This window comes from Serratia plymuthica NBRC 102599 (assembly GCF_001590925.1).
Taxonomy (GTDB): Bacteria; Pseudomonadota; Gammaproteobacteria; order Enterobacterales; family Enterobacteriaceae; genus Serratia; species Serratia plymuthica.
Window position 1 is genome coordinate 1 of sequence record NZ_BCTU01000009.1, and the last position, 57,239, is coordinate 57,239.

Consider the following 57,239-nt stretch of genomic DNA (forward strand, 5'->3'; position numbering starts at 1 on the left):
GGAGCGCCAGAGAATCTGCGGCGGCGCACCCTGTTTAGCGAACGTTACGTCCTGGCAGGCCGCGCCGGTCATCCTCAACTGGCGGTAACCCCTACGCTGGAACAGTTCTGCCGGCTGGAGCACGTGGTGGTATCGCCGGACGGCGGGGGATTTTTCGGCAATACGGACAGCGTATTGTCGGAGGCTGGCCTGCAGCGCCAGGTGGTGCTCTCGGTTCCTCATTTCCTGTTCATCATGTCTGTTCTGGCCAGCTCCGATCTGGTGGCCATGCTGCCTTGGCGGCTGGTGCGCAATAACCGGGCGCTACAGGTGGTTGAAGCACCTATCGAGGTCCCCGGATTTGAAATGGCCATGCTGTGGCACGAACGATCCCACCGCGATCCGGCGCATCAATGGCTGCGCGAGCATATCGTCGCGGCAGTGAGCTAACGGCTGATTGATTAATGGGGATAATAGGGGAGTTAACGATCGCCTGGCAGCGGGAACAGCCTTTCCTCGCGTCGTTGGTTTAATACAGAGAACCGAGGCGCAGATTCGTAATCAGCACTTTCCGGCTTAAGGTCCGGGCACCGTCGCGGTATTCTGGCGATAGCCATTCTTGCCGCCGGAACATTTTCTATGAAACGTCATCTTCTGATACTGGTTGAACTTGTGCACGAACATCATACCTGCCTCGAACAGGCTGGTTTTAGCGTCCATGCCGCCAGCTCGATAGCGGCATGGACGGCGCAAAAACCAAGGGTCGATGTACAGGCGGTACTGACCAACGGTTCCATTGGGCTCAGCGCAAACGAGATATCCGCGCTGCCGGCGCTTGAAATCATCTGCGCACTCGGTGCGGGCTACGAAAATATTGACCTTATGGCCGCACAGGCGCGGGGTATTGTCGTGACGCATGGCCCCGGCACCAATGATGCCTCGGTTGCCGACCACGCGTTAACGCTGCTGATGGCCATTGCCCGCGGGATCCCGCAGGCCGATGCGGCCGTTCGCCGGGGGGAATGGAAGCAAGCACGGCAACCGCGCCCGATGGTTTTCGGCAAAAAACTGGGGATCCTCGGCCTCGGTAATATCGGCATGCAGATTGCCCAACGCGGGGCCAGGGGCTTTGAGATGCCCGTGGCTTACCACAACCGCCAACCACGTAACGACACGCCTTATCGCTATTGTGCAAGCCCGGTTGCCTTAGCCGAATGGGCCGATTTTATGGTGATCGCAACCCCTGGCGGCGGGCAAACCAGCCACATTGTTAACACGGAGGTGCTTGAAGCTCTGGGCCCAAACGGCTTTCTGATCAACATTGCGCGCGGTAGCGTGGTGGATACCCCGGCACTTATCAACGCCCTGCAACGTCAACGCATCGCCGGCGCGGCTCTTGATGTGGTAGAGGGCGAACCTGCCGTACCGCCGGAGCTTGCACGGTTAACCAACGTTATTTTAACGCCGCATATCGCCGGGCGGTCTCCCGAGGCCATTGCCGCAACGGTCCAGTTGGTTATTGATAATCTGTCGGCACATTTCCTGGCAGAACCGTTGCTTACGCAGGTGACTTCAGGTGACAATGTCACTTAATGAGGGCCATGCGTGTTAATTTGCAGCATCTAAACGACGTATTTTGGTGAAATCTGCAGGCCAAAAATGGCTGAAAGAGCAAAAGGTGACGTGTTATTGACGCATTCTGTAAGCCCAAGTATGCCAATATTTCTCAGATTTCACGTAGCGCGATCAAAAAGAAGAGGGCAAATGACACATTCTGCGGCCGCGAAGATCATCACTTTATACGAACAGCATGCCGAAGCCTGGAAAAGGTTGCGGACAACGGATCTGTTTGAGCGTCCTTGGCTGGACAGATTCCTGAATCTGGTACCGACAAATGCAAGGCTCCTGGATATCGGTTGTGGTAATGGAACGCCGATCGCCGAATATTTCATTCGACAAGGTTTTGGCGTACTGGGGATTGATAGCTCAGGATCAATGATCGACTCATGCTTGAAGACATTTCCGCATCAGCAGTGGCGAGTGGCAGACATGCGAGCATTGGCACTGGATGAAACTTTTGGTGGGCTGATTGCCTGGGACAGTTTTTTTCATCTTACTCGTAATGACCAACGTCAGATGTTCAACGTTTTCCGCAATCATGCTGGCAGCAAAGCAGCATTGATGTTTACCAGTGGCACAAGTGATGGCGAAGCGATTGGCACATTTGAAGGCGAGCCATTGTATCATTCGAGCCTGGCGCCGGCAGAGTATCGGCAGTTGCTGCATGAAAATGGCTTTCGCGTTGTGAAGATGGTTTTCGAAGATTCTGAATGCGGAGGAAGAACAGTATGGCTAGCGCAAAGCACAATCTGAGGCAGGATGCAGATAAGGTCATGACAAAGGCCAAAACCTCAGAATCTACGTATCCTTACCCAGGTGCGCATAATGTATATTATGTTAAATAGCATCAATGGATACGTACCTGGCTATTCCTTTAGACTCTAACTCTCCTCACCTTCAGTCTTTGCCGGCTTCTTTCGCAGAATTTGCTTAGGCACATCCCGGTTTAAACATCCCGGTCTCACTCATCGATCGCCGTGTCCTGATGAAAAAGCGTTTGCCAATAACCACCGCTTTCTAATGAAGACAACACAACCAGATTGACGAACGCGCTATGCGACGAGCCACCTTGCCGTCTGCATCAAGCTGAAAACTTTATATCTCAGCAATGCTCCCGGCAATCATCGAACGCAACAGAGGCGTCGGCAATTTTCTGCTGGGCAAACGCTGCATCCTTCAGTTTTCCCTTCCCTTCCTGAGTACGCACCGCGATAAATCGCCAGTTTTGCATGTTATAGGCTGAAGGTGCTTTGGTTGCCTGGCGCACCAGTTCAGCAATAGTTTGATCCTCAAGCGGGCGATCGGGTTGAAAACGATTAATGGAAACGCGTGAGGTGATTGCGTCAAGCACCGAAATTGTCATTTATATATCCTGTTTAAATGAAGAGTTGATGGTTTTCATTAGCGCGAACTGACGTGCGCTGTACAACCAGCACGCTAATCAGCACGATGATGAATCCAAAGAGAGCCGTGCTACTGAGGGTCTGAGAAAGCATGACCCAACCGAGCAAAACGGCAGTTAATGGGCTGAGTAATCCCAATGAAGCCACCGCAACACCAGGAAGACGGGTGATGCCACGGAACCACAAGCCGTAAGCCACAAACGCGCCGGCAAGGCTCAAATAGGTGTAAGCGGCATATTGTGAAGCGGTCAGTGCGGGTAAAGGTGCGTCTAAAAGCCACGCCGCGGGTGCTAACATCATTCCGCCCAACACCAGTTGCCAACCCGTCAACGCCATTACCGGCATATTGATCTGCCAGCGGCGTGTTAACCAGACGCCGGTTGCCATGCACCCCGCTCCCAGTAAAGCTGCGGCTATGCCAATAGGCTCAAATATTGTCTGGGGTGAAAGTAGCAATATTGCCATGCCAAATACCCCCGCCAACGCAGCCCATAACGTGATTTTGTTTGGCGAATGGCGGTCAACCGCCCAGAGTAGCACCATCACCAGAAGCGGCTGGATCGCACCCAGCACTGCGGCCAGGCCGCCGGGCAACCGATAGGCAGCAACGAATAATAGCGCCTGAAAAACGCCGATATTAAGTGCGCTGAGGATCAACAATCGCCCTATTTCACGGTGCGCAGGAATGCGGCGTGTGAACAGCAATAGCAAGACCCCAGCAGGAAGAACCCGGATCAGTGCCGCAGTGAAGGGTCGGTCTGGTGGCAAAAGTTGCGTTGTCACAATATAAGTTGACCCCCAGATAATCGGAGCCAGAGCCGTCAGGAGCACGTCACGCCAGTGAGAGAGAGAAAACGAAGTACCCATAATTTTGCATTTACCTTCAATTCAAGATAAAATCAGTTTGTCCACCAATTAACTTGAAGTCAAGATAAATGAGCGATCTTATTAATCCATCACATGATGCCGTTGATGCCATTCTTGAGCAGTGGCAGCGTGAACGGCCAGACCTGGATTGCAGCCCTATGGGGCCGATTGGGCGAGTAAAACGTTGTGCGGCGCTGCTGGATCAGAGGCTTGAATTAGCGTTTGCGGAATTTGAGCTGAGTACGTGGGAGTTCGATATGCTGGCAACGCTGCGCCGCTCGGGTACGCCCTATAGTCTCAGTCCAACAGAGCTGTTTTCAACGTTAATGGTGACCTCTGGTACCATGACACATCGGCTCAAACGCCTGGAATCCCGAGGGTTGATCAGCCGGCAGGTTAATGCGAATGATGCGCGAAGTATGCTGGTGCAATTAACGCATGATGGAATGTTGTTGATCGATCGTGCCGTAGAAAAGCACGTTGAGAACGAAAAACACATATTGTCGGGGATCTCTGCCGAAACACTGGGCGAATTAGATCGCCGCTTGGCTGACTTACTGAGATCACTGGATGCTTTTAGTCAGCAATAAGCGTAGGTGGCCTTGCTGTGGGAGCAACAGCTGCTCAATACCCTGGCGCCGGGGGCTGATCCTGGTACCAACCTGGCATGCGCGGGCCCTTGTTCAAGAGGTAACGGCTCGCCATGCCAGGCTAGTTCCGAAAAATCAGCTCGCCTTCAGAGCCTGTTCAACGCTGATTGCCAGCGGGGTCGTCGGGCGGCCGATAAGCCTGGATAACTCACCACCCGCATCGAATAACGCGCCCTGCGAAGCGCCCACATCCCAAGATGCGATCGCATCGGCGAGCCCTGCCGGCAGGCCAAAGCTATGCAGTGCCGCCGCATACTCGGCTTCAGGAAGATTATGGTAGGCGATGTCCTTGCCCGTCTGGCGGGATACCTCATCTGCCAGATCTTTCAGTGTCCATGCCGTGTCGCCGGCCAATTCGTAGGTCACATTCACGTGGCCGGAGCCGCTCAAAATCGCCACTGCCGCTTCTGCGAAATCTTCACGGCTGGCCGAGGAAATCCGGCCTTCACCTGCGCTTCCCATAAAGGCACCATTGGCCAGTGCTGCGCCGACGGAGCCAGTGTAGTTCTCAGTGTACCAACCGTTGCGCATGATCGTGTAGGAAAGGCCAGAGGCCTTAATCGCGGTCTCAGTTGCCATATGTTCGCCGGCCAGGTTCAGAGGCGAGACGTCTGCGTGGAGCAGGCTTGTGTAGACAATGTGCTTCACGCCCGCCTTCTTCGCGGCGGCGATCACATTGGCGTGCTGGACGGTACGTTGACCGACTTCACTCGAAGAGATCAACAAAAGACTATCGATGCCGGCCAGTGCTGCGTCGAGCGTGTCCGGGTGCGCATAGTCGGCAGCCCGCGCGCTAACCCCAAGCGATTGCGCTTTTTCTGGGGTGCGTACCAAAGCAACGATGTCGCTGGCCGCCACTTTCTGTTTAAGCTTATCAATAACGATACGGCCTAACTGGCCTGTGGCACCGGTGATGGCAATAGTCATGGCATAACTCCTTGAAATTTGATTGTGCGGTTAATCACGACTCGACTATAGACCAGATACTAACTTATAGTAAGTACGTACAAAAAGGTAAGTGATGCATGATTTCACCTGTCCAAAGAGGCCCCATGACAAACTCCGTAGTTGAACCTTTATCCGAAAAAATGTTGCGCGGCGACGTAATGGCCGCGGCCTGTCCTTCACGCGAAATCTTGAGCCATCTTACCAGCCGCTGGGGGGTACTTATTCTGATCGCGTTGCTGCCCGGAACACTGAGGTTCAGTGAAATTCGCCGCAGGATCGGGGGAGTCAGTGAGCGAATGCTGGCTCAAACTCTGCAGTTATTAGAGAAAGACGGCATGATAAATCGCTATGACTACAACATCGTCCCGCTACGCGTGGAATACACGCTCACGCCACTTGGAAAAGAAGCTGCGGCCAAAGTTCGGGATTTAGCGGACTGGATCGAGAACAATTTGGCGGCACTAACACTGGCGCACAATAGCCCCGATGCAGTTGCCAGATAGGGGGGGAGCCGATAATTTTCAGCTGTCGACTCCAGGTCTCGAAGAGCAATCTTTACCCTTCGAGGTCTGGTCACGGGATAACTCCCTCTCACGGGCGATAACGTTTCGCCGGCTGAGGTTAGCCGCGGGCTTTCAAATGCAACATGGAGTAATGTTCGTAGTGGCCGACCCCATTCTTCACAATGGGGTCTTCCGCTGTAATGGCCGCGATATCCTGTTCATCGGCAATTTGGTAGAGCGAGACGCCATAGCCACCCTTTTCATCAATCACCGGGCCATGGGCCACGATCAGGTCTTGGGCAAGCAGCTCGTTCAAAAAGTCACCGTGCTGCTGCATCCATTTTTGTTCGTCGGCAGACATCGTGGTCAGGAAATTAGCTCGCGGCGGTATAAATTTGCACAGGTAATATTTCATGGTCAGTCCCTCATTGAAGTCATTTAAATTTCATTTAAACGTCGCAGACATTATTTCTGTTATGCAGACTTCACGCTTTTCAGAATTTCACCTTCAAAGATTTTTGGCATGTGGTGCTGAAGGAACAGGATTATTCTGCTCATTTTCCCCACAGGATTGCTGAATTTCGGTTTCTTCGCCGTTATCAGGCCGGAAATGGTTTTGATCACCGCATCAGGCGCTTCGGCTTCATCAATGCCCTTCTGCGTTGCGGCCATGGCCTGCGTGCGATAGGTGTTGTAGTCGGCAATGTCACGGCCTTGCGCGGAAATGGCATTGTGGGCCAGGTTGGTTTTAAACCACATCGGCTCGACCATGCTGACTTTGATATTGAATTGATCCAGCTCGAAGCGCAGGGATTTGAAATAACCCTGAACGGCGTGTTTGGAAGCCGTGTAATAAGACAGGTTTGGTGGGCCGATCAGGCCAACAATAGAACTGACCGTAATGATTTGCCCCTGTTTTTGCGCCCTGAAATAAGGCAGCAAGGCATTGGTCAGCTTAACCGTGCCCCAGAAGTTGGTTTCAAATTGTTGTCTGCCCAGCTCAATCGGCGTTTCTTCGGCAAGGCCGGTCACCATAAAACCGGCATTATTGACCAGTACATCCAACTGTTTGGTGAACTGGAATAATTCGTAAACAAACGAAGTCATTGAGCTGTCGTCGTCAATATTCAACTTCAACAGCTTGAACGGGACTTTAGCCGCATATTTCTCAGGTTCACGGCTGGTGCCGATAACGGTAAACCCCTGCTGGTGAAGGCTGTTGGCGAGCATCAGCCCAAAACCCGATGATGCACCTGTAATTAAGACGGTCTTTTTCATAGTGATCTTTTCCAAAAGGCTGTGTGGTTTCACATTCCGCAGTGCAATAGGAGATATCAGTGATGGATAAATGTGCCGTTGGCACGTACCGGCACCGCCAGGTCGCAGTGATGACCCGGTTTAAGCTAGTATCGTTTTAGTAGTTAGTCAATACTAAAATGATAGTTAAAAAGGGGTCGGCTGAGGCAAGCCTGCGTGATAGTATCGTTTCAGTAGTTAGTGAGGTGAAAATTATGAGCACAAATTCCTATTCTGAAAACATCTGCCCTATCGCCCGCAGCGTCGCTTTTCTCGGCGATGCCTGGACAATGCTGATCCTGCGTGATGCCAATTCCGGGATGACGCGCTTTGACCAGTTCCGCAAAAGCCTGGGGATTGCCCCCACCATGCTGACCAAACGGCTGGCGATGTTGACCGAAGAGAATCTGCTTGAGAAGCGGCAGTATTCAGAGCGTCCGCTGCGCGAAGAGTATATTTTGACAGAGGCTGGCCGCGACTTTTTGCCGGTGCTTATCATGATTGGCGCCTGGGGGAGAAAGCACCGTGGCGAAGGCAAGCTGCTCCGTCTGCTGGATGCCGAGGCGGGAACTGAAGTCAACGCTATAGCCATTGATACCGTCACTGGGGCCGAGATTGGCACACGCGCAATCCAGATGGTGCTCCCGGAATGATAGCTGGCAAAATTCTTTATTGAACGGACAGTGACACGAGGGATTCGGTATGTGTGCCACAGAAAAACACATGATTGTTGTAGGCGCGGGAATTATGGGTGCTTCGATAGCCTATCACCTGGCCAGCCGCGGGATAAAAGTGACCGTTATCGATAAAGACCACCCGGCTGCTGGGGCCACCGGCAGCTCTTTTGGCTGGATACACACTACGGTGAGTGACGATGCGCCAGATGCCCTTCTTCGTCGCGCCTCGGTGGCGGACTGGCATCGGTTGGAAAAAGAGATCCCGGAACTCTGGGTTAACTGGACGGGAGCGCTCAGTTACGACGATTTTTCACTGGAGAGCCAGGCCGACGATAGCTTGCTTCGGCAACCAGGCATATCCCAACTTGAACCCGCGCTGAATAACCCGCCGCAACGGGCTTATTATGCACAGCAAGATGGGGCTGTCGATCCCATAGACGCCACTAGTGTTCTGCTGGATAAAGCCTGTAGTCTCGGGGCCACGCTCAAAACCCAGACGGCGGTAATCGGGTTTACCCGAGAAGGAAACAAAATTACCGGCATCGAGACGCCAGAGGGCGTATTGAAGGCGGATTGCCTCATCCTGGCGTGCGGAACAGGTATATCGCCCCTGCTCGATGCCATGGGTACCCCGCTGCCGATCATGGCCTCGCCGGCCATTTTATTGCGGTACGGCGCGACAGGCCACGTAGTTAACACCCTGATTTCAGGCCATGACATAGAGGTTCGCCATACCCGCAACGGGGATATTTTAGCCGTGGAAGATTATCCGGCAACCGGCGGAATGGATGGAGTCGCCTCTGACACGCTCACGGCGATGAAAGTCGCCTTAAAAGGCACAGAGTCGGCGCAATTGCTTAGCCAATCGGTAGGGCTGCGGCCTGTGCCGGAAGATGGATGCCCGGTCATCGGATTCATGGGGGATGCAACAGGCGTTTATGTGGCGGTGATGCATCCGGCAGTGACCTGCGCAGCCACCTTGGGGAGAATGATAAGTGAGGAGTTGGTCACCGGTAAATCGCTGGAAATGCTTGAAAGTTATCGGCCGGCGCGCTTCTTCTCTGGCCAAGGCGGCAGCCGCAGTTTGTCATCATGAGCCATTACCCTGCACCGGGCCATTTCCGCTGCAGGGTATACGCATTTATTTTTTTTCAAACAGACGCATGACGGAAATATAAAACACCGGCACAAAAAATATCGCCAGCAACGTCCCGCTGATCATGCCGCCAAAGACGCCTGTGCCAATGGCGTGCTGGGTCTTGTCGCTGGCGCCGGTCGCAAGCATCAACGGCACGACGCCCAGCGTAAAGGCCAGTGACGTCATCATAATTGGCCGTAGCCGTTGTTTGGCCGCCAGCAATGTCGCGGCAATGATATCCATACCCTGAGCACGCAACTGCCGGGCGAACTCGACGATCAAAATGGCATTTTTGGTAGAAAGTCCGATGATGGTGATCATCCCCACTCTAAAAAAGACATCATTCGACATGTCCGCCACGATGACCGCGCATACCGCTCCTGCCAGGCCCAAGGGCACGACCAACATCACAGCCAAAGGCGTTGACCAGCTTTCATAAAGCGCGGCCAGCACCATAAATACGACCAGGATAGAGAGCAAAATAAGCATGGGGAGCTGAGCGGTGGATTCTTTTTCCTGCAACGAACTGCCGGCCCATTCGGCTTTAAAGCCCTGCGGCAATTCGCTCGCCAACCGCTCCATTTCCGCCATGGCGGCACCGCTGGACTCGCCAGGCGCAGCGCTGCCCGTCACCTTTAACGCAGGATACCCCTGATATCGGTTTAATTGGCGTGGTGTCTGAGCCCAGGCAGCAGTAACGAAAGCGGAAAGCGGCACCATTTCGCCCGTTTTGTTTTTGACGGAAACCTTCAGTAAATCCGTTAACTGCATTCTGTATGCAGTGTCGGCCTGGACGATAACCTGCTGAACACGGCCGTTATCCGTATAGTCATTCACATAATAAGAACCCGAAGCGGCGGAGATCGCCTGGCTAATATCGTCAAATGAAACGCCGAAGGCTTCCGCTTTTTCCCTGTCGACATTCAGTGAAACACTGATACCCTCCGCTAAGCCATCAATGTAAACATCCATTAATACCCAACTTTGATTGGCAAGCTCGACAAGCTTTTCCGTCGCCTGCCTCAACGCGGAATAACCTTTTCCGGCACGATCTTCAATATACAGCGTGAACCCCGATGAGGTCCCCATATCAGAAATGGCCGGTGGCAACAGGCTTAGGGTGGTGGCGTCCGGTATGCTGCTTAAGGCTGTCTGAACAAAATCGGCTTCGTCCTGAGCGGTCTCGCCGTTTCGATACTGCCAGTCTTTTAACGTGGTAAACGCCAGCGCCGTATTGGGGCCCGACCCCGAAAAGCCAAAACCGAGGATCGAGATATTGTTCGCGACAACCGGACGCGTCGCTATGGTCGCTTCGAAGCGCTCCACCACTTCGCGCGTCCGCGCCATAGTGGCATCTGAAGGCAATTGAATCGATGACATGAAATAGCCCTGATCCTCCTCCGGCAAAAATGATGAAGGCAGATTTTGCAAGGCCACCAGCAGTGCGCCGCAAATCGCGACATAAAGCAGTATCGTTCTCCCGGTACGCTTCAACACATATCCCAGTCCTGACTGATAACGAACGGCTAAGGCGTTAAAATAGCGATTGAATCCGCGTGAAAATTTTCCACCGGGGCCTTCTTTTTGGGTGTGCGGTTTCAATAAGGACGCGCAGAGGGCCGGCGTCAGCGTCAGGGCCAAAAAGGCTGAAAACAGAATGGACACGGCCATCGAGAGCGTAAACTGTCGGTAAATGACGCCGACCGAGCCACTGGCAAAACCCATAGGGATAAATACGGCAGTCAACACCAGGGTAATGCCGATAATTGCGGGGGTAATCTCCTTCATGGCCTCGCGTGTAGCCTGTTTCGGCGACAACGCCTTTTCTTCCATCAGGCGTTCCACATTCTCCACGACCACGATCGCATCATCCACAATAATGCCGATAGCCAGCACCATGCCGAACATTGTCAGGACATTAATGGAAAAACCGCTGAACAGCATGATGGTGAATGTGCCCAACAACGCCACCGGCGCCACAATGGCGGGAATAAGAGTGCAACGTATTTTGTGCAGAAAAAGCAGCATCACCAGGAAGACCAGCACCATCGCTTCAATGAAGGTCTGGACGACTTTCTCGATCGACAGTTTGACAAACGGCGCCGTATCGAAAGGAACAGAAAACGTCATCCCCTGCGGCAGGTTTACCGAGAGATCGGCAAGCCGCGCATGGATCCCTTCTGCCGTACTGATGGCGTTCGCGCCAGGGGCAAGCTGGATCGCAGCCGCCGTCGCGGGCAAGCCATTCTCACGGATCGCAAATGCATAGCTTTGCAGACCGGACTCCACTCGAGCGACATCCGCCAGCGTTAAGCGCGAGCCATTGCCGTTCGCTTTAATCGTAATATTGCGAAATTCCGCCAGAGAAGAGAGTTGTCCTTTCACCGTAAGCGGATAAGTCACCCGCTGCCCGCTTGCCGCCGGCTCATCGCCAATGCTGCCCGGCGAAACAAAAAGGTTTTGTTGGCTAAGCGCGGTGATCACATCATTAACCGACAGCTTATAAGTGAACATTTTGACGGGGTCCAGCCAGATGCGCATGGCCTTCTCTGCCCCAAATAACTGGACTTTACCGACCCCAGGCACCCGACGCAGCTCATCGGTGACATTACGGGCAAAATAGTCGCTCAGATCGGCTTCCTGATATTGCCTGGAAGGTGACTTCAACCCCACCATCATCAGAAAGCCCGAGTTCGCGGCCTCAACGTTCACGCCATTTTGGCGCACCACTTGCGGGAGGCGGGGTTCAACCACGTTTATTTGGTTCTGAATATCCACCTGGGCGAGTTTGATGTCTGTGCCGGGTTTAAACGTCACCGTAATGGACGCGATCCCCGAGGTGTCGCTGGACGACTCAAAATAAAGCAGGTTATCGACCCCCGATATTTCGCGCTCAAGAAGGGAGATCACTGAGGTGTTCATTGTCTCCGGCGTAGCGCCGGGATAGGTAGCGGTTATCGTCACGCTAGGCGGTGCAACGGCCGGATATTGGGCCACCGGCAATTGGGGAATGGCCAAAATACCGCCAAGAATAATGAATAGCGCTATCACCCAGGCAAAAACAGGCCGTTCAATAAAGAACTGGGACATTTAATGATACCCGTATTGATTTAAAAACGATTTAGAGGCCCGGCATACATTCTTCATGCATAGTTAAAAAACCGAAAAGCGCTAACCTCCCTCTCCGGTCTCGGTGTTCACCCGCTTACCAATGTCTTTAAGCTCTGAGTATTTTTCCAATAGCTGCGGGCCGTCATCAAGGCTTGTGGCAAACATCCACATATACGTCATTACCGAGTAAATATGGCCGGCAGTGATGCCCGCCGACTGAGTCATCCATGCAATGGTCAGGCTAAACAGCAGGGCAACCAGCGCACCAATCGACAAATACCCCAACGCTTCGCGATCGGAGAGCCGTATGCGCAATTTGGCAAGCGTCAAATAATGCCTCTCGAGGGAAAGCACGGTGGCCTTATTAACGAAATCCACCTCTTTTTCAAGGCGGTTATTAAGCTTGTTGTACAGCGCTTCGTTTTTATGGGCATAACGGGAAAGGAAACAGGCCAGAAAGGCCAGTATGACCAGACAAGCGACACCCGCCCAGAATTCAATGACCAGCAACATCACCGCGGCCCCCAGCATGGCGGCCAGCGACGTGATGAGCGTAGGCAAATGCAACTCGAAGAAATCGACGAACTCTCTCGATAAGGCTACGCGCGCGGCCACGGTTGAAGGGTTGAGCCTGTTTTTGCGTTGCGTCATGACCACAGATACCGCCAACGCGGCATAAATTCTGGCAAAGGTGCGTGTATCCACGCTTCGGCGTGCAGCGCCAAGGCACCACATGAATAAGATCATCACGCCATACAGCATCGCGTTTAACATCTGCCCCGACAAAATGGCATTAATGGAAATGCCGGCCAGCATCGGATACAGCAGATACGTGACGTTCTCCGCGACCACCAGCAGGAAGGTAAAGAACAACTTTTTTCGATGGCGCCTTGCGAGTGATTTCAACGTGTTGGACGCGCTGCCAGCCACGGGCGGTGCCGTAATGTTTTGACTGTTCATTGTGGTTGTTTCTGTTAAAATTAAAATTAGAGCGATTGCTCAAAACAATGAAGTCATGCTATTTGAGCAGTTGCTCAAAGTCAATGGGAGGAAAGAGATGAAAGGCAAGTCTGAGCTGATGAGAGACAAAATTCTGCATGGCGTTGTAGAACTGTTTATAGAAAAAGGCATTGAGAAAGTCACCACGCGCGAGCTTACCGAGTACGTAGGCATCTCTCGCAGTCATATTTATCACTATTTTAAAGACTGGCAATCCCTGTGCCTCGAAGCCTTAACAAACTTCATGCACCGCGAACTGGAAGAATTTCGCACTCTCATTGCGCCCTTACCCGCCGCTCAGAAACTGCAAGAATTTATTGATGGCATGATATCCGAAACGCCGGACCCTACCAGGAAGCTGTATGGTTCCTTATGGCTGCTCTCCACACATAACGAAGCCTATTCGGATCTGATGCAGTCTTTTTTAGCCGAGTGGCATCAGGTGCTGACTCATATCATCGAATCAGGCATCGAGGAAAAAACGTTTCGCCACGTTGATCCGCAACGCGTAGCGCGGCAACTGGACGCCATGCTGTTTGGTTACGGTGAACATCTTTTTACCCTGCCTTCTGCGCAAGCGTTGAAACAAGCGGAAGAAGACATTGACGATTTCATTCAACGAAACTTGCTGCTCACCGACAACAAATAGAAAAGGCAACGGGTGGCTACCTCTGCAGCCACCCCGCGGGTCGGTTATCAGAACCAGGCTTCCCACATTGCGCCAACGTTGAACGAATCCAGTTGGGTATCGTCGTCGGTGCCATTCACGCGTGCGGTATGTTTGTTATCCACGTCACCGCCGGTGACGTAGAAGCGCAACATAGGGCGGAACTCCGGCCCCATCGCAATCGAAATATTCTGCGACAGCGTGAGTTTCCAGCCGTGGTTATCGCCGCCCTGATCGTAGTCAACCCGTTGGTAGCCCGCCTCCAGCCAGGTTGAATGCACGTCGTTCCACCAATACATCGGCCGCACAATCGCACCGTAGTTGCGGCGATTATCAGCGCCGTCGGCATCGTTGGAGTAATCATGGAAAGCGAGCAGGTATTCCACCTGCGCCTGCTGGGTAAACTTGTAGTTCCCCTCGAAGCTGGCGTAGACCGCCGTCAACTCGTCCGTTTTGTTGTAGACGCTGTTATCCGCATTGTTGGAGTAACGGGCGATGACCTTATTCACGCCTTTGTCGCCGGTATGGCTCAGCACCACGCCACCCTGCCAGGCCTTAAGACGGTCATCGCTTTCCACGGCTTTCGAGTCAAAGCCGTAGTTGGCGTAAAGTTCCAAATCCAACGGGCCAACCTTCATGCCGTGAATTTTTGAGGTCAGCGCGTAGTTGCCTTTATCGCCGGTGCCTGAGCCACCGGTACAAGTGATACGCGACGGGTTGGCTTCGTCCTCCGCCACTCTCGGATCGCAAGATTCCACGGCAGCGACGGCGGCGACGTCAAACTGCACGCCGCCGATATCAAAGTTCTTCACCCCGGCGCCCTGACCATCGTGATTCATCCAGAAATAGTCGTTGATGCCCTGTTGCGGGCGCTGGTGAAAATCGCGGCCGGCCCACAGATAGGCATTCGGATTGGAGGCCAGAATATTGGTGACGCCGGCGTAGGCTTTCTTGAGGTTCACCTCGTCGCCCCAGTGGTCGAACATCACATTGACATCCCAGATAGCGCCGTTATCGCCTTTGAACGCTTTGGAAAGCTGGAATTCGCCGCCATTGCCTTCGTTGCCCAAACGGCCCAACGCGGACGCGCCGTTGTAGGAACCGTCAACGCCGACGAATTTCTGATCGCCGCCCTGGAACTGCGCACCATAGCGGGCGTAACCGGAAAATTTGACGCCAAACGGGATCGCCATATCCGGCGACTGGGCGGTGCTTTGCGGCTCGGTAATCACATCGGCCTTTTTGTTTACGGCGGCATCTATTTTCGCCTGCCGTTGCGCCAGGGCTTTATCTACCGCTTTTGCCACGATGGCATCGATTTGTTCTTGGGTAAATTCTTGAGCGAGTACGGATCCAGAGCAAAGCGCGGCCATTACCGCCAGCGCCATTGGCAATTTATTATATATTTTCATGGTTATCTCAATTGTACACACGTGATCTTATAAGCCGCCTGAAGGCAGCTTTAATGATAATGTGTGGGCTGGTTTATTTTTAGATAACAGCCATCCTGTTCTGGTTTAAAAAACAACCGTGCTATCACCAAAACAAGCTGATTCTTTATTATTTGTATGGTACAGAACAGTTAAATTATTTTCGTGATTATTCCCCCTTATTGGAATGAACAACGTGTTATTAGCGTTGGTAAAGATGAATGATCTCTTCCGATAATTCACGCGCCAGTAAAGACGTCATTAAATGATCCTGTGCGTGTACCATAATTAAGGTCATTGGCTGCCGGGCTTCACCGGCATCCTGTTCGATCAGTTTGGTTTGCATCTGATGCGCCTGGCGCGAAAAGCCATCGGCCTGCTGCAGCAGCGCTTTGGCTTCGCCGATGTTGCCTTCCCGCGCGGCGCGCAATGCCTCAAAGCACAGGCTGCGCGACTGGCCGGCGTTGACGATAATCTCCATGACCGCCTCTTCCAATTCAATCATCATTTGTCTCCCGTTCGTTAAACCCATTGTCTGCGGCGGTAGCGGCAAACCACTCTCCGCTTTTCTTGACGGTGCGTTGCTGGCTGGCCAAATCCAATTGCACCAGACCGTAGCGATTTTTATATCCGTTGCACCATGACCAGTTATCAATAAACGTCCACATGTGATAGCCGAGGCAATTACTGCCTTCGCTAATGCCTTTATGCAGCCATTTAAGGTGTTCGGAAACAAATTCAATACGATAATGATCGTTGATTTGTCCGTTTTCAATAAAGCGTTGTTCGTTTTCCACCCCCATGCCGTTTTCGGAAATAAAACAGCGCGGATTGTCATAGTTAACGCGCAAATTGGTCAGAATGTCATAAATACCCGGTTCGTAAATTTCCCAGCCGCGATAAGGGTTCATTTTTCTGCCGGGCATTTCATAGTTTTCGAATAACCATTCAGGCATAAAGGGCGCCAGCGGGTTTACGGCGCTGTCACGGCATTTCACGCGGCGCGGCTGGTAATAGTTAACGCCGAGCAGGTCAATCTTTCCTTCGGCGATCAGCGCCCGATCGCCGGGCTGGCAGGCCGGAAGCTGATCCCAGGTTTTCAGCAATGCCACCAGATCGGCCGGATATTCGCCACGCAGCACCGGATCGAGGAAACTGCGGTTAAACAGCAAGTCGGCATGGTGCGCGGCACTCACATCCGCCGGATTTTGCGAACGCGGGTAAGACGGCGTCAGGTTCAGCACGATACCGATCTCTCCGGCGTAAAGCCCGGCGCGAAACGCCCGCACCGCCGACGCATGCGCCAGCACCGTGTGGTATGCCACCGTCGCCGCCCGCTTAAAGTCGACCACGTTGGGATAGTGGAAATCATACAAATAGCCGCCTTCGACCGGCACAATCGGCTCGTTGAAGGTGAACCAATGCATCACCCGGTCGCCAAACAGCTCAAAGCAGATCTGCGCATAGCGGCTAAAGGCCGCGACCACGTCACGGTTTTCCCAGCCGCCCTTCTCCTGCATCGCCATCGGCATATCGAAGTGAAACAGTGTAATAAACGGCTTGATGCCCTGCGCCAGCAGCTCATCAATCACGTTGTTATAAAACGCCACCGCTTGCGGATTCACCTCGCCCGTTCCGTCCGGGATCAACCGCGACCAACTCAAAGAGGTACGAAAACTGTTATGGTTGAGCTGTTTCAGCAGCGCGATATCCTGACGCCAGTTCCGGTAAAAGGTCGACGTCTCCTGCGGGCCCACCTGCTGATGAAAGCGCCAGGGTTGATTGGCGTACCAGGTGTCCCAAATTGTCGGGCTTTTACCGCCCTGTCGGCTGTCCCCTTCGGTTTGCAGCGCAGAGCTGGCGCTGCCCCACCAGAAGTCTTCGGGAAATACGTATTTCATGCTTCGGTTCTCCATAAATATCAGTTGTTGCTGACAGTTCCGGCCAGCGGTGCACCGCTCTGCGCTTTTTGCTCTTCGGTTTTCATTAAAGAGCGCTCGTAGGCACGCAGGAACGGCAAGTACATCAGGGCGGACATCACCATACAGATAACGCACATCACTACCGGGCTGAACGCCCAGTTTGCCGCCCAAGAGGCGCCGATGGGCGCCGGCGTGGTCCACGGCGTGAGCGATACCACCTGCGCCAGCCATCCCAAACGCGTCGCGGTATAGGCCAGTACGGCGTTGACCATGGGAACGCAGACGAACGGAATGAACAACATCGGGTTCATGATGATCGGCGCACCAAACAGGATCGGTTCATTGATGTTAAAGAAGCTCGGCACCACGCCCATTTTGCCGATGGTGCGCAGGTGCGCAACGCGGCTGCGCAACAGCAGGAAAGCCAGCGGTAAGGTCGAGCCGACGCCGCCAATCAGCAGATAGTGATCCCAGAAACCTTGCAAATAAACGTGTGGCAATGCCGTCCCCGCCGCCAGCGCCGCCTGATTGACCGACAAGTTCGCCATCCAGAACGGGTTCATGATGCCGGTGACGATCAGCGCACCGTGGATACCGGCGAACCAGAAAATCTGGCACAGCAATACCGACAGCAAAATGGCAGGCAGCGAATCCGAAGCGGACACCAGCGGTTCCAGCAGATGCATAATCGCCTGCGGCAGGATCATGCCGGTTTGCGCTTCGATAAACAGATTCAGCGGATGCAACGTACCAATCACCACCAGGACCGGGATCAGGATCTCAAACGAACGCGCCACCCCGGTAGGCACCTCTTTCGGCAACCGAATAGTGACGTTGTTCTGCTTGAGCCAGGCGTAAACGCGGGTTGAGTAAATGGCGGTGATCAGGGCGGTGAAAATCCCTTGCCCGGAGAGATACTGGGTGGATATTTTGCCGTCGGCATAAGGGGCCGCCACCAGCAAAAAGGCCATAAATGCCAGCAAGCCGGACATTACAGGATCGAGATTAAACTGCCGCCCGAGGCTGGCACCAATCCCCACGGAGATGAAGAAAGTCATCACCCCCATACTCAGGTTGAACGGCAACATCAGTTGCGCGCGGTAAGTCTGCGAAAAATCCAGCCAGCCACGCGCAAAGCTGTTCGTGGTATCGGCGGAGAACGGCGGAAAGATGAAGACCAGCATGAACGAACCAATAATCATAAACGGCAACGCGGCGGTAAAACCATCGCGGATGGCGATGACGTATTTCTGCTGCCCCAGGCGGCCGGCCAACGGGGTGATGGATTGCTCGATGACGGCAATCATTGACTGATATAACGAACTCATAGGAACACCTTTTTAGTGCGCCGCTGCGATCAGCGACAGAGCATAGTCCAGTACCTTCTCACCGCGCTGCATGCCGTAGTCCATCGGATCAATGGGCTGAACGGGTATGCCTTGGACGGCAGCCTTTTCTGACAGTGTTTTAAGCATATATTTTACCTGCGGCCCCAGCAGCACCACCTGATAGCGTGGAAACTGCGTATCGAACTCGGCTACCCCATAGGCGTCGATCTCGACCGGCAACCCCCTTTCATTCGCCGCCTCCACCATTTTCCTGACCAGCAGGCTGGTAGACATCCCAGCGGAACAGCACAGCATGATTTTGTACATCGACAACCTTCCTCAACGGGTAAATAACCTGAATGCGGGAGTGATTGGATATCATACGGAAACCGTTTTCCATCGGGTGAGCGTGGAAGTGTGATACTCATCATAATCTAGCCACTGCAAGGGATTTTTATTGGATTGCCATCACATATTTTTGTCTTGTTTTGAGGTGTTTTGACATGGTGTGGAAAATCGGTTTCCATGAAAAAAGGAAAACGGTTATACTGCTGGCGGCGATAATGTGAGCCGTTACCGGATGGGTTTTTACAGGCTGCAGCTTGGTCTGTCAGGAGATAAAGATGTCAACAATCAACGATGTATCACGTTTAGCTGGGGTGTCAAAAGCCACAGTCTCGAGGGTGTTGAGTGGATCGCGCGGCGTTAAGGAAGCCAGCCGTCTCGCGGTATTGCAGGCGGCGGAAGAGCTCAATTACCGGCCCAACGTCATAGCGCAATCATTGCTTAGCCAATCGACAGGCTGCATCGGGGTTATCTGCGCGCAGGAGAACATTAACCAAACCACAGGTTATCTTTATGCGCTGGAAAAACAGCTCAGCCAGCATCAAAAGCATCTGCTGCTGCGTTTCGCCAATACCAAAGCGGGCGTGATGAACGCGCTGGACGAACTCACCTGCGGGTTGTGCGACGACGTGCTGATTATCGGCGCCCGTTTCCCGCTCAACATCCCGCATGACAACGTGATCCTGGTCGATTGCGCTGAGGCCGACACGCCTAACAGCATTCAGTTCGACCACGCTTTCGCCGCCGAAAGCGCCTGCAATTATCTGATTAGCCAGGGCAGACGCCAAATAGCCTTGATCCAGCCGGATGCCGGCGGCTGTGCCGATCAGGTGTTGCTGGGTTATAAGCTTGCGCTGGAAAACAACTTTTTGCCGTTCAATCGCAACCTGGTGTTTATGGATTCGACCACCTCTTCCGTTGCGGTACAGGTGCTGCTCAATAACGCCACCACGCTCAATTTCAACGCGCTGCTGGTGGCGGACGAGCAGGAGGCGCAGCGGGTGATTACCCAGCTACAGGCGTTCAATAAATCCGTACCGGACGACATCATGGTCTTTAGCCTGGCCGGTTCGCTGCATTTGCCGGGCATTCCGGCGATCCCGTCCATCGAATATTCCATGGACGCCATGGCGGCGCGTATCGTCAGTTGGTTGACGGAAAAAACCCGGGATATGCTCGGCGCCTGTGTGCTGCGCGGAGATTTGATTATCCCGGACAGGCACAAGCGTTAAGCGATTACCGGCGCCGCAAGAAAACAAAACGGGCCAACAAAGTTGGCCCGCGATCGGTACGGTTCCTGCTGACGACTACTCTACCGCGATAGGCGTCTCAACCAGTTTTGGCTGATTGCTCCCCTGCAGCGTCTTGATCTTGTCCTGGTACACTTTCACCTGTTCAGCATCTTTCAGCAAGGTATAGGTCAGCTCGAAGTCGGTACTTTGGCCAGGCTGCAGCTGTTTGATACGCCCTTGTTCCCGTTCGATTTTCACCGGATAGGCATAGTTGGTCCCCGGTTCGATGCCGGTGACGTACCCCTGGCGTTCGGTATCCGTATTCTTCCACAATGTCAGCAGCGGCAGTTGGTGGGTATCAAAACCTATCGCCACGCCGCGATCCCCGCGCCGGTTGTGCAGCATGGCGAGCGTTTTGCCTTGCGCATCCGCATAAGGCAGGATGTTGAACACCATTTCATCAAAACCTTTGGTCGGGCCCTGGTAAGTTGCCCAGTCTTTCAGGCCGGCTTTGGCGTAGTCGTTAAAAGGCGAAATTTGCTTGATCGGGGCGCTGAATACCGCACCTTCTTCCAGTAACGGTTTGCCGAAGTTGCTGTGGTAAATGATTTCGTAATCCCGTGGGTAATCGGCGCGATTAGTCACGCGATCGTGGATTGAAAACGATTGTGTACCGGGGATATAGCGCAGTTCGGTCCAGGTTTCCAGGTTGCTTTTCTTGAAGGTATTTTCTTTCAGCAACCCGCGAATGCGGACTTCGTACGGGGCTTTTTCGGCGATCTCGATCACCACTTTGGAGGCCGGCGTGTTGCCGGCGCGGCCATGCAGCGTGTAAAGCGTGCCGTTGTCGACGCCAGGGTGCCCGGTCCATTCGAAGCCGCAGCGCACCATCATTTCATTAAACCCGTCCAGCCACCCTAAGCCATTGCGGCTGTCCAGATTGATGTAAGCCGGGTTGACCACCTCGGTTACCGGTGAGTCCCAGCCCAGCCGGACGTCGGATCCCTTCACATTCAGAATGTTCATGCCGCGAGTCGGGCTCAGGGCAATCGTCAGGCCGGCACTGCTTAAGGTGATCACCTTGGAGCCTTCCTGTTTTCCGCCGTGCAGCACCTGTTGCTGTAAGCTGAAGCCTGCCCCCGTGATGTTCAGCTTTTGGCTGTCGGTCTGCCAATTGCCCTGTTCAATGCCTTTTTCCGTGTCGGTCAATACAATGGTCTGCGCGTTTACTGCGCATGAAATCAAAGAGATAACCGCCGAAAGTGTAATTAACTTTTTCATGGTGCTGTCCTTAACGTTAGCTGAAAGGTTTTAGCTAAAACAATGAAAAAATAGATCTCGGCAGCCAATTAAAAAGAGAGTTGAGTCACCTTTCCGATAACAACGGAATAACAATGAAAAATAATGCGGACAAAATCACCTTTACACTGCAATAAATGATGAGCAATCACGAAATAAATCGATGTCGAGCACGGTAAAGGCACGAGTTTGCTGTAAGGTGTCAGCAAAAAAATCCTGCATCCGTTGGTTGGTTTTTATTATTTATTATCAATCCATTACCAGAAAATAAAGCCCACAGGAAACTTGCAGGCTTTGCCTTGGGATTACCAGGTTTTACCGATGTTGAACTGGAATTGCTCTGCCTTGTCCCCTTCGTACTTTTTGATCGGGAACGCATAGGAGAAAGACAACGGCCCCAGCGGCGATTGCCATTGCAATGCAATACCGGCCGAAACGCGGATATCGCTCGGGTCACCGTAGTCCGGGATCCCTGCCGCGAGCGTTTGCGAGGTATTCTGCCAATGGGTATCCCAGACCGTACCCGCATCGACAAACAGCGAAGTACGCAATGAATTGGCATAGCGGTCATTAATGAACGGCGTCGGGAATATCAACTCGGTACTGGCAATGGCCATGGCGTTACCGCCCACGGCATCATCGGATTTGTCGACCGGGCAGTCGCTGTAGGCACTCTCCGAGCCGCTGCAATGATAATAAGCCGCTTTAGGGCCGATACTGTTGGAAGAAAAACCCCGTACGCTACTGGAACCGCCGGCATTAAAGTTATCGTAGAACGGCACCTCATGGCCGCCGAAACCATCGGCATAGCCGGCTTTGGTCCGCCCCATCACTATCCATTTATTATCGCTGCTCAACGGCAGATACTGATTGGCGCTGAACGTCACCTTGTAGTAACTGTTGGTCGACCCCGGCACGGTAATCTTGGCGTTCAGGCTGGCGCTGGTCCCGTCTGTCGGGAAGAAACCACGGTCAAGGGTGTTGTAATTCCACCCCACGCTCGTAAAGAAATCATTGGCCGTGAAACGGGCATCGTTATCGTTGTCTTGCGTGGTGATGCCGGGGTTTACATTGACCGAATTGAGGTAGCGCCACATGGCCACCTGCGGCGCCATACCGCTCAGGCGGGTATTGGCATAGTCGAGGCCAAGGCCAAGCGAGCTGTTTTCGCCGATCGGGAAGCCAAGATTGCCGCCGATGCCCAGGCTTTTCATGGTGTATTCGGAGAGATCGTCATCTTCCGCGTCGTAGTCGTTATAAGAGATCTTCCCGCCTAAACTTACGCCGTCCACCGTAAAATAAGGGTCAGTCATCGACAGTTCGATATAGGTCTGAGAATCGCTTTTGGTGCCATTAAAACCGACGGTATTCCCGCTGCCCAGCCAGTTGTCCTGGCTGACGCCCACTTGAAAACTGGCCCCGCTATCCGTGCCGTAACCGAGCCCAAAGTTAAAGGTCCCCGTATTGCGCTCTTTAACCTTATAGACAACATCGACCTGATCCGGCGATCCCGGCACTCGCTGGGTTTCCGTCTCCACCGTTTCAAAAAAGCCGGTGCGATTCAGGCGCTGCTTGCCCTGTTCTACCCGATCGTTACCTAACCACGCCCCCTCCATTTGCCGCATCTCGCGCCGCAAAACGGAATCTTTCGACGTGCCGTTGCCTTCAAAACGGATCCTGCGCACCGAGTAACGCTTGCCGGCATCGACATTGACGTGCAGTTTTACCGTTTTGTCCTTCTGATTGATTTCAGGCTCTATCCCTACCTGCGGGAAAGCGTAGCCGTAACGCCCCAGCAGCTGCTTGATGTCATTTTCCATACGCGTGATTTTTGCGCCGTTGTACAACTCGCCCGGCTGGATATTCGTCAAGGCCACAATCTGCGGCAAGTACCCCGCCATATTGCCATTCAGCAAAGTACCGGACAGCGAGTACTGGCTGCCTTCGGTAAGGTTGATGGTGATATAAATGCCCTTTTTGTCCGGGGTCAGGCTCACCTGGGTTGAATCGATTTTGAAGTTTGCATAACCGCGATCGAGGTAAAAACTGCGCAAGGTTTCAAGATCGCCGGCCAGCTTCTGTTTCTGGTACTTGCGATCGCTCGCCAGGTTCCACCAGGGCACGTCATCGCGCAGTTGCAGGCTGGCGAGCAGTTCGTCCGTGCGAAAGGCCTGATTGCCGATCACGTTGATCTGCTGAATTTTGGCCGACACCCCTTCGGTGAACACCAGCTTCAGATCGATGCGATTACGCGGCAATGGCGTGATCACCGCTTTTACGCGGGCACTGTATTTGCCCACGCTGTAGTAAAAATCCTCCATGCCTTGCTCGATCGAAGACAGCGTGGTGCGATCCAGCGCCTCGCCCACGCGCACGCCCGAAGACTCAAGGTTTTGCTTTAGCATGTCGTCTTTCACCGTTTTGTTGCCGGAGAAAGAGATACCGGCAATCGTCGGCCGCTCTTTGACTTTAATAATCAGAACATGATCGTCACGCAGAACCTGCACATCGTCGAAGTTCCCGGTGGTGAACAACGCGCGGATAGTATTGCTGATATCTTCGTCAGACAGCGTATCGCCAACGCGTACCGGCATACTCAGCAAAGCGGCGCCTGGCGCAACGCGCTGGAGCCCTTCAAAGTGGATATCTTTCACCAGGAAGCCGTCTGCGGCATAGGCCGACAGGCTGTTAAGGAATAGCATCGCAACAATTGATTTCTTCATCTTGATTGGCATGTCTCGAGTGTTCATAAATACTGCGTCGGCTTTATCAATGTGGGAAAACCTTTACCACGACCATGCGGAACATCCGTTTTTATCGGCATAGTATTCTCGGCACTGTCATTTAAAGAGATATCCCACTGACTGCTCGCCCTATAAATAATTCAAAGCAAGCCCCCGGCCTTTCGCATTATTTTCACAAACCTGACACTCGTAAACTATTTCGCCAATCGCCTGGGGAATGAAAGCCGAAAAATGACGACTAAGGTAAGGAATTCCCCTTTGTAAGAAAATAATCAAGCTCGCGTAAAAAAAATGGAAATATGAGTTTTTTATGCCTTGGTTGCTATAGATTCCCTGAGTACCACACTCCGTGGATATTGATATTCAGGTAGACCTTATGAGCCTTTATCCCGTAATGACATGCCGCGTGCTTTTGATTCTTCCTCTTTTCTATGCCTCAGGCGCGTTCGCCGGGGAATGGTCGCTTGGCGCGGCTGCGGGAGGTGGCATCAGCCCCTATCGTGATACGGACAATACCCTGACCGCACTGCCGCTCATTGGGTATGAGGGTGAAGACTTTTATCTGCACGGGTTAAAAGGAGGCTATCACCTGTGGAAAGACGAACAGAATCAACTGGATGTGATGGGCTATTATTCGCCGTTGCATTTCAAACCCGGCGACAGTGACGATGAGCAAATGAAGCGGCTGAACAAGCGCCGTTCAACGGCAATGGCCGGTTTTGAGTACACCCATCGCGCCGATTGGGGAGCCATTCGCACGGCACTTTCCGCTGACGTGTTGAACAATAGCAACGGCCTGGTGGGGGATCTGGCCTATCTGTACCCCATCCACCTGAATGACTGGGAAATCACGCCGATGGCTGGCGTTAGGTGGGACAGCAAAAACCAAAATAAATATTACTATGGCATCAACGCCGGCGAATCGCGCCGAAGCGGGTTGGCCAGTTATACCCCGGATGACAGTTTGACCCCTTACCTGGAATTGGCCGCGCGCTATCATATTAATAAAAGCTGGGATACTTTTGTCTCTGCGCGCTACGAATCACTGCCAAATACCGTTAAAGACAGCCCAATGGTGGATAAGTCAAATACCGGATCGCTCTCCTTTGGTATTAATTATTCCTTCTGATGTGGATATGATTTGTTGTATATTTTGTGACAACGTTCTCAATTCAATTAAATTTACCCCTTTTAACATGTCGTATAGGGATAGTGTACAACCCAGCCATTTCCGATGGTACAGAGTGGAAAAAGGTCATCGGATTACTGTGGAAAGATCACTGGGCCAAGGCAGTCCGGAGCCAAGCGTTAATTAATGGAATAAAGCACAAATGTAAAACCCTGCGCTTTCATGGAGGAAATCATGAGTAAATATGTTGTTTTTATAAAATCCGATGATTCAAAAGCACTCCCAAAAGAATCAGTCACACACTCCCTCATTAAAGAGATGAGGCAGAGAGGGTTTAGAAAATATCATATCGAAGTAGAGGCTGAAAATGAAAGAGATGCCATTGATAAATTAAATAAAAATAACAATGACCATTTGGTTTCATTAAGGGAGTTTTCTGGTGACGTATTTATATGCTCTGCTTGCGTTGTTATTATGGCCTTGATTTACTTTTTTTCTTAGGGTAAATGCCGGCTGCGTTGACTCAGCCGGCATTGCTCTTAGGTCAGGGGGTTAACCCACGTACTGGAACCATTGCAGCTGTAGCAATGAATCGTTGTAATCATTGTCGGTATAGTCTTCGCTGGCAAAAATGTATTTGCCAAAATAGACCGTTGCGCCGCGGGTAATCACATCCTGCGACCAGATCACCTGGGAATAACGTTGTCCGCTATTGGTGCCGACCCAGATGGTGTAATTCCCGGAGGCATCCGCAGCCTGGAAGAACCCCTCGCCTATCTGCGTGGGTGTGCCGCCGCTGGAGCTGGCCCCCTGCGTAGTGAAGACCACGTTTGAACTGCTGTCTTTCAGCTGAATAAACTGGTTTGCCGAGCTTTGAACCAGAGCAGACCAAAAAACTATTTTTCCGGAGGGAATATTGATGGCAATACCATTGCCATTTACGGGTCCAATTGCCATGTCTTTGCTCCTCAACCAATGCTGTTAAACCAGGTCAGTGTCAGGCAGGTATCATTGAAATCCTGATCCGCGCCGTCTTCACTAATGAAATTGAAACAACTGGAGTAAATCTGGCTGCCGATATTTAACGCGATTTCATCCCACATAACCTGGGACCAGGACTGGCCATTGTTATAGCCAATGAAAACGGTATAAACCCCGCTGCCTGCGGTAACAAACGAGCCCTGGCCAATTTGGGTCGGCGAATGCCCGCCTGTCGATGCACCTTTGCTCTCAATAACCACCTGATTCGTCGAGTCGCGAACCAGAACATATTGTGAGTACGATGCCTGAACATTGGCGGTCCAAAATAGCGTTTTGCCTACGGGTAAGGTGATGGTGATGCCATTACCGGAAACGGGTCCAATACTCATAAACCTCTCCTGCTATCAGTGTTGCCTGGGTTGATGATGGAACTGCCGTGAGATGGGGCTAACAAGCTGGTGCTATTATTGCTTTTACAAACAAAATTAGGTTGCTGCTGTTTTAGGGCATTGCAAATGTCATTGGCCATGGCAACCTGGCTTTGTGCCGTAAAGTTATTAGGAAACGCCTTTGCCGTCATAAATATCGACGATAGCTGTTGGTAATAACTGTTATTGGTAATGATCGGCTGTTGCCAGAATTGCTGGGTGGCCACCAACAACGTCCGCCACGGCGTACCGGCGGGCAGATCTTTGGACTGCACGATATAATTTTTCATCGCAGTGCCGGTCATTAGCGTGGTGAACGCTTGCGCATTGGCCGCACATTGGCTGCCCGGCTTGCACGTCGCGGCGCTGGAAACAAAAGCATCTTCAAATAACAGCGGTTGGGGGTGTTCTCCCCAAGGGGTAGGCACGACATACAGCGGTTTTTGCGCCGACGAATAGAGATTCACGTAGAAAGATTGCTCGGAAAAGCCCATGTCGGTACTGGCCTGCCCGGAGGCGAACACCTGCTCGGCACCGCCATTCGGGGCGTTATGATAGGTGTTATTGGTGCACTTGTTGACCCCGTTAAAGCTGCAGGTATCAGACAGTGAAACCAATTGATGGACAACGCCGTTATCAGGCGGCATTTGCATCGCCTGTTGCAACGCACCGTAACCATAGGTCTGCACATAAGCGTTGATATAGTCGGAAGGAATAGCCCAACTGCCATTAAAGCTGCCTGCCATTTTGGCGACTGATGATGTTCGGGTATTCAAATAATTCAGCATTTTCGACAAGGTTTTCTGCTGCTGAATCGCCTGATCGAACGCGTAGAAAAAGTCCATGCAGAGCCAACTGGGGATCGCCCATAACTGGCCTTGGTAAGTCGCCCCCGCCAGCGCCACGGCCCAGGGCGCTTCGCCGGTAATCTGGGCGGGGTTGATCAGATGATTATCCGCCAGGAAACCCAGATAAAGGACATCAAGCTCAATCACGTCAAATCCATCATTACCCAGCAGGACCGGCAACTCGGTAAAACTGTAAATGTTCACCTGCGGATTCAGCACGGCATTGAGTAACACCTGCGGGTGCTGCGACTGATAAGTCTGCACAATATAGGCGACCAAATTTTCGAAGTTATCCGTGGGCAACGTAGGAAGAAAAGGATAAAGCGAGACGTTCAATACTTGCGTTTGTTGCCCATTCAGCACCAGCGTTTGATTGGGGCCGCTGGGCGTTATGGTCATTGCGCGGGTTTGCAAGTTATTGCACTTTGCCCAATTAATTACCGGGTCTTTCGGCCTGCTGGTGTTCTGCCCAACAAAGAATGACTGCCCCGGCTGCACCTTAATGAACCAATCGAAATTGCTGCCTGAAGAGACCGTCCAACCGTCAACCGTGCAAGTAATGGGCGATAAAGAGGTGTTTTTCAATATTAGCTGGCCTGCAATAACCGCAGTACTGCTAAAAAAGGACAGCATCAATGCAAAGGCGTAGAATAACGCCCGATAAATTAAGTTCATAGAAGCCTCACATAAAAACAATAAACAGCGGCGCCTCTTTTTTTCGAGAAAAATAAAAGGCGTAATTATTCCGTGGCGGCATGCGGCAGAAAAATAAAAGTCACTCTGAAGGCCAATGTTTTTACGTTTAACTCTATTAGCGCGATCTTTATATTTATTAATATAAATTCAAATATGAATGGTCGATGAAATATTGGGGTTGCGAATCTTCTTAATATAGCACCAGAGTTAATTCCCTGCAAAGATCCTCAAATAAAAATTATGTATTCATCCGAATACATACTCACCATGATAATAAAATACGGCCGCGATTATTCGATGTTTATTGATTTAAGTACCGCCACCGCTTAAGGCCGCGACTGGCGCGGCCTGGCGGACGAGTCAGCCCCCGCCGGTCAGTCTATCGCCACACAAAAAACGAGTCTAAATGTTTGCCAGCAAACATTTTAGCCGGCAGGTGCAACCTCGGGGGAGCCACGAACGGTCACAAAAACAGCAACATATTGATTGAAGCTAAAAAAAATCAGTAAAATCAAAGGGAAATAAGCTATTGAGTCCCAGGCTAAAAAGCCATATATTGTACGCGATTTTTTACCGGGTTTACTTTTAAATTCAATTAATTCAACCAGGGCGTTTTGATACCCCCGGTTGTAGGAGAGATATGATGACGGATAAAGTCCGTATTGACACTTTAGTTGCGAATTCATTAAACGGAAACAATGAAACCTATTTGGCGAGACAGGCCGAATTTGAATCGAATGTCAGGAGTTATCCGCGCAAATTGCCACTGGCCATTGCCAAAGCAGAGGGCGTGTGGATCACAGACGTTGAGAATAATCAGTATCTTGACTGCCTGGCTGGCGCCGGAACCTTGGCGCTTGGGCACAACCACCCTGACATGCTGAAAAGCATCCAAGATGTCATTACCAGCGGCTTGCCGTTACATACTCTCGATCTGACAACGCCGTTGAAAGATCGTTTCTCCGAATATCTGCTCTCCTTGTTACCCGGCCAGGGTAAAGAGTATTGCCTGCAGTTCACCGGCCCTTCCGGCGCAGACGCCGTTGAAGCCGCACTGAAACTGGCAAAAAAACACACTGGCCGCTCCGGCGTGATCAGCTTCTCCGGCGGCTATCATGGCATGACCCATGGCGCGCTGGCGGTAACGGGTAACCTGTCACCGAAAGAAGCCATCAACGGCATGATGCCGGAAGTCCAGTTTATGCCTTACCCGCACCTGTACCGCTGCCCGCTGGGCATTGGCGGCGAGGCTGGCGTCAAGGCATTGACCTACTATTTCGAAAACCTGATCAATGACGTCGAAAGCGGCGTACGTAAACCTGCGGCCGTCATTCTGGAAGCCGTTCAGGGTGAAGGCGGCGTTAACCCGGCCCCGGCCGAGTGGTTGCAGCGCATTCGCAAAGTCACTCAGGAACACGGCATTTTGCTGATCATCGATGAAGTTCAGGCCGGCTTTGCGCGTACCGGCAAATTCTTCGCCTTTGAGCACGCGGGCATTGAGCCGGACATCATCGTGATGTCCAAAGCCGTAGGCGGCGGTTTGCCATTGGCCGTATTGGCCATCAAGAAGCAGTTTGACGCCTGGGAACCTGGCCACCATACCGGTACCTTCCGCGGCAACCAATTGGCGATGGCGACCGGCCTGACCACCCTGCAGCACCTTAAAGACAACCAGATTGCCGAAAAAGTGGCCACCCAGGGCGAATGGCTAAAAGCCAAACTGGCCGAGCTGCAAAAGCGTTACCCGGTGATAGGTCACGTGCGTGGCCTGGGCTTGATGATTGGTATTGAGATCGTTAAACCTGGCGAAGCCCAAGATCATATGGGTTGCTACCCTGCCGATGGCCAATTATCCGCACTGCTGCAGAAAAAATGCTTTGAAGCCGGGCTGATTCTGGAGCGCGGTGGCCGCAATGGTTGCGTACTGCGTCTGCTGCCTTCCCTGCTGATCACCAACGATGAGTTGGGTATTTTCCTGGATAAATTTGAACAAGCCCTGTTAGCGGCCGGCGTCAAACCCGTCTGAGTGGAGTGAATGACCGCGATGTCCAAGTTAAACCCGATTCTGGCGGCCTCGGCGCAAAGCACCGAGGCATACCAGCAAGCGATTGCACAAAGTACCCAGGCCGTTGTGCAGTGGCTGCAACAACCTGAGATGTATCAGGGCAAAACCGTTGCCGAACTGCGTGAACGCATTACGCTCGATTTCAATCCACAGGGCCTGGGCAACCAAGCCGCGATTGAACGCGCGATTGAGTACTTTTTAAAAGACAGCCTGTCGGTTCACCACCCGCAGTGCGTGGCGCATTTGCATTGCCCAAGCCTGGTGGTCAGCCAGGCCGCTGAGGTCTTGATTAACGCCACCAACCAAAGCATGGACTCCTGGGATCAAAGCCCATCCGCCACCATCATCGAGATGAAATTGATCGAATGGTTGCGCACCCAGGTGGGTTACCAGCCTGGCGATGCCGGGGTGTTCACCAGCGGCGGTACCCAGAGCAACCTGATGGGCCTGATGTTGGCGCGCGATGCCTTCTTTGCGCGCCAGGGGCACTCTATCCAGCAGGATGGCCTGGTCGGCAACCTGAAAAAGATTAAAGTCTTGTGTTCTGAAAACGCCCACTTCTCGGTGCAAAAGAACATGGCGTTGCTGGGTCTGGGTTATCAATCCGTCACGCTGGTGAAAACCGATCGGTTCGCGCGTATGGACCTGAACGATTTAGCCGAAAAAGTGACGCAGGCCGAAGCCAATGGCGAGCAGATCCTGGCGATTGTAGCGACCGCAGGCACCACGGATGCCGGCGCTATCGATCCCCTGCGCGCTATCGCGCAGTTGGCGGCGAAACACCAGATCTGGGTGCATGTCGATGCGGCCTGGGGCGGTGCATTGTTGCTGTCGGAGAAATACCGCGATTATCTGGATGGCATTGAATTGGTGGATTCCATTACGTTGGACTTCCATAAGCAATTCTTCCAAACCATCAGTTGCGGCGCCTTCTTGTTGAAAGAAGCCCGTCACTATGAGCTGATGCGCTATCAGGCGGCCTACCTGAACTCCGAGTTCGACGAAGCGCAAGGCGTGCCGAACCTGGTGTCCAAATCGCTGCAAACCACCCGCCGTTTCGATGCGTTGAAACTGTGGATGGGTCTGGAAGCGCTGGGGCAAAAGCAGTACGCGGAGATCATCGATCACGGCGTTACGCTGGCGCAGCAGGTTGCGCACTACATCGGCGATCAACCGTCGCTGGAACTGGTTATGCAGCCGCAGTTGGCCAGCGTCCTGTTCCGTTACCTCCCGCCACAGTTGGCGGCGAGCGGCGATGCGGCGATTGCCTTGCTCAACCAACGGATTGGCGATGCTCTGCTGGAATCGGGCCGCGCCAACGTGGGCGTTACCGAGTTTGATGGCGTCACCTGCCTGAAAATGACGTTATTGAACCCGACCGTCAGCCTGGAAGACATTAAAGTGTTGCTGGCGCTGGTGGAAACCACTGCACAGCAGTTGCCGACCGCTTAAACCCGGTTTGCCGTTAACTGCAGTTAAAAGCCGATAGCATTCTGCTATCGGCTTTTTTATTGCGATCGCAGAAGTTTCTCCCCTCGACGATGTCCCGAGAAACCTGACCATCAGCTAAGCACTATCTGCAGCATGCCCAGTGAGGCTATGGAAATAATCAGCGTCGGCAGCATCGAAAACCGAATAGCGCAGCCTATCGCGATAAACATGGCGATGATTTCTGCCGGATTGGACGACACAAAGTAAGGTGAGATGGCTGACACCATTACGCATCCGGGCGCACTTTCCATGACGCTTCTTGCGCGGGGGCTGAGGTGGCGATTTCTCAAGACAAGATACCCCAGTATCCGGCTCAGATAGGTCACTAACGCCATCCCGGCGATGGTTAAACAGGCAGCCCAGCTCATTGATTTTTATCTCCCCAGAACCATGCCGCCAATAACCCGCTGAACGTTCCTGCAAGCACATAGGCATGGCCCGGAATGACAAGATACACCGCCGCGGCAACCGCCAGGCTGACCAACCAGGGGCGGGCAGCCCGATATCCTTTCCACATTCCCCGAAGAAGGACAATAAACGTAGCGGGAAAAGCCATCGCGAAACCATACTCTTCTACATTTCCCAATATTGGGCCAACCAGGCACCCCAGCACCGAAAATCCCACCCAGACGGGATAAAAAGGGAAACAGGCCCCGAGGAAGTAAGGCATGGAGAGGCTCTTATCCGCCGGCATGATGGCGGCATTCTTCAGGGTTTTAGAATAGGCCACCGCCCAGCCCTCATCAGCCATCAGGAAAAGTGCCGGCAGCACTTTACGACGAGGAAGATGCTTGAGGTAAGGCGTCAGAGCCGCTCCCATAATGATATGCCTGCTGTTGATCAAAAATGTCAGCAAAATGATGGTCAGTACCGGCAGCGGTTCCTGCCAGAGCTGGATGGCCGCAAACTCCGAGCCACCGGCAAAGTTCAGCACCGTCATCAGGCCAAGCTCTGGCGTGGTAAGACCGGCCTTTGATGCCTGGGCGCCTAAAACCAGAGCGTAAGGCGCAATGGCGAGCAGCAAGGGGATTCCATCTTTCACTCCCTGTGTAAACGAATTACTGCGAGAATAATTATCCATCACATAATGTCCTTCGGTTTCCCCACCTTAAGGTAAGGCGTTAAGGCGATACAATTTACGGTACTGATATAAAAACAAAATTGAGCATTTTGGGCCGCCAATACGATAACCTCAAACGGCAATATTTGTCTGCCGAATAATGTAGATCCGACAGACGGAAGCGGCCTTGGCGTAGGATATAATAGAAGGCGGAAGACGCAGCATTGGCCTTGATAACCTGCACAGAACGCCTTCTCTCTTTTTCTTTGGTTCAGGATACAAAGCATGATGACTGATCCCGATCTCAACCTGCTCATTGCCCTCGACGTGTTACTGGCCGAAGGCAGCGTGGCCGGCGCGGCGCGGCGTCTTGGGTTAAGCGCCTCGGCCATGAGCCGCACGCTCAGCCGCTTGCGCACGGCAACCGGCGATCCTTTACTGGTGCGCGCCGGGCGCAATATGGTGCTGACACCTTATGCCGAAGAGATACGCGAGCGTACGCAAAATACCGTTTTTGAGGCACGCGCCGTGCTCCGCCCTTCTGCAGCAGAGCTGGATCCGGCCACGCTGGAACGCACCTTTATCCTGCGTACCAACGACGGCTTTGTGGAGGCTTTTGGCCCAGCGCTTATCGCGGCGGCAGCGGCGGCGGCCCCTTTAGTGCGCCTGCGCTTTGCGCCAAAACCCGAGAAAAGCTCAAAGCCTTTGCGAGAAGGCTTGGTTGATCTCGAGATCGGCGTGTTGGGTGACATGGGGCCGGAAATACGCCTGCAAGCGCTATTCAGGGACAGGTTCGTAGGGGTGGCAAGAAAGGGACATCCGCTGGCGCTACAGCCTGACGTGACCCTTGAGCACTATGTTGCCTGCGGGCACGTTGTCGCCTCGCGCAGCGGGCGGATAAACGGGCCGGTGGACCAGGCGCTGGCGGAGTTGGGGCTGGAGCGGAACATCGCCGCCGTGGTGCCGAGCTTTCCCGCCGCGCTGGCGGTGGCTCAGGCGTCTGACCTGGTGGCGCTGGTGCCCGCCTCTTTTCTTATCAATCAACCCATCGTTAGTGGGAACGGGGTTGTCGCCGCACTTTTCGCTTTTGAACTGCCGGTAAAAACCCAGGGCATTACCGTCTCGCAAATGTGGCATCCGCGCTCCGAAGTGGATCCGGCCCATCGTTGGCTTCGGCAATTGGTATTGACTGTTTGCCGCCGGCAAGCACCGGAGTCATGAAAAAGCAAACAGATGCCGTGATGTGTTTCTTATGCCGGAGTAAAACGTCGGATAGAGTAATACAAGCTTGAACGGTTTAGGGCAAAGAGAACCCAAAGGAGCGTTGGGCTGGATAATTACGCAGCGCAACCATTATTATGAAAGGTATTTATTGGTTTGATTCATTTGGCTTTAATAGTGCCCACTATGCAGTGCATTAAAACGATGACGCCCAATCAATCGAAGCACTGCATAGTGGAGCGGGAATATTAACGTAATGAATTCGGATTTCTAACCTTATGTAACTAAAGAAACCGAAAATACAAAGATAAAAGCGCCAGAAATATCGAAGACACAATATATTGGCGCTCACCGGTCTATTAATTATCCATCAAGGCTAACACTTTTTATTGGCCCTTACTTTTTCAGGGGAAATAAAATAATCAATCACTTCATCATCTACGCATTGATTGACGTTGGAAAGCGCAATCGTATGCCCGTCGCCATTCACCGTAATCAAAGGGCTGTTAAAAAACGTCGCCATCCGTTTGGCCCCCTCATAAGGGGTAGCGGGATCATAACGTTGTGCAACAAATAACAAAGGCGGCAATTCGGCAGACACTACGGGAGTATGCGCCGGCATCGTGCCTTTAAATGGCCAGAGGTCGCAGACATTGCGTGGAGACTGCGTCTTTACCGGATAGTTACTGAAAGGGGATGCATCCACTAGCTTCTGCTCTTTGAGCCGGCTCTGTTCAAGATTCTCACCCGGATTGGCCGAATCTATGCAGCCGATCAAGGTTAAATTAGCGGCCTCTTCGTCGGCAGCGCTTGCCACGCCCACATCAGCGCTGCTGTTTGCCTGGTTACGGGGTTTGGAGGAATTTACCGCTTTAGGGCGTGCGTTTTGTTCTGCCTCCGTAGCCTGATCAGCGGTTTTATCCAAAACGGCCAGAGCCTGGTAATCAAACTTGTCGCTATCGATTGAACGCAGCAATTTGGCCAGTTCCGGCCAATCTTCTGAAGAATAAAGCGTTTTTGTGGTCGCACTAATAATGGCGTCCGAGCCTATATCATTGCCATTTTCATCCCTCAGCGCCAGGTTATCTACTTTTTCCAGCAATGAATGATAGTTCGCCGTGGCATCGGCTTTCGTTAATGGGCACTGCTGTTCTTCTTCACAATAAGCGGCAAAACGTTCGAATGACCGCTGGAATGACAATGCCTGTTTGTAATCACTGCTGAACGCATCGTCCGAGATGTCCATCACCCCATCAAATACCAGAGCCCTTATATTCTTCGGAAAGCGCTCTGCGTAGAGTGCCGCTACCTGAGTCCCGTATGAAAAGGCGATAGCATTCAGTTTATCCTCACCCAAAGCGGCTCTGATAATGTCCACATCATTGACCGCCTCATCCGTACCCAGGTGTTTCAGGACATTGAGCGTCGTGCGATTAATACAGCCTTCCAGCCAGGTCCGGCTCACTTTTTCGGCCTCTGTGGTATTAAGCGCATTCTCGGCATTGTCGGCATTGTTGTCCGGCTGAGTGGAACATGTAATTTTTGGCCTGGATTGCCCGACGCCTCGAGGGTCATAACCGATAATATCGAAACTTTCATTGAGTTCTTCCGTTTCGATAGGCACCTGTATCCCCGGCAGCCCCGGCCCGCCGGGAATAGACAGCACGCTGCCCTGCTTCTCACCGGTCGCAGGCAGGCGTGTGACTGCCAGTTTGACTTTTTGATGGCTACTGCCGCCGCCGTAGGATAAAGGCGCTTCCACATAGCCGCATTGCAGCCGCGCAAGGATCTCTCCCCCGTCGAACCATTGATTAAACGAACTGTTTTTGCAGGAAACCCAGGATATCGGCTGAGTTTGGCTGGCAAAAGCCGCTGGTGGGCAAAAAATGACGGCAATAAAGGCTATTGTCGGAAACTTCACACTCCCCCCTCGATGAAACAAAATTAAGGCTATAAATCGTCCAGACCTTAGTTATATACGGCAAATACTCGCAAGAAATTAATGAAACTAAATAAACTCACTTTTTACAGGCCGACTTTTCTTAGGGGATGTCTCAAGGCCGGGCGAAAAAGTAGTTTAGGTAGGTAACTAAAGGGTGCTGCGCAATGGCATACTGAGAATCATCCTCAGGTTTTTATTAATAATTCGTGTCAAAAGCAACATATACTTAACAGCCTAACGAATCAAATGGTACAATTCAGCGCATTCACTGTTTAATTTTTTGCCACGCACCCCGCCATAAAGCAAAGTGCGGCGCAACGATTACACTTTGGGAAACGAGTAGTAAGACACATTATTTTCGGAGACCGCCTGAACATGTCTGATTCAACTGCCCGGCCGGGTATAAAGCTTAAATTATGGTGTTGTTTATTAGGGGTAATTCTTGCCGTTACCGGCTTATTTTTCGCCATTGCCGGCGGAAAGTTAGTCTCGCTCGGCGGCAGCGCCTACTTCCTGATTGCCGGTATCGTCACCCTGCTTTCCGCCATCCAATTCTTCCGTCGCAAATCCTCGGCAGTCACGCTGTTCCTGCTGGTTTTCATCGGTACGCTGATTTGGTCAGTGGCCGACGCCGGTTTTGATTTCTGGCCTTTGATTTCGCGGCTGATGGTGCCAACCGGCCTGATGATTCTGGCCTTCCTTAGCTGGCCTGCACTGCGTAAACCGGAAGGGAAATCGCCGCTGGCGAAACTCTCTTATCTGCTCTCCGCCGTGTTGGCTGTGGGTATGATCGGCGCCTTCGTGCAGATGTTCCAGCCGCACCCCACCGTCGCTTTCAGCGGCCAGCAATTGCCGTTGATCCCGGTAGATAAAGCCAAACAGCAAAAAGACTGGGACAACTACGGCAATACCCCAGGCGGCAGCCGGTTCGTGGCGCTTGATCAGATCACCCGCGATAACGTGAAAGATCTGAAAGTCGCCTGGACCTTCCATACTGGCGATACGCCGATCAGCCCTGGCGGCAACGGCGCAGAGGACCAACAAACGCCGCTGCAAATCGGCAACCGCATCTTCCTGTGTACGCCGCACAACAACGTCATCGCCGTCGAAGCCGACAGTGGGAAAGCGATCTGGAAGCGCGAAATCAACGCGCAATCGCAGGTCTGGAACCGCTGCCGCGGCCTGGCCTACTTCGACGCCACCAAAACCCTGCCGGAACCGACGGTCCCTGGTTCAACGCCTGCGGCACCGGTCCAGCTTGCGGCCGGTGACAGCTGTCAGCGCCGTATTCTGATGAACACCATCGATGCGCGCCTGGTGGCGATCAACGCCGATAACGGTGAGTTCTGCCAGCACTTTGGCAACAACGGCATCGTCGATCTGAAAGCCGGGCTGGGCGATGCCTCGGATCCGAAATACCAGTTGACCTCCGCCCCTACGCTGGCGGGCACCACCGTCGTCGTGGGTGGCCGCGTGGCCGATAACGTGCAAACCGACATGCCTGGCGGCGTGTTGCGTGGTTTTAACGTGATCACCGGTGAAATGCGTTGGGCGTTCGATCCGGGCAATCAAGACCCGAACGCGGCGTTGAAGCCGGGCCAAACCTTTGTGCGCAGTACGCCGAACTCCTGGGCACCGATGTCCTACGATCCGGCGATGAACACCGTATTCATGCCGATGGGCAGCTCTTCCGTGGATCTCTGGGGTGCTAACCGCAACGCTCTGGACCACAAATACGGCGCGTCCATTCTGGCGCTCGATGCGACAACCGGGAAAGAAAAGTGGGTTTATCAGACCGTACATAACGATCTGTGGGATTTCGATGTCCCTATGCAACCGAGCCTGATCGATTTCCCGATGAAGGACGGCACCACCCGCCCTGCACTGGTCTTCGGCGGCAAAACCGGGCAGATCTTCGTGCTGGATCGCCATACCGGCAAACCCCTGACCGAAGTGAAAGAACTGCCGGTGAAAACCCGTAACATCCCGGGCGAGCAATATTCGGCGACTCAGCCCTTCTCTGTCGGCATGCCGCAGATTGGCGCAGAGAAGTTAACCGAATCCGACATGTGGGGCGCAACACCGTTCGATCAGTTGATGTGCCGCATCAGCTTTAAATCGATGCGTTATGATGGCCTGTTCACCGCACCGGACACCGATCTCTCTCTCAGCTTCCCCGGCTCGTTGGGCGGCATGAACTGGGGTGGATTGTCTACCGATCCGAACAACCACTACATCTTCGCCAACGATATGCGTTTGGGCCTGTGGGTGCAGATGATCCCGCAAAAAATCGACCCCAACGCGCCGGCCAGCAACGGTGGTGAATCGGTTAACGCCGGCATGGGCGCCGTGCCGTTAAAAGGCACCCCTTACGGCGTCAACAAGAACCGCTTTATGTCGCCGCTGGGCATTCCGTGCCAGAAACCGCCGTTCGGCACCCTGTCCGCTATCGATCTGAAAACCCAGAAAGTGGTGTGGCAAGTACCGGCGGGTACCGTGCAGGATACCGGGCCATTCGGCATTAAAATGCGCGCCCCAATGCCGGTAGGCATGCCAACGCTGGGCGGTACGCTGGCAACCCAGGGCGGCCTGGTATTTATCGCCGGCACCCAGGATTACTACCTGCGGGCATTTGATTCATCCACCGGTAAGGAAGTGTGGAAAGCGCGTCTGCCGGTCGGCAGCGGCGGCACCCCGATGAGCTACGTCTCACCGACCACCGGTAAGCAGTACATTCTTATCTCCGCCGGCGGCGCACGCCAGTCGCCGGACCGTGGCGACTACGTGATCGCTTACGCGCTTGATAAGTAACGTTCAAGCTTCGCAATAACAAAAATCCCCCATCACATGATGGGGGATTTTTTTATGAATTATCGCAAATTAGCGTTAATCCATAGAAAACAACCTTCCTTTTACAAGAATAATCCTACTGTTTTACCCGGCATTATATCTCATTCTTTCAATCGGCTTTTTACTGCGCAAAGCCGGGTCATTGGCATATTTCCGCAGGCACGAATATTATTAAAACAGTTCCTTTTGGAGCGAATCTCAGGCGGTTTTCATAAAGGAACAAGACATGAACGTTTTACCTGATCGCAGTGATGACAATCATCCTGTTGATATAGCTAATGTAATTTTTGACGGTTTACCGAATCTCATTGGCGTGGGTAAAAGCCTGGGCGGACACTTTAATAAAGGGTGGCGCGAATATACCGGTGGAGCCTCGTTTGATAATGAGGATAGCGGCTGGCTGAAAGCCCTGCACCCGGCTGACTATGCGCCAGTGTACAGCCTTTGGCAGCAGGCAATGGCTACCGCCACCTCGTTTGTGAATGAAAGCCGTCTGCGCCATTGCAGCGGCGAGTTCCGCTGGTTTTTGCTGTCGTTCAACGCCGCCAAAGATCCCCTGCCTGGAGAACCGCGCTGGTCTCTTACCTGCGTGGATATCCACGAACAAGTGCTGGAAAAACATATCCTCGCCGCGACCTTGGCTGCGCAGCAAAACATGCTCGATGCCAGCGTCGACTGTATCAAGATCATCAATAATGACGGTTCGTTGCTGCACATGAACAAAGCCGGCTGCATTGCTCTTGGCCTGGATGAAAACCAAAAACAGTTTGGCATGTCGTGGCTGGGGCTGCTGCCGGTAGAAATACGCAAGCGTGGCCGAAAGGCGCTGCGCAAAGTGTTGAATGGCCGCAATGCCAGATTTGCCGGCCTTAGCAGCGCACCGAATGGCAAGATGCAACACTGGGATAATATCCTCAGCCCGGTCACCGATAAAAATGGCCGGATACAAAATATATTGTGCGTTTCCCGCGATGTGACCTCGCAAAGAATAGCCGAGAAGCGTTTGCTGATCGCCAGTGAATATGACGAACTGACCGGCCTGCCTAACCGACGGTTATTCAAGAAAAAGTTAAAACAGGAAATGAAACGCGCCCTGAGCAACAATAAATTGCTCGGGTTGATTCTGTTGGATCTCGACCACTTTAAATTGGTTAACGACACCCTTGGGCATGCCGCAGGCGATCATCTGTTGCGCGTGTTATCCAAAAGGCTCACGGCGCACCTGAACCCTAACTCTTTTGTTTCCCGGCTCGGCGGCGATGAGTTTGCGGTGGTCATCAGCGACGTGGACGATGAGCAGGATATCTTCAAAATCGCCAATAACTTTCTGTTGCAACTCGAATCGCCGATCACCCACGGCGGTAAGGCGCTGCATTGCGGCATGAGCATAGGTTGCGCCGTTTACCCTCAGGACGCCTGCGACCCATCGGAACTGATGAAGTGCGCCGATACCGCGCTGTATGAACTTAAAGACGGCGGCCGCGGCGGCGTTTACATGTTCAATCAGCAGATGATGGAGAAGGCAAAGGCACGCGCTTCACAGCTTAACCACGCACGGCAGATTGTGCGTGATAACCGCATCCGCCCCAGCTATCAACCTAAGGTCAATTTGGCCAACGGCGCTATCGTGGGTTTTGAGGCACTATTGCGCTGGTATTGTCCGGTAAACGGCATGCAGTTGCCGGATACCGTCAGTGAAGCCTTCAGTGACTATGAGCTGGCGAGCAAAATCAGCGAAGCCATGCAGATGAAAGTCTTTGCCGACATCTCGCGTTGGATCGATGCCGGGGTAGACGTCTTGCCGGTGTCGTTGAACGCGTCCCCTATCGAGTTTTTACGCGACAACTATGCCGAAACCTTCCTGCAACGATTGCTGATGTTCCGCATCCCGCACCACCTTATCGAACTGGAAGTCACCGAACATGCGTTCAACAAACACGGTTCGAAGTATGTTTTGCGGGCCTTGCAAATGCTCAAGGAAATGGGCATTCGGATTGCGCTCGACGACTTTGGCACCGGGCATTCGGCCTTTACGCATATCATGAACTACCCGCTGGACTGCATTAAACTGGATTGCGATTTTATCCGCCGGATGAACGACGAGCCGGCCATATTGGGTATCGTCGAAAGCATGGGCATTCTGGGGCAGAAATTGGCTATCGATATCATCGCCGAAGGGATTGAAACCGAGCAGCAGCGCCAGACGTTGTGCGACGCCGGTTTTTATTTCGGACAGGGCTTTTTGTTCAGCAAGGCCGTTGAGGCGCCCAAGGTAATCAACCTGCTGCGGGAAAATGCTCGTTATAACGAAGAAATTGACGATTGAGACGGGCAACATTTCGCTGCAACCCGATTTTTCTAAAATTAGTTAGTTAATTTTGTTCGTTCACAGATTTAGCGGCTTCGAGGATAGTGAGCAGACCGCCTCAACAACATAATAATGCAGGTAATAATCATGATGTATAGCGCTAAATTAACCGCAGCGGCGGCACTTCTGAGCATGTCCTTCATCGCCAATGCCGCACCGGGAATTGATCTGATCGCCAATGAAACCCCGATAAACACGGTTAAAAGCCCAGAGGCCGTAGCCAAGATCCCGGCGGGATTTAAATTCGTGGAACCGGGTACGCTAACTGTCGCCGTATCGATATTGGGTAGCGGCCCGCCGTTCGGCTTGTACGCCCGCGACAATAAAACGGTGATTGGCAGTGAGTCGGATATTGCCCGGCTGGTCGCCGATGGGCTTGGGCTAAAACTCAAACTGGTGCCGACATCCTGGGAAGACTGGCCGCTGGGGGTGACCTCAGGGAAATACGACGCGGCAATTTATAACATCACCGTCACCCATGAGCGTAAAACCAAATTCGACTTTGCCACTTATCGCCAGGATACGCTGGGCTTCTACGTGAAGGCCGACAGTAAAATCACCTCGATAAAATCCGCACCGGATATCGCCGGCAAGAAGATCATCGTCGACTCCGGCACCAATCAGGAGGCAGTGTTGCTGGCATGGGATAAAGAGAATCAGACCAAAGGGCTGCCCGCTCTCCAGCCGATCTACGTTACCGATAAAGCGGCTTCGACGCTGGCGATCCAATCCGGCCGGGCCGAGGCTACGTTCGGGCCGAACGTAGCCGGTGCCTATCAGGCCAAATTAAACGGCAAAACCAAGCTGGTCGGCATAGTGCCTGGCGGCTGGCCTCGCAGCGCCAACATCGCCGTGACATTGAAAAAAGGGAACGGCCTGGTTGATGCCGTGCAGGCTTCGCTCAACAGTGCCATCGCCAACGGCAGCTACCTGAAAGTGTTGGATCGCTGGGCGGAAAGCGACGAGAAAATCGAACATTCTGAAATCAATCCGCTGGGATTGGGGGACTGATCTTCCGGCTTTCAAGGCGCCGGTTCTTACCGCCGGCGCCCTTAAATGTTGTTTAAAGCTCAACGAGTACCAGACCGCGAGCCTTGCCGGAACACGTCTCTTTCAGTGCCAACGGTGCCGATTCCAGTCCTTTAAACCGGGTCACAGGAAATTCGATGTCCGCCCATGAAGGTTGTGATAGACAGGAAAGCCATTCAGCAAATACTTCCGGATTTTCGTCAGCGCTGTATCCGCGCATCGTAATTCCCTTGACGATAATAGCGAAAGCGTCTATTTCCACAGGAGCATATTTGGTCGACTTTGCATCTGCAAGTTCGGCCGATAGCGCCCCAAGCAGGACAATCCTCGCACCTTCCCGAGTGTGAGAAACCGCGGCTTCCAATTGCTCACCGCCTACAATATCAATAAATATGTCAATGCCGTCGGGCGCATAGCGGTGCAATTGGTCGCTGATAGTGCCGTCACCGCGAATGATGACCTCGTCATAACCCAATTCTCGCTTCATCCATGAAGCTTTTTCAGGCGTTCCAGTACTGCCAATGACTCGTTTGGCACCCAGTTTACGGGCAATTTGTCCCGCCATGGAGCCAATCGCGCCCGCTCCGCTCGAAACAAAAACCACATCGTCAGGTTTAACCTGCGTCGCACGCGTCAAAGCCGCATATGCCGTCCAGCCGTGACCCAGATAGGCGGCAGGATTAATCAGCTTGTTGCCTAATCGAGTGCAGAGACCTATGTCGACAGCGGCATATTCTCGCCAGCCAAACGGATGAAGCACGAACTCGCCCGGTTGCAAACCGCTTGCAGCAGGCGCAGACACAATCTCGCCAATTGCCGCATCTGCCAGCGTATCGCCAATGTTGATGGGTGGAAACGGAATGCCTTTTACACTTTCGGCTTCTTCACTCATCATCAGGCGGGTAGATATTGAGACCCGAAACCAGCAATTGCGAACCAGTATCTCATTCTCGCCACAGGCGATATCAGGATGCTCAATAATCTCAAAGTTATCGGGCCCTGGCATGCCAGAAGAGCGTTTAAGCAGATTGATTTTCCTGTTGTGCTGCGTTGCAAAGACCATTTTATTTCCCTGTTGATATGTGAGTTAATACTCGCATTATCAATCGGAGAGCCATCACGTGAATACTCGTGTTCCAGATACAGCACGAAGCATGCGTAAAATGCCGCAGCAAAGCCGTTCACGATTTTTGGTCGGCATCATTCTGGATGTGGCTACTCGCTTATTGGCTGAAAACGGATGGGCAAAATTTAACACCAATGAAGTGGCTCGCATTGCCGGGGTCAGTATTGGTTCGCTTTACCAGTATTTTCCCAATAAGTTGGCTCTGGCAGAAGCGATACGCAAACAACACCTCGCGTCGATATTGCTGGTTTTTGAAACCGCTAACGAGGCTACGCAGGCTGACTCATTGATGGCGGCAGTTGAACAAATGATTGATGGCATAATCGCCGCGCATTTAATTAATCCGCGTTTGCACCGCGTTTTGCTTGATGAAGTGCCGCTCTCCGGGCGTGACGCACATCATGACTTTGAACGTCGCTATGCTGAGTATTACGCTACCTTTACTGCCAGTCAGTTGGGTTCAGAACGAGCGCAAGTCGCCAGCCAGGTGCTGGCTTCTGCAATTGAAGGCGTCGTGCATGATGCATCGCGGCGTGGGCAATTAGCATCATCAGACCTAAAACGTGAATTAATCTTGTTGGTGACCTGTTATTTGAAGGGCTAATTTCACCTTGGTTTTCTGGTTTAAGATCCTTCAATCTGCACCAAGGCGCTTTTTCTCCATTTTGCGATAAAGCGTGCTGCGCGATACGCCCAGTAATTTGGCCGCCTGGCTGATGTTGCCGTTGGCATTTCTGATGGCGGCGAACACCTCCGGCTCGGTTTGCGAAACGGCGTTGGCCTCCGCGCAAAGCGGCGGCAACGCGTTGAACTGTTCCGGCAGATCCTCAAGGGCAATCAGGTTGTCGTCATCCGCCAACGCCAGCAGCACCTTCAGCGTACTCAACAGCTGCCGCACATTGCCGGGCCACGAATAGCGGGCCAATGCGGCCAGCGCGTCCGGCGCCAGCCTGATGCCGCGCTTATCGGCGCCCAGCTCATGCCAAAGGCTGAGAATGAAGCGATCGACATGCGCCCGCTGCCGCAACGGTGAAATGCACAGGCTGAACTCCTGAATGCGGTACAGCAGATCCTCGCGGAATTCCCCCGCCGCCACCAGGGTGTTCAGATTGCGGTTGGTGGCGCAGATCAGCGAAAAATCTACCGAACAGGCGTGGCGGCTGCCCAGCGGGGTGACAGTTTTTTCCTGCAGTACGCGCAGCAACCGCGTTTGCAGGCTCAGCGGCATATCGCCAATCTCGTCCAGGAACAGCACCCCGCCGTCGGCCTCCCTGATCTTGCCGGCATAGCCTTTGGGATTGGCGCCGGTAAAGGCACCGGGCGCATAACCAAACAGCTCGGATTCGATCAGGTTTTCAGGCAGCGCCGCGCAGTTGATCGCCACGAAGTTGCCCTCCCGCCATTTGCTTTCCTGGAACAGCCGCCGGCTGAAGTGCTCTTTGCCGCAGCCGGTTTCCCCGGTAATGCACAGCGCAAGGCCGGCGTTCAGGATACGCAACGCTTTCTGTTTGTCTGCGCCGTCCCGATCAAAAGGCTGAACAAAAGGCCTGACGACATGCGAATGCCGCTCTGGCATCTCCAGCAGCGAGTAATAACGGCGACGGTTGGCCGCCCGTGTCTGACAGGGTGCATCCAGCGTCTGTCGCGACAGCTCCGGGAACAGCGTGGCGAAATCCAGCGCCCCAAAGGACGCCGGTGAAAGGTTAAATTCTTGCATCGCCAGCCGGTTGGCGGCAGTAAGAACGTCATCGCGGAAGACCAGGATCAGTTCGTGCGCAGTACCGAGAGTATGCGCATCGCTGTGCAGGCTGAGTGTCCAGTGTTGATCCGTGACGGTGCTCTTCACCCATTGATGTTCAATGTGCCGAACCGCCTGCAGAATCAGTGACCGGGCATCGCCGTACGGGCGTTGCACCGGCGTCGAGATATCCAGCACCCCACCAATTTGCCCGTCGGGCCGAAAAATCGGTGCGGCGGAGCAATAAAGCCCCGCGTTCTGATTAAGAAAATGCTCGTCGCCATTCACCTCGCACAACTCTCCCAGCGCCAGCGCGGTGCCGATCGCGTTGGTGCCGCGCTCTTGCTCCCCCCACTGATTGCCCGGTGCCAATGCTATGCGCGACGCCTTGCGCAAGAAATGGGTATTGCCGCAGGTCTCCAACACCAGTCCGCTGGCGTCAGACACCACAATGATGGAAGGTTGTCGGTTGATTTCGCCCCCCAGACGCGCGATCAGCGGCTGGGCCAGTTGCGCCACCCAGCCGTTTTGCCCGCGCACTTCATTCAGCACGGCGGGCCGAACAAAAGGAACGTGGTCGTCGGCCCGGCTCAGCCCGTAGTGTTGGCTGCGCCGCCAGGACTCTGACAGTGGGCTGGGGAGAGGCCTGCTTTCATGGTCGGAGGCGAACCCCGTTACGGCTGTCCGTTCTTTATGCAACATGACTTTCTCCCGCGCAAAAGTGTTGCATTTATGTATCATGAATGTGTCTCATGCGTTGCGACATGGAACACAAAAAATAATAGAAATGAATGATAAATCACCGTTTTTATTGCCGACTGCGGGTATTTATTCTCATTAACTTAATGATATTAAATGGGTTAACAAATAAACACCTCAAGAATGGAACAATGTGGCATAGGCAATGCTTATGTTTAGGCACGGTGCCACAGCCTGGCATCCCTCCTACAGCCCGTGTTCCTTTGAGAGGTGTTTAACATGAAATATGTCCATCCCGGTTTGCCTGGCTCGCTGGTTTCTTTCAAACAACGCTACGGCAACTACATTGGCGGCAAATTTGTCGAACCCGTTTCCGGTAACTACTTTACCGACACCACCCCGGTAACCGGGAAAACTGTCGCCGAGTTCCCGCGCTCCGACGCGCAGGACATTGAGCGGGCGCTGGATGCAGCGCACGCCGCTGCTGAGGACTGGGGAAACACCAGCGCACAAAACCGCGCCAACGTGATGCTAGCCATCGCGGATCGCATGGAATCGCAGCTGGAAATGCTGGCGCTGACCGAAAGCTGGGACAACGGCAAGCCGATCCGCGAAACGCTGAATGCGGACATCCCGCTGGCGATCGATCATTTCCGCTACTTCGCCGGTTGCCTGCGCGCGCAGGAAGGCACCGCTACAGAGATTGACCAAAACACCCTGGCCTATCATATTTACGAGCCGCTGGGCGTAGTTGGGCAGATTATCCCGTGGAACTTCCCGCTGCTGATGGCGGCCTGGAAACTGGCCCCGGCGCTGACCGCCGGTAACTGCGTGGTGCTCAAACCCGCAGAACAGACCCCGCTCAGCATTTGCGTGCTGCTGGAGCTGATTGGCGATCTGCTGCCGCCGGGCGTGCTCAACGTGGTTCACGGCTTTGGCAAAGAGGCCGGCGAAGCACTGGCGACCAGCAAGCGCATCGACAAAATCGCCTTTACCGGTTCAACCCCGGTGGGCAGGCATATCCTGGCCTGCGCGGCGGAGAATATCATTCCCAGCACCGTGGAACTGGGCGGGAAATCGCCCAATATCTTCTTTGAAGACATCATGCAGGCCGAACCGGAGTTTATCGACAAGGCGGTTGAGGGGCTGATCCTCGGTTTCTTCAATCAGGGTGAAGTCTGCACCTGCCCTTCACGCGCGCTGATCCAGGAGTCAATCTACCCGCAATTTATGGAGAAAGTGCTGGCGCGCATCACCACTATTCGCCAGGGCGACCCGTTTGACACCGACACCATGATCGGCGCGCAGGCGTCCCAACAGCAGTTCGACAAGATCCTCTCTTACATCGAAATCGCCAAAAACGAAGGCGGGAAAATCATCGCCGGCGGCGAGCGCACCAGCCAGGAACAGACGTTGCAGCAAGGTTTTTATCTCCAGCCAACGCTCATCACCGGTAATAACAGCATGCGCTTCTTCCGTGAAGAGATCTTTGGGCCGGTCATCGGCATCACCACCTTCAAAGACGAAGCCGAAGCGCTGGCGCTGGCCAACGACACCGAGTTCGGGCTGGGCGCAGGCCTGTGGACCCGTGACAGCAACCGCGCCTATCGCATGGGGCGTGCCATCAAAGCCGGACGCGTCTGGACCAACTGTTATCACCTCTACCCGGCGCATGCCGCCTTCGGCGGTTATAAAAACTCCGGCGTCGGTCGCGAAACGCACAAGGTGGCGCTGTCGCATTACCAGCAGGTGAAAAACCTGTTGGTGAGTTATGACGCCAAACCGCAAGGCCTGTTTTAACTGAAGATTGCCCTGTTCCAACCCTACAACTTCTCGAGGTCTGAAAATGAAAACGATGAAAGCTGCTGTGGTGACTGCGTTTGGACAACCGTTAGTGATTAAAGAGGTCCCGATCCCGGAGATCGCGCCCGGAAAAATCCTGGTGAAAATTGCCGCCACCGGGGTGTGCCATACCGATCTGCACGCCGCCGACGGTGACTGGCCGATCAAACCCAACCCTCCTTTTATTCCTGGGCATGAGGGCTCCGGTCACGTCGTGGCGGTGGGCGCCGGCGTTACCCACGTAAAAGAGGGTGATCGCGTAGGAGTGCCCTGGCTTTACTCTGCCTGCGGGCACTGTGAACACTGTCTCGGCGGCTGGGAAACGCTGTGTCATTCCCAGCAAAACTCGGGCTATTCGGTTAACGGCAGCTTTGCCGAATACTGCCTGGCCGATGCCAATTACGTGGGTATTCTGCCCGATAACGTCGATTTTCTGTCTATCTCACCGATCCTCTGTGCCGGCGTCACCGTCTATAAAGGCCTGAAAATGACCAATACCAAGGCCGGCGACTGGGTGGTCATTTCCGGCATCGGCGGTCTTGGGCATCTGGCGATCCAATACGCCACCGCTATGGGGTTGAACGTGGCGGCGGTCGATATTGACGATGACAAGCTGGCCTTCGCCAAAAGCCTGGGCGCTTCGGTGGTGGCTAACGCGCGAAACGTCGATCCTGGCCGCTTTTTCCATCAGGAATTCGGTGGCGCGCACGGCGTGCTGGTGACGGCGGTATCGCCAAAGGCCTTTGAACAGGCGACCACCGTGATGCGACGTGGCGGTACCATGGTATTGAATGGCCTGCCGCCGGGCAGTTTTGACCTTTCAATCTTCAATATGGTGCTGGAAGGCACGACGGTGCGCGGTTCGATTGTCGGTACGCGCAAGGATCTGCAAGAGGCACTGGACTTTGCCGGCCGTAAGAAAGTCGCGGCAACCATCTCGGTAGAGCCGCTGGATCAAATCAACGACATCTTCGGCCGCATGCGCGAGGGCAAAATCACCGGTCGCGTGGTGGTGGATATGTCGCTTTAAGTCAACGCATCAGGGCACTGGTTGATCGGTGCCCTTTTTATTCGCGTCGGCAATGGTCTGGTGAATAAATCGCATTTTTTCCAGCACCGGTGCAGGCAACACAAAGGGGTAAAGATCGGCATGCCCCATCGAACGATTGAGCTGATTCAGCGCCCAGGAGACCGGTAGCCACTGCCCGATCAGGCGATCAAAATCCGGGGTTTCATCTGAATGGTTGAAAGCGGCGTCTGGCGCGGCAAAACCGTAAGCCGCGGCCGTGTCCAGGGTGTCGCGAATATGCAGATAATGAGCAAAGGTTTCCGCCCAGTCCTCCGCAGCGTGCATGGTGGCATAAGCGGAAACGTAACATTCATGCCAACCTTCCGGGGCGCCCTGCCGGTAGTGCCGATCGAGCGCCTGCTGGTAATCCGCATCCGGGTCGCCAAACAGATCGACAAACGCCTGCCGCTGTTCGGGCTGAATGATCAACAGGCTGTAATAATAATGCCCCACCTCATGGCGGAAGTGACCCAGTAACGTACGGTAAGGTTCGCCCATGGAAACGCGCAGTTGCTCACGGTGAACGTCATCCCCCTCCTCCAAATCCAGCGTAATTACGCCGTTCGCATGGCCGGTGAGCACCTGGCGCCGCTCGCTGGAAAGCAACTCGAAGATCAGCCCGTTGTTCGGATCGTCATTTTTACTGACGATCGGCAGGCCCAGTTCGGTCAACTCCAGTATCAGGCGGCGTTTAGCCGTTTCGGCTTCGGCAAACAGCGGGAGCGCTTCCGCATCATCATCCGCCGGGCGGGTTTGGGTCAGACGACACGACGCACACAGATCCCCTTCTTGCTCCACCAGCCAGTTGCACTGCGCAATATGCATATTGGCGCACAGGTGCCCCGGTTCCGGCTCATCGTCGCTCACAGGGTCAGACGCCGCGATCACCACCAATCTCCGGCCAGGCAAATCGAAACCCAAAGAGCTTGAGCAAGACAAACACAGCGAGTTTTCAAACGACAGCTGCTGCCCGCAGTTCGGGCAAGAAAAGTTACGCATGATCAGGCTTCCTTAGCGGCAGAGGACGTGTGGGCGCTGGCGCCAGAGACAGGTTAAGGGTAGCCAGACGGGCTTGGATTAGTCAAACGACCCGATTCAGACTTTGGTCTTGGTTTTGGTGATTTTTGTCGCTTTGGCGGGATTGCCGGCAACGAATTCCAGCGTTGGCGAATAGTAAAAAGGCAACCAGGCATGGTAACTGCTTTCCCACTCCCACTTGACGGGGCAAGGCCACAGAATATCTTCATACAAAATGTAATAGACCCATCGCCCATGCGGGCGGCGCGGTTTTGCTGTGCTCATAGACACTGACTTCTCTGGCCCGATCGATTACATGATGGCGCTCAACCGCCCGGAGTGGCATAACCGCCGACAATAAACAGGGTCAGCAGAGCCACGGCCGCAACAATAATCGCAATAGGGAAAAAATAACCGATCTTCATTTTTAATTCTCTTTGTCATCAGGCGCTACGGGACTACAAGCGAATTTAACATGGACGGTGGTCGGCTAGCCATCTTTCCCGCTATTCATGTATCCATTGATGGGCTAATCAGTGCGGCCACCAGCCTTTAGCCTGTTGAAACTTATTGGACCTCTCTGGGGTAGACAACATGAATATTGGCCATCATTGGCGCAGGCGGGATTGGGGTAGCTATCGCTCGTCGTTTCTGGTTTGGATGAGATAGTGATTTTGGCGGCTTACTTTGCTTGACCCGGATGCCGGGTTCGTTACCGGCAGCGATCTGCTGATAGACGGCGACGGCGCACCAACTGGCTGGTCACCGATGTGGCGGTGAGTGTTACTATCATCCCGCCTCTCTCATAGCCTCTTGACGCAGGATCGATTGGATATACGTATTTGTGCGTTTTAACGCAACAAAATCACCTCTATCAACGATACGACCTTTTTCGATGACTATAATTTCATCAGAAAAATCGAAAGTAGAGCTCCGGTGGCTGATGTTACATATCATTGCATGGGGATAACTGCGTTTAATATTTGCTATCACTCCCCTCTCATTGATGACATCAAGTGCCGAGGTGATTTCATCAAGAATAATAATTCTGGGGTTCCTTAAAAATAAGCGCGCCAGAGATAGCCGCTGACGCTGACCGCCTGAAAGCGTCATGCCATTGTCACCAATTTTGATATCCAGTAAACTCGTACCGTTATCACTCGCCAGATCGTCGAGTCTTGCCAAGTTCAACGCCAGGATTAATTGATCATCAGTGGCTTCAGGACAGGCAATTTTGAGATTAAATCTCAGCGTATCCATAAAGACATAATCATTTTGCGATATATGAAAAATCACCTCCGCCCGCTCTCTTGCTGAAAGCTGATTAATGTCTCTATCATTGATAAAAATGTCACCTTGCTTGGTTTCAATCTGGCCGGCCATGAGTTTTGCAATGGTACTTTTTCCTGAGCCACTGCTGCCAGTCAGAGTAACAAAACACCCTTTGGTAATTTCCAGATTGAGATTGTTAATAATATATTCATCTGCATTTTCATACGAAAAAAACACATTTACCATTTTTAACGAATCAACAGTCCCAGCCCAAGGTTGGCCCACACTATCTCCCTTGGTCATACCAAAAAACGATTGTATAAAACCATGCAGGGATATCGTCGATTTTTGTAGTGCAGTGTACATTGAACCAATATTTTCCAGAGGAGATGATAGCAATAATATATAGGATGAAATCATAATAAAATGGCTTATATTTATGTTGCCAATAGCAGTCTGATACAGAGAGTAGATAAATGACGATCCAAAAAAAACAATATTACAAGCAGACTCAATCAACAGGAATCGCATATCTTCCTTTAAAAGTCGCTCATGCTTGGTTTCGATATTGCTTAAAAGCTTCTCGTAACGACCAAATAGATAATCATATGAATTACATACTTTGGCTGCCCCCATATTTTTCACACTATCGGTGATGAGACTGTAATTTTTTACTGAGGTTGTATAGAAGTCATTGTATAGCTCTACAATTCCAGGATTAAAAGTTCTTTTGATAATAAAGTAAATCGAGAAGTAAATTATAAAAAGAGCAGCAACAATATAGTCCCCAGAGGAAATTATGATGATAATGCTGAATATCAACTGCAGCAAGGGAGGTATAAAGTTATGTGAAATATTTCTTAGTACGACAGTCAACTCATCTATAGCCTGATTCAGACGCTGTGTGACATCACCTGTATTTTCATTGTTCTTTATAGCATTGTCATCATAAAATAAATTTTTGAAATAATCATTCGTCATACTTATTACAAGGTTATTTTTCAAGGAAGTTAGCAATATGAAATTTAACGCTGAAGACAGTTTTCTCAAACTCATAACAACAATGTAGCTTAGCGCAAGCAAGTAAATGACAACTGGAAAATCAAGCTGTTTACTGTCAATTACGCCAACCAATTTCGCCATAATAACCGGCTGCATGGAAATCAAGATGGTAGAAAAGAATGAAATCGCTATAATGACGAAAAACTTGATTTTTACGGGTAAGTCGGAAGTTTGTTTAAAGTATCTAAGTATAAACCAAAACTTGTTCATCCAGGTTCCAAATTGATTCAATTTTGATTAGAGCCCGCCATGTTTCTTCTTTTATTCCTTCATACTGAGGGTAGCTCAGTCGTAGCAACTTAATCACATTCCCTTGTAATAAGTAGCTTTTCATAAAATACTCCATTAGTGTCACATTCCTGATTAGTTTAAACATCCTAATCTATTCATTTGACACCCACATTTCATATTTATTACTTTTTTTCTAACGGTACTGCTCTACTAATGGCCCCTTCTCACGACGCCAGGCCACCGCCGCCTTTATAGGGCGTTTTACCGGCGATCTTCATGATCTCCGCCCCCAGGGTGACGAAGGGTGCGCGGCGGCTGGCATAGATTAGCCCGCCCGCCTGGGCACGCACCGCTTTTACCGTATCGGTGATCGGGTCAATGATTTCCGCCACGGCTTCATCCGCCTCCACCCACTCACCCGGCTGGCGCAACGGCAGCAGAATGCCGCTGGCGGGCGCGGTAACAATCTCCCCGGCGGCAAACGGCAACATGGCGACATCCAACTGAGGTATTGCCGGCGGCTCGCCCGCAATTGCACCACGGTGCTGCAAATAACGATAGAGACGTTCGGCATCGTTGCCGGCCAATTGGTGCCCGATATCCTGTTGCCCGCGCAGTTCCAGCGTGACCGCCATGCAGCCGGGTTGCAGGTTTAACGCGGGATGCCGCTGCGCCAGCCGATGCCACGGCAGCCCACAGGCTTCGTCAAACGAGCCGCCCCCGCTGTCTTGCGAAAGCAGCACCGCGCCGATCCCCATACAGCGCGCCAGATCTTCCGCCTGCTCGCGCCAGGCCGGGTCGGCATACATATGCAATATCGCGCGGTCATCGCAATGCAGGTCCAGCACCACATCGGCATCGCAGGCCAGTAACAGCAATTGCCGGCGCAGGGCTTCCACCTCGCTGCGGTCCGGCATAGCGTGCAAGGCTTCGCGCATCGCAGCGCGTACCTGCGGCACGGCAGGCTCCGACGAGGCAAAAGCCTCCTGGTGCAGCAACAGAGCCAGATCGGGAAAGTCGCGGTTGAAATTGCGGCCACTGACCAGATCAAACCGCCCGACGCCGCCGTTGAGCAGCACCTGCGCCAGCCCCAGCGGGTTGGCGATCGGGACAATGATTATTTCACTTTGCAGTTCACCGCGCCGTTCCGCCTGGCTGAGTAATCTTTTAAGATAATGCAGCACCAGCATGCCTGGCAGTTCGTCGGCATGCAGACCGGCCTGCAGGTAAATCTTTTCGCCCAGGCCGGGCTGGCCGAAATGAAAACTGGTGAATTGGCGCTGCCCACCCAGGGCATGTTCAGGTAACTTATGATGTTTACTTTTCATTGGACGTCCTATCTGTGGAAAAGAAAGCCCGGCTTGATCGAATCGACAAAAAAATCCTTGAAATACTGTGCCGGGATGGCCGCATTTCCTATCAAAAGCTCTCCGAGCAGGTCAACCTGACCGCTCGCCCCTGCCAGGAACGGGTACGCGGGCTGGAGCGCGACGGCATTATCCGTGGCTACCGCGCCATTATCGAACTGCCGGAACCGGAGCATGCCTTTGTGATACAGGCGCAAATCGCGCTGGCCGATCATGGCCATTCCCAACCCGCATTCGAGCAGGAAATGCGCAATACCCCAGAGGTGCTGGATTGCTGGCTGGTCAGCGGCAGTTTCGATTTTCTGGTGCGCATCGGTTGCCGCAGCATGGAAAGCTACCGACTGCTGGCCGACGCCTGGCTGACCAGCAAAAAATTCCGGGTGGATAAAATCGTTACCCTGACCGAGTTGCAATCCATCAAGCGCTCCTGAGCCGCCTCAGTCACGGCGGATAAAGGCCAGCCAGCGCCGTTCTGCCCGTGAAAACAGGAAGATCAGCAGGAAGGTGCAAAGCAGATAAAGTGCCGCCGCCATCAGGAAGGGAATAAACGGCGAATAGGTGGCGGCGTAAAAAGCGCGTGCCACTCCGGTAATGTCCAGCAGCGTCACCGTGCTTGCCAGCGAGGTGGCGTGCAGCAGAAAGACCATCTCGTTATTCAGCGCAGGAATACCCCGCCGTAACGTCGCCGGCAGCACCAGTCGGCGAATTATCTGCCACTGACTCATGCCAAACGCCTCACCGGCGACCCACTCCTGCCTGGGAAACGTCCCCATCATGCCGGCCAACAGTTCCGCGACGTAAGCGCTGGTATTGAGCACCAACGCCAGCGTGGCGCAAAAGGTGGCGTCACGAAACAGCAGCCAGAAAGGCTGATCGTTCTGCCAGCCCAACTGCACCACGTCGAACTGCGACAGCCCGTAGTAAATCAGCATCAATTGCAGATACAGCGGCGTACTACGGAAAAAATAGGTCACGCAACGGATTAACCAGGACAGCGGGCGCGGGCCATACACCTGGCCGACCGCCATCAGCACCGCCAATAGCAGGCCCGGCACCACCGACAGCAAAAACAGTTTGGCTGTCAGCGCCAGCCCCGTCACATCCGAACCGTCACTCCACAAAAAAGTGGGCGTCACTTCCAGCATATCTTGCAGAGTCATCAGCGTGCTCCTGCAGCGGTCGAGGAAGCCAGAGCGTAGCGGCGCGCCAGCAGGCTAAAGCCCCAACTGGAGATCGCGGTAATCACCATATAGATCAGCGCTACCAGGAAATAGAACAGGAAGGGTTTTTGCGTTGCCCGCCCCGCCTGCTCCGCCAGCCACACCATGTCCTCCAGCCCCAGGATCGAGACCAGCGCCGAGGCTTTCATCAAGCCGAGCCAGTTATTGTTGATCCCGGGAATGGCGAAACTCAGCATTTGCGGCAGCAAGACGCGGCGAAATACCTGCCCTGGGCGCATGCCGTAAGCCATTGCCGCTTCCAGTTGCCCGCGCTCAACGGTGAGAAAAGCGCCGCGAAAGGTTTCCGTGTAGTAAGCGCCAAACACGAAACCAATCGCCAGCACGCCGGAGATAAAGGTGTTGAAGCGCAGCGGCCCCAACCCCAGCAGGCCAAGAAAGCCGTTGACCAGCATTTCGCCGCCAAAGAACAGCAACAGCATAATCACCAGTTCGGGAATGCCGCGCACCAGCGTGGTGTACCCCGTCGATAACCAGCGTAGCCAACGCGGGCCGAACAGCTTGATCAGCGCATTGATCAGGCCGAGCGCCAGCGCCACCGCCAGAGAAACCAGCATCACGCATAACGACAGCGCCGCGCCGTGTGCCAGCAACGGCAAATACTCGATGACCATTCCCGGCCTCCCATACTTGACTTGATGCCGGGCCAGCCGGCGTCAGCGCGCCGGTTTAGCCGCCGTAAATGTCGAAGCTGAAATATTTTTTCTGGATGGCGTCATAGGTGCCGTCGGCACGGATGGCCTTAATGGCGCCGTTGAGCGCGTCACGCAGCGCCGGGTTGTCTTTGCCCACCGCGATGCCCACGTCGGAGGAGATGCTGCTGTCCGTAATCGCCGGGCCGGCGAAGGCAAACTTCTGCCCGCGCGGGGTATCGATAAAGCTGCTGGCCGCCTGGGTATTGTCCTGCAACGACGCATTAATCCGCCCGGACATCAAATCCAGATAGACATTGTCCTGGTTGGCGTAAGAAACGATCTTCACGCCCTGTCCGGCCCAATGTTTTTTCGCATAGGTTTCATGAATGGAGCCGGTCTGCACGCCAACCGTTTTGCCTTTCAGGCTGGCGGCATCCGGCAGCAACGGGCTGCCCTTGCGCGCCACCAGTTGCGCCGAACTGCGGTAGTAGCGATCGGTAAAGTCCACTTCCTTTTTACGCTCGTCGGTGATGGTCAGCGAAGCGATAATGGCATCGAACTTACGCGCATTGAGCGCCGCGATCATGCTTTCAAAAGGCTGTTTGACGAAAACGCATTTGGCATGCAACTGCGTACACAGCGCATTGGCGATATCGATGTCAAAACCGGTGATCTCGCCGCTGGGCGAAAGCACGTCAAAAGGCGGGTAACCGCCGTCGACGCCAAAGCTGATGGTATCGAAAGACTGGGCCGCCGCCGGGCCACCCAGGGCCAGGCTGGTCAGTAGAACCGCTAATGTTTTTTTCATGGCTGAGATCCCCGGTGCAAGAAAGCGCTAGAAACGAAGTGACAGGCAGGTCAGGCCGCCGTCCATTTTTTTAAATTCGCTGGTGTCGAGCTGAACGATAGGCATGCCCAACTTTTCGATTTGGGCCAGCGTGTGCGGGTAACCCCGTGGGGTAATCAAGGTATCGTTGATCCACAGCGTGTTGCCGGCATAGGATTCCGCTTCGGGGATAACGATGGCGTTAAAGCCGCTAAAGGCAGGATGGCGCTGGTAGTCTTCCGTCAGCAACAGGGTGTTGCGGCCAACATAGTTGACGATGGATTTCAGGTGCAGCCCGGCGCTGACGTCAATGGCGGTCACCCGGTAGCCATACGGCTCTACCGCAGCAGCAAACTCGCCAATGCCGGCTTCATCGGTGCGCGCCGTCAGGCCAATAAAAAACTGACGATCGACCAACAGCACGTCGCCGCCGTCAAGGTGGCCGTGCCGGCTCATCCGCACCACCGGGCGCTCGCCTTCAAACAGCGGCGCAATGGTGTCCACCTCACCCTGGCGGCTCGGCGCACCCGGATGGGTGATCACGGCAAGCTCCGGCATTATCACCGCCGTGTCTTCCACAAAGTGAGCGTCCGGGAAGGCCGGGGCCGCCGGTAGCACCGTCACTTTCAGGCCCAGGCGCAGCAAGGTATCCACATAGGCCAAAAACTGACGGCCGGTGGCGGCGATATCCGGTGCGCCCAATTGAGCGGTGGTCTGGCCGCTGCCGCAGCTATCGGCAGGGAGTCTGGCAATGGCTTGAGTAAAGTGCATGGGCGATTCTCTTGAGTGAAATGGACGGTAGGTGTTCTTCGATTATCAAACAGATACCGTCGCCAATCAGGTTGAATCCG

Annotated in this window: 53 protein-coding genes; 22 read left to right on the plus strand and 31 right to left on the minus strand. The window is 53.3% G+C overall.

All coding sequences use genetic code 11. From position 1 onward, the window contains the following. The 3 genes from SPL01S_RS06160 to SPL01S_RS06170 form a co-directional block, all read left to right on the plus strand. Window positions 1–429, plus strand: a 429-nt coding sequence (locus SPL01S_RS06160) for a LysR substrate-binding domain-containing protein (RefSeq protein ID WP_255212454.1), incomplete at its 5' end; no start/stop codon positions are given. A 189-nt stretch (window positions 430–618) separates the two neighbouring features. After that, on the plus strand, window positions 619–1,572 hold the full coding sequence (locus tag SPL01S_RS06165; RefSeq protein ID WP_063198250.1) for a 2-hydroxyacid dehydrogenase: 954 nt from the start codon (window positions 619–621) through the stop codon (window positions 1,570–1,572). A gap of 171 nt (window positions 1,573–1,743) precedes the next feature. Beyond that, complete coding sequence (locus tag SPL01S_RS06170) at window positions 1,744–2,352, plus strand: class I SAM-dependent DNA methyltransferase (RefSeq protein WP_063198252.1); 609 nt, start codon at window positions 1,744–1,746, stop codon at window positions 2,350–2,352. 349 nt (window positions 2,353–2,701) lie between these two features. Here SPL01S_RS06170 and SPL01S_RS06175 read toward each other — a convergent pair whose 3' ends face one another. Both SPL01S_RS06175 and SPL01S_RS06180 read right to left on the minus strand, forming a co-directional pair. Then, window positions 2,702–2,962, minus strand: coding sequence for a nitroreductase family protein (locus SPL01S_RS06175; RefSeq protein ID WP_232246946.1), 261 nt, complete (start codon window positions 2,960–2,962; stop codon window positions 2,702–2,704). Window positions 2,963–2,975: 13 nt separating this feature from the next. Continuing rightward, window positions 2,976–3,869 carry an EamA family transporter gene (locus tag SPL01S_RS06180; RefSeq protein WP_063198255.1) on the minus strand — a complete coding sequence of 298 codons (894 nt, stop codon included), beginning with the start codon at window positions 3,867–3,869 and terminating at the stop codon, window positions 2,976–2,978. Window positions 3,870–3,937: 68 nt separating this feature from the next. Here SPL01S_RS06180 and SPL01S_RS06185 point away from each other — a divergent pair, with 68 nt between their 5' ends. After that, the gene (locus SPL01S_RS06185; protein ID WP_063198257.1) at window positions 3,938–4,459 is read left to right on the plus strand and encodes a MarR family winged helix-turn-helix transcriptional regulator; all 522 of its coding nucleotides are present in this window, start codon (window positions 3,938–3,940) and stop codon (window positions 4,457–4,459) included. Between the two features lie 135 nt (window positions 4,460–4,594). Here SPL01S_RS06185 and SPL01S_RS06190 read toward each other — a convergent pair whose 3' ends face one another. Further along, window positions 4,595–5,446: an SDR family oxidoreductase gene (locus SPL01S_RS06190; protein ID WP_063198260.1), complete on the minus strand. Its 852-nt coding sequence runs from the start codon at window positions 5,444–5,446 to the stop codon at window positions 4,595–4,597. A gap of 98 nt (window positions 5,447–5,544) precedes the next feature. On the opposite strand from SPL01S_RS06190, the gene SPL01S_RS06195 reads away from it, so the two are divergent. Then, window positions 5,545–5,970, plus strand: coding sequence for a winged helix-turn-helix transcriptional regulator (locus tag SPL01S_RS06195; protein WP_063198262.1), 426 nt, complete (start codon window positions 5,545–5,547; stop codon window positions 5,968–5,970). Between the two features lie 118 nt (window positions 5,971–6,088). On the opposite strand, the gene SPL01S_RS06200 is transcribed toward SPL01S_RS06195, so the two are convergent. After that, window positions 6,089–6,385, minus strand: a complete 297-nt coding sequence (locus SPL01S_RS06200) for a YciI family protein (RefSeq protein WP_063198264.1) — start codon at window positions 6,383–6,385, stop codon at window positions 6,089–6,091. Window positions 6,386–6,444: 59 nt separating this feature from the next. Next, entirely contained in the window at window positions 6,445–7,248 is an 804-nt protein-coding gene (locus SPL01S_RS06205) for an SDR family NAD(P)-dependent oxidoreductase (RefSeq protein WP_063198266.1), read from the minus strand. A gap of 233 nt (window positions 7,249–7,481) precedes the next feature. Between SPL01S_RS06205 and SPL01S_RS06210 the strand changes: the two genes are divergently transcribed. Further along, the gene (locus tag SPL01S_RS06210) at window positions 7,482–7,919 is read left to right on the plus strand and encodes a winged helix-turn-helix transcriptional regulator (protein WP_063198269.1); all 438 of its coding nucleotides are present in this window, start codon (window positions 7,482–7,484) and stop codon (window positions 7,917–7,919) included. A gap of 49 nt (window positions 7,920–7,968) precedes the next feature. Continuing rightward, on the plus strand, window positions 7,969–9,039 hold the full coding sequence (locus SPL01S_RS06215; protein WP_063198271.1) for an NAD(P)/FAD-dependent oxidoreductase: 1,071 nt from the start codon (window positions 7,969–7,971) through the stop codon (window positions 9,037–9,039). 45 nt (window positions 9,040–9,084) lie between these two features. On the opposite strand, the gene SPL01S_RS06220 is transcribed toward SPL01S_RS06215, so the two are convergent. Next, window positions 9,085–12,171 carry a multidrug efflux RND transporter permease subunit gene (locus SPL01S_RS06220; RefSeq protein WP_063198273.1) on the minus strand — a complete coding sequence of 1,029 codons (3,087 nt, stop codon included), beginning with the start codon at window positions 12,169–12,171 and terminating at the stop codon, window positions 9,085–9,087. 81 nt (window positions 12,172–12,252) lie between these two features. After that, window positions 12,253–13,152, minus strand: coding sequence for an ABC transporter six-transmembrane domain-containing protein (locus SPL01S_RS06225; RefSeq protein ID WP_062870835.1), 900 nt, complete (start codon window positions 13,150–13,152; stop codon window positions 12,253–12,255). A 97-nt stretch (window positions 13,153–13,249) separates the two neighbouring features. Between SPL01S_RS06225 and SPL01S_RS06230 the strand changes: the two genes are divergently transcribed. Continuing rightward, window positions 13,250–13,840 carry a TetR/AcrR family transcriptional regulator gene (locus SPL01S_RS06230; protein ID WP_062870834.1) on the plus strand — a complete coding sequence of 197 codons (591 nt, stop codon included), beginning with the start codon at window positions 13,250–13,252 and terminating at the stop codon, window positions 13,838–13,840. Window positions 13,841–13,887: 47 nt separating this feature from the next. On the opposite strand, the gene SPL01S_RS06235 is transcribed toward SPL01S_RS06230, so the two are convergent. The 5 genes from SPL01S_RS06235 to SPL01S_RS06255 all read right to left on the minus strand — a co-directional run bounded on the left by SPL01S_RS06235 (window position 13,888) and on the right by SPL01S_RS06255 (window position 18,865). Then, window positions 13,888–15,270: a carbohydrate porin gene (locus SPL01S_RS06235; RefSeq protein WP_063198276.1), complete on the minus strand. Its 1,383-nt coding sequence runs from the start codon at window positions 15,268–15,270 to the stop codon at window positions 13,888–13,890. A 220-nt stretch (window positions 15,271–15,490) separates the two neighbouring features. After that, window positions 15,491–15,793, minus strand: coding sequence for a PTS lactose/cellobiose transporter subunit IIA (locus tag SPL01S_RS06240; RefSeq protein ID WP_013812924.1), 303 nt, complete (start codon window positions 15,791–15,793; stop codon window positions 15,491–15,493). Then, a complete protein-coding gene (gene gmuD, locus SPL01S_RS06245) occupies window positions 15,786–17,189 on the minus strand; it encodes a 6-phospho-beta-glucosidase GmuD (RefSeq protein ID WP_063198278.1) in 1,404 nt (467 codons plus the stop codon). Before gmuD ends, SPL01S_RS06240 begins: the two co-directional genes overlap by 8 nt. Window positions 17,190–17,209: 20 nt before the next feature. Further along, on the minus strand, window positions 17,210–18,538 hold the full coding sequence (locus SPL01S_RS06250; RefSeq protein ID WP_062870831.1) for a PTS sugar transporter subunit IIC: 1,329 nt from the start codon (window positions 18,536–18,538) through the stop codon (window positions 17,210–17,212). A gap of 12 nt (window positions 18,539–18,550) precedes the next feature. Further along, window positions 18,551–18,865 (minus strand): PTS sugar transporter subunit IIB, encoded by a 315-nt coding sequence (locus tag SPL01S_RS06255; protein WP_004944534.1) that lies wholly within the window; start codon window positions 18,863–18,865, stop codon window positions 18,551–18,553. Between the two features lie 296 nt (window positions 18,866–19,161). Between SPL01S_RS06255 and SPL01S_RS06260 the strand changes: the two genes are divergently transcribed. Continuing rightward, window positions 19,162–20,115 (plus strand): LacI family DNA-binding transcriptional regulator, encoded by a 954-nt coding sequence (locus tag SPL01S_RS06260; protein ID WP_062870830.1) that lies wholly within the window; start codon window positions 19,162–19,164, stop codon window positions 20,113–20,115. 75 nt (window positions 20,116–20,190) lie between these two features. Here the strand turns inward: SPL01S_RS06260 and SPL01S_RS06265 are convergent, their stop codons facing one another. Further along, a complete protein-coding gene (locus SPL01S_RS06265) occupies window positions 20,191–21,396 on the minus strand; it encodes an aldose 1-epimerase family protein (protein ID WP_004944527.1) in 1,206 nt (401 codons plus the stop codon). A 323-nt stretch (window positions 21,397–21,719) separates the two neighbouring features. Further along, entirely contained in the window at window positions 21,720–24,137 is a 2,418-nt protein-coding gene (bamA, locus tag SPL01S_RS06270; protein ID WP_506344859.1) for an outer membrane protein assembly factor BamA, read from the minus strand. 397 nt (window positions 24,138–24,534) lie between these two features. Between bamA and SPL01S_RS06275 the strand changes: the two genes are divergently transcribed. Continuing rightward, complete coding sequence (locus tag SPL01S_RS06275) at window positions 24,535–25,287, plus strand: MipA/OmpV family protein (protein WP_081113145.1); 753 nt, start codon at window positions 24,535–24,537, stop codon at window positions 25,285–25,287. A 234-nt stretch (window positions 25,288–25,521) separates the two neighbouring features. Beyond that, window positions 25,522–25,788: a hypothetical protein gene (locus SPL01S_RS06280; protein ID WP_063198359.1), complete on the plus strand. Its 267-nt coding sequence runs from the start codon at window positions 25,522–25,524 to the stop codon at window positions 25,786–25,788. Window positions 25,789–25,839: 51 nt separating this feature from the next. On the opposite strand, the gene SPL01S_RS06285 is transcribed toward SPL01S_RS06280, so the two are convergent. From SPL01S_RS06285 to SPL01S_RS06295, 3 genes are read right to left on the minus strand one after another with little or no spacing between them, the layout of a single operon-like run. Beyond that, window positions 25,840–26,244, minus strand: a complete 405-nt coding sequence (locus SPL01S_RS06285) for a fucose-binding lectin II (protein WP_063198281.1) — start codon at window positions 26,242–26,244, stop codon at window positions 25,840–25,842. Window positions 26,245–26,255: 11 nt separating this feature from the next. Continuing rightward, window positions 26,256–26,657 carry a fucose-binding lectin II gene (locus SPL01S_RS06290; RefSeq protein WP_004944514.1) on the minus strand — a complete coding sequence of 134 codons (402 nt, stop codon included), beginning with the start codon at window positions 26,655–26,657 and terminating at the stop codon, window positions 26,256–26,258. Further along, a complete protein-coding gene (locus SPL01S_RS06295) occupies window positions 26,654–27,943 on the minus strand; it encodes a type 2 periplasmic-binding domain-containing protein (RefSeq protein WP_232246840.1) in 1,290 nt (429 codons plus the stop codon). The genes SPL01S_RS06290 and SPL01S_RS06295 overlap by 4 nt, the downstream gene beginning before the upstream one ends. Between SPL01S_RS06295 and SPL01S_RS25655 the strand changes: the two genes are divergently transcribed. From SPL01S_RS25655 to SPL01S_RS06305, 3 genes are all read left to right on the plus strand, one after another. After that, the gene (locus SPL01S_RS25655; protein ID WP_232246947.1) at window positions 27,936–28,193 is read left to right on the plus strand and encodes a hypothetical protein; all 258 of its coding nucleotides are present in this window, start codon (window positions 27,936–27,938) and stop codon (window positions 28,191–28,193) included. The genes SPL01S_RS06295 and SPL01S_RS25655 overlap by 8 nt on opposite strands. A 687-nt stretch (window positions 28,194–28,880) precedes the next feature. Beyond that, window positions 28,881–30,266 carry a diaminobutyrate--2-oxoglutarate transaminase gene (locus SPL01S_RS06300; RefSeq protein ID WP_174523948.1) on the plus strand — a complete coding sequence of 462 codons (1,386 nt, stop codon included), beginning with the start codon at window positions 28,881–28,883 and terminating at the stop codon, window positions 30,264–30,266. Window positions 30,267–30,284: 18 nt separating this feature from the next. Continuing rightward, window positions 30,285–31,757 carry a pyridoxal phosphate-dependent decarboxylase family protein gene (locus SPL01S_RS06305; RefSeq protein ID WP_062871343.1) on the plus strand — a complete coding sequence of 491 codons (1,473 nt, stop codon included), beginning with the start codon at window positions 30,285–30,287 and terminating at the stop codon, window positions 31,755–31,757. Between the two features lie 110 nt (window positions 31,758–31,867). Here the strand turns inward: SPL01S_RS06305 and SPL01S_RS06310 are convergent, their stop codons facing one another. Together SPL01S_RS06310 and SPL01S_RS06315 are read right to left on the minus strand one after the other, a co-directional pair. Beyond that, window positions 31,868–32,164 carry an AzlD family protein gene (locus SPL01S_RS06310; protein WP_041416943.1) on the minus strand — a complete coding sequence of 99 codons (297 nt, stop codon included), beginning with the start codon at window positions 32,162–32,164 and terminating at the stop codon, window positions 31,868–31,870. After that, window positions 32,161–32,877 (minus strand): AzlC family ABC transporter permease, encoded by a 717-nt coding sequence (locus SPL01S_RS06315; protein ID WP_063198288.1) that lies wholly within the window; start codon window positions 32,875–32,877, stop codon window positions 32,161–32,163. The genes SPL01S_RS06310 and SPL01S_RS06315 overlap by 4 nt, the downstream gene beginning before the upstream one ends. Before the next feature lie 267 nt (window positions 32,878–33,144). Between SPL01S_RS06315 and SPL01S_RS06320 the strand changes: the two genes are divergently transcribed. Next, a complete protein-coding gene (locus SPL01S_RS06320; protein WP_063198361.1) occupies window positions 33,145–34,077 on the plus strand; it encodes a LysR family transcriptional regulator in 933 nt (310 codons plus the stop codon). 376 nt (window positions 34,078–34,453) lie between these two features. Here SPL01S_RS06320 and SPL01S_RS06325 read toward each other — a convergent pair whose 3' ends face one another. Next, entirely contained in the window at window positions 34,454–35,998 is a 1,545-nt protein-coding gene (locus SPL01S_RS06325) for an alpha/beta hydrolase (protein ID WP_063198290.1), read from the minus strand. Window positions 35,999–36,394: 396 nt separating this feature from the next. On the opposite strand from SPL01S_RS06325, the gene SPL01S_RS06330 reads away from it, so the two are divergent. The 3 genes from SPL01S_RS06330 (at window position 36,395) to SPL01S_RS06340 (ending at window position 42,248) form a co-directional block, all read left to right on the plus strand. Further along, the gene (locus SPL01S_RS06330; protein ID WP_063198291.1) at window positions 36,395–38,830 is read left to right on the plus strand and encodes a glucose/quinate/shikimate family membrane-bound PQQ-dependent dehydrogenase; all 2,436 of its coding nucleotides are present in this window, start codon (window positions 36,395–36,397) and stop codon (window positions 38,828–38,830) included. Window positions 38,831–39,095: 265 nt separating this feature from the next. Next, window positions 39,096–41,195 carry a bifunctional diguanylate cyclase/phosphodiesterase gene (locus tag SPL01S_RS06335; protein WP_063198292.1) on the plus strand — a complete coding sequence of 700 codons (2,100 nt, stop codon included), beginning with the start codon at window positions 39,096–39,098 and terminating at the stop codon, window positions 41,193–41,195. A gap of 129 nt (window positions 41,196–41,324) precedes the next feature. After that, window positions 41,325–42,248 carry an ABC transporter substrate-binding protein gene (locus tag SPL01S_RS06340; protein WP_174523949.1) on the plus strand — a complete coding sequence of 308 codons (924 nt, stop codon included), beginning with the start codon at window positions 41,325–41,327 and terminating at the stop codon, window positions 42,246–42,248. Window positions 42,249–42,300: 52 nt separating this feature from the next. Here SPL01S_RS06340 and SPL01S_RS06345 read toward each other — a convergent pair whose 3' ends face one another. Beyond that, window positions 42,301–43,329, minus strand: a complete 1,029-nt coding sequence (locus SPL01S_RS06345; protein ID WP_063198293.1) for an MDR family NADP-dependent oxidoreductase — start codon at window positions 43,327–43,329, stop codon at window positions 42,301–42,303. Window positions 43,330–43,387: 58 nt separating this feature from the next. Between SPL01S_RS06345 and SPL01S_RS06350 the strand changes: the two genes are divergently transcribed. After that, the gene (locus SPL01S_RS06350; protein ID WP_063198294.1) at window positions 43,388–43,996 is read left to right on the plus strand and encodes a TetR/AcrR family transcriptional regulator; all 609 of its coding nucleotides are present in this window, start codon (window positions 43,388–43,390) and stop codon (window positions 43,994–43,996) included. Window positions 43,997–44,026: 30 nt separating this feature from the next. Here SPL01S_RS06350 and SPL01S_RS06355 read toward each other — a convergent pair whose 3' ends face one another. Further along, entirely contained in the window at window positions 44,027–45,832 is a 1,806-nt protein-coding gene (locus tag SPL01S_RS06355; protein WP_063198365.1) for a sigma-54-dependent Fis family transcriptional regulator, read from the minus strand. A 276-nt stretch (window positions 45,833–46,108) separates the two neighbouring features. Here SPL01S_RS06355 and exaC point away from each other — a divergent pair, with 276 nt between their 5' ends. Further along, entirely contained in the window at window positions 46,109–47,629 is a 1,521-nt protein-coding gene (gene exaC, locus SPL01S_RS06360) for an acetaldehyde dehydrogenase ExaC (protein ID WP_062870823.1), read from the plus strand. Window positions 47,630–47,675: 46 nt separating this feature from the next. Further along, window positions 47,676–48,701: an alcohol dehydrogenase AdhP gene (gene adhP, locus SPL01S_RS06365; protein WP_063198295.1), complete on the plus strand. Its 1,026-nt coding sequence runs from the start codon at window positions 47,676–47,678 to the stop codon at window positions 48,699–48,701. 9 nt (window positions 48,702–48,710) lie between these two features. Here the strand turns inward: adhP and SPL01S_RS06370 are convergent, their stop codons facing one another. The 5 genes from SPL01S_RS06370 to SPL01S_RS06385 form a co-directional block, all read right to left on the minus strand. Further along, window positions 48,711–49,739 carry a zinc-binding metallopeptidase family protein gene (locus tag SPL01S_RS06370; RefSeq protein WP_063198298.1) on the minus strand — a complete coding sequence of 343 codons (1,029 nt, stop codon included), beginning with the start codon at window positions 49,737–49,739 and terminating at the stop codon, window positions 48,711–48,713. Window positions 49,740–49,835: 96 nt separating this feature from the next. Then, complete coding sequence (locus SPL01S_RS06375) at window positions 49,836–50,042, minus strand: hypothetical protein (protein WP_013812896.1); 207 nt, start codon at window positions 50,040–50,042, stop codon at window positions 49,836–49,838. 41 nt (window positions 50,043–50,083) lie between these two features. Continuing rightward, complete coding sequence (locus tag SPL01S_RS25165; RefSeq protein WP_147424934.1) at window positions 50,084–50,182, minus strand: YoaK family small membrane protein; 99 nt, start codon at window positions 50,180–50,182, stop codon at window positions 50,084–50,086. A 364-nt stretch (window positions 50,183–50,546) separates the two neighbouring features. Then, window positions 50,547–52,301, minus strand: coding sequence for an ATP-binding cassette domain-containing protein (locus SPL01S_RS06380; RefSeq protein WP_063198300.1), 1,755 nt, complete (start codon window positions 52,299–52,301; stop codon window positions 50,547–50,549). 245 nt (window positions 52,302–52,546) lie between these two features. After that, window positions 52,547–53,650, minus strand: a complete 1,104-nt coding sequence (locus SPL01S_RS06385; RefSeq protein WP_063198302.1) for a succinylglutamate desuccinylase/aspartoacylase family protein — start codon at window positions 53,648–53,650, stop codon at window positions 52,547–52,549. Between the two features lie 14 nt (window positions 53,651–53,664). Between SPL01S_RS06385 and SPL01S_RS06390 the strand changes: the two genes are divergently transcribed. Next, window positions 53,665–54,120, plus strand: a complete 456-nt coding sequence (locus SPL01S_RS06390; RefSeq protein ID WP_062790820.1) for an Lrp/AsnC family transcriptional regulator — start codon at window positions 53,665–53,667, stop codon at window positions 54,118–54,120. Window positions 54,121–54,126: 6 nt separating this feature from the next. Here the strand turns inward: SPL01S_RS06390 and SPL01S_RS06395 are convergent, their stop codons facing one another. Genes SPL01S_RS06395 through SPL01S_RS06410 form a run of 4 tightly spaced genes read right to left on the minus strand, consistent with a single transcriptional unit; the run spans window position 54,127 to window position 57,159 of the window. Continuing rightward, on the minus strand, window positions 54,127–54,849 hold the full coding sequence (locus SPL01S_RS06395) for an ABC transporter permease (protein ID WP_062870819.1): 723 nt from the start codon (window positions 54,847–54,849) through the stop codon (window positions 54,127–54,129). Continuing rightward, window positions 54,849–55,541 (minus strand): ABC transporter permease, encoded by a 693-nt coding sequence (locus tag SPL01S_RS06400; protein WP_004944436.1) that lies wholly within the window; start codon window positions 55,539–55,541, stop codon window positions 54,849–54,851. Before SPL01S_RS06400 ends, SPL01S_RS06395 begins: the two co-directional genes overlap by 1 nt. Before the next feature lie 55 nt (window positions 55,542–55,596). After that, the gene (locus tag SPL01S_RS06405) at window positions 55,597–56,370 is read right to left on the minus strand and encodes an ABC transporter substrate-binding protein (protein ID WP_004944430.1); all 774 of its coding nucleotides are present in this window, start codon (window positions 56,368–56,370) and stop codon (window positions 55,597–55,599) included. A gap of 27 nt (window positions 56,371–56,397) precedes the next feature. Continuing rightward, window positions 56,398–57,159 carry a dimethylarginine dimethylaminohydrolase family protein gene (locus SPL01S_RS06410; protein ID WP_063198304.1) on the minus strand — a complete coding sequence of 254 codons (762 nt, stop codon included), beginning with the start codon at window positions 57,157–57,159 and terminating at the stop codon, window positions 56,398–56,400. Window positions 57,160–57,239 lie beyond the last annotated feature (80 nt).

Coding starts and splice junctions, on each gene's coding strand:
- SPL01S_RS06165 (WP_063198250.1), top strand. CDS start 619: ATGAAACGTCATCTTCTGATACTGGTTGAACTTGTGCACGAACATCAT.
- adhP (WP_063198295.1), top strand. CDS start 47,676: ATGAAAACGATGAAAGCTGCTGTGGTGACTGCGTTTGGACAACCGTTA.
- SPL01S_RS25655 (WP_232246947.1), top strand. CDS start 27,936: ATGGTCATTGCGCGGGTTTGCAAGTTATTGCACTTTGCCCAATTAATT.
- SPL01S_RS06395 (WP_062870819.1), bottom strand. CDS start 54,849: ATGACTCTGCAAGATATGCTGGAAGTGACGCCCACTTTTTTGTGGAGT.
- SPL01S_RS06315 (WP_063198288.1), bottom strand. CDS start 32,877: ATGGATAATTATTCTCGCAGTAATTCGTTTACACAGGGAGTGAAAGAT.
- SPL01S_RS06195 (WP_063198262.1), top strand. CDS start 5,545: ATGATTTCACCTGTCCAAAGAGGCCCCATGACAAACTCCGTAGTTGAA.
- SPL01S_RS25165 (WP_147424934.1), bottom strand. CDS start 50,182: ATGAAGATCGGTTATTTTTTCCCTATTGCGATTATTGTTGCGGCCGTG.
- SPL01S_RS06305 (WP_062871343.1), top strand. CDS start 30,285: ATGTCCAAGTTAAACCCGATTCTGGCGGCCTCGGCGCAAAGCACCGAG.
- SPL01S_RS06185 (WP_063198257.1), top strand. CDS start 3,938: ATGAGCGATCTTATTAATCCATCACATGATGCCGTTGATGCCATTCTT.
- SPL01S_RS06180 (WP_063198255.1), bottom strand. CDS start 3,869: ATGGGTACTTCGTTTTCTCTCTCTCACTGGCGTGACGTGCTCCTGACG.
- SPL01S_RS06175 (WP_232246946.1), bottom strand. CDS start 2,962: ATGACAATTTCGGTGCTTGACGCAATCACCTCACGCGTTTCCATTAAT.
- SPL01S_RS06255 (WP_004944534.1), bottom strand. CDS start 18,865: ATGTACAAAATCATGCTGTGCTGTTCCGCTGGGATGTCTACCAGCCTG.
- SPL01S_RS06200 (WP_063198264.1), bottom strand. CDS start 6,385: ATGAAATATTACCTGTGCAAATTTATACCGCCGCGAGCTAATTTCCTG.
- SPL01S_RS06290 (WP_004944514.1), bottom strand. CDS start 26,657: ATGAGTATTGGACCCGTTTCCGGTAATGGCATCACCATCACCTTACCC.
- exaC (WP_062870823.1), top strand. CDS start 46,109: ATGAAATATGTCCATCCCGGTTTGCCTGGCTCGCTGGTTTCTTTCAAA.
- SPL01S_RS06265 (WP_004944527.1), bottom strand. CDS start 21,396: ATGAAAAAGTTAATTACACTTTCGGCGGTTATCTCTTTGATTTCATGC.
- gmuD (WP_063198278.1), bottom strand. CDS start 17,189: ATGAAATACGTATTTCCCGAAGACTTCTGGTGGGGCAGCGCCAGCTCT.
- SPL01S_RS06285 (WP_063198281.1), bottom strand. CDS start 26,244: ATGGCAATTGGACCCGTAAATGGCAATGGTATTGCCATCAATATTCCC.
- SPL01S_RS06310 (WP_041416943.1), bottom strand. CDS start 32,164: ATGAGCTGGGCTGCCTGTTTAACCATCGCCGGGATGGCGTTAGTGACC.
- SPL01S_RS06275 (WP_081113145.1), top strand. CDS start 24,535: ATGAGCCTTTATCCCGTAATGACATGCCGCGTGCTTTTGATTCTTCCT.
- SPL01S_RS06210 (WP_063198269.1), top strand. CDS start 7,482: ATGAGCACAAATTCCTATTCTGAAAACATCTGCCCTATCGCCCGCAGC.
- SPL01S_RS06400 (WP_004944436.1), bottom strand. CDS start 55,541: ATGGTCATCGAGTATTTGCCGTTGCTGGCACACGGCGCGGCGCTGTCG.
- SPL01S_RS06240 (WP_013812924.1), bottom strand. CDS start 15,793: ATGATTGAATTGGAAGAGGCGGTCATGGAGATTATCGTCAACGCCGGC.
- SPL01S_RS06355 (WP_063198365.1), bottom strand. CDS start 45,832: ATGTTGCATAAAGAACGGACAGCCGTAACGGGGTTCGCCTCCGACCAT.
- SPL01S_RS06300 (WP_174523948.1), top strand. CDS start 28,881: ATGATGACGGATAAAGTCCGTATTGACACTTTAGTTGCGAATTCATTA.
- SPL01S_RS06220 (WP_063198273.1), bottom strand. CDS start 12,171: ATGTCCCAGTTCTTTATTGAACGGCCTGTTTTTGCCTGGGTGATAGCG.
- SPL01S_RS06380 (WP_063198300.1), bottom strand. CDS start 52,301: ATGAACAAGTTTTGGTTTATACTTAGATACTTTAAACAAACTTCCGAC.
- SPL01S_RS06405 (WP_004944430.1), bottom strand. CDS start 56,370: ATGAAAAAAACATTAGCGGTTCTACTGACCAGCCTGGCCCTGGGTGGC.
- SPL01S_RS06385 (WP_063198302.1), bottom strand. CDS start 53,650: ATGAAAAGTAAACATCATAAGTTACCTGAACATGCCCTGGGTGGGCAG.
- SPL01S_RS06295 (WP_232246840.1), bottom strand. CDS start 27,943: ATGACCATAACGCCCAGCGGCCCCAATCAAACGCTGGTGCTGAATGGG.
- SPL01S_RS06340 (WP_174523949.1), top strand. CDS start 41,325: ATGATGTATAGCGCTAAATTAACCGCAGCGGCGGCACTTCTGAGCATG.
- SPL01S_RS06250 (WP_062870831.1), bottom strand. CDS start 18,538: ATGAGTTCGTTATATCAGTCAATGATTGCCGTCATCGAGCAATCCATC.
- SPL01S_RS06345 (WP_063198293.1), bottom strand. CDS start 43,329: ATGGTCTTTGCAACGCAGCACAACAGGAAAATCAATCTGCTTAAACGC.
- SPL01S_RS06235 (WP_063198276.1), bottom strand. CDS start 15,270: ATGAAAATATATAATAAATTGCCAATGGCGCTGGCGGTAATGGCCGCG.
- SPL01S_RS06410 (WP_063198304.1), bottom strand. CDS start 57,159: ATGCACTTTACTCAAGCCATTGCCAGACTCCCTGCCGATAGCTGCGGC.
- SPL01S_RS06260 (WP_062870830.1), top strand. CDS start 19,162: ATGTCAACAATCAACGATGTATCACGTTTAGCTGGGGTGTCAAAAGCC.
- SPL01S_RS06280 (WP_063198359.1), top strand. CDS start 25,522: ATGAGTAAATATGTTGTTTTTATAAAATCCGATGATTCAAAAGCACTC.
- SPL01S_RS06230 (WP_062870834.1), top strand. CDS start 13,250: ATGAAAGGCAAGTCTGAGCTGATGAGAGACAAAATTCTGCATGGCGTT.
- SPL01S_RS06190 (WP_063198260.1), bottom strand. CDS start 5,446: ATGACTATTGCCATCACCGGTGCCACAGGCCAGTTAGGCCGTATCGTT.
- SPL01S_RS06225 (WP_062870835.1), bottom strand. CDS start 13,152: ATGAACAGTCAAAACATTACGGCACCGCCCGTGGCTGGCAGCGCGTCC.
- SPL01S_RS06330 (WP_063198291.1), top strand. CDS start 36,395: ATGTCTGATTCAACTGCCCGGCCGGGTATAAAGCTTAAATTATGGTGT.
- SPL01S_RS06320 (WP_063198361.1), top strand. CDS start 33,145: ATGACTGATCCCGATCTCAACCTGCTCATTGCCCTCGACGTGTTACTG.
- SPL01S_RS06205 (WP_063198266.1), bottom strand. CDS start 7,248: ATGAAAAAGACCGTCTTAATTACAGGTGCATCATCGGGTTTTGGGCTG.
- SPL01S_RS06375 (WP_013812896.1), bottom strand. CDS start 50,042: ATGAGCACAGCAAAACCGCGCCGCCCGCATGGGCGATGGGTCTATTAC.
- SPL01S_RS06170 (WP_063198252.1), top strand. CDS start 1,744: ATGACACATTCTGCGGCCGCGAAGATCATCACTTTATACGAACAGCAT.
- SPL01S_RS06215 (WP_063198271.1), top strand. CDS start 7,969: ATGTGTGCCACAGAAAAACACATGATTGTTGTAGGCGCGGGAATTATG.
- bamA (WP_506344859.1), bottom strand. CDS start 24,137: ATGAAGAAATCAATTGTTGCGATGCTATTCCTTAACAGCCTGTCGGCC.
- SPL01S_RS06370 (WP_063198298.1), bottom strand. CDS start 49,739: ATGCGTAACTTTTCTTGCCCGAACTGCGGGCAGCAGCTGTCGTTTGAA.
- SPL01S_RS06335 (WP_063198292.1), top strand. CDS start 39,096: ATGAACGTTTTACCTGATCGCAGTGATGACAATCATCCTGTTGATATA.